38 protein-coding genes and 4 tRNA genes (1 of these 42 only partly in view) are annotated in these 43589 nt (G+C 59.1%); 11 read left to right on the top strand and 31 right to left on the bottom strand.

What is annotated here, in order from left to right:
* The first annotated feature begins 250 nt into the window (after window positions 1-250).
* Entirely contained in the window at window positions 251-1108 is an 858-nt protein-coding gene (locus tag NL64_RS26130) for a hypothetical protein (protein ID WP_034150947.1), read from the top strand.
* Between the two features lie 639 nt (window positions 1109-1747).
* On the opposite strand, the gene NL64_RS26125 is transcribed toward NL64_RS26130, so the two are convergent.
* Window positions 1748-2392 (bottom strand): hypothetical protein, encoded by a 645-nt coding sequence (locus NL64_RS26125; RefSeq protein WP_034150946.1) that lies wholly within the window; start codon window positions 2390-2392, stop codon window positions 1748-1750.
* 382 nt (window positions 2393-2774) lie between these two features.
* On the opposite strand from NL64_RS26125, the gene NL64_RS26120 reads away from it, so the two are divergent.
* The 3 genes from NL64_RS26120 to NL64_RS26110 all read left to right on the top strand — a co-directional run bounded on the left by NL64_RS26120 (window position 2775) and on the right by NL64_RS26110 (window position 4545).
* Window positions 2775-3482, top strand: a complete 708-nt coding sequence (locus NL64_RS26120) for a recombinase family protein (protein WP_034150945.1) — start codon at window positions 2775-2777, stop codon at window positions 3480-3482.
* Window positions 3483-3823: 341 nt separating this feature from the next.
* The gene (locus tag NL64_RS26115) at window positions 3824-4291 is read left to right on the top strand and encodes a hypothetical protein (protein ID WP_034150944.1); all 468 of its coding nucleotides are present in this window, start codon (window positions 3824-3826) and stop codon (window positions 4289-4291) included.
* A 32-nt stretch (window positions 4292-4323) separates the two neighbouring features.
* Window positions 4324-4545: a hypothetical protein gene (locus NL64_RS26110; protein WP_034150943.1), complete on the top strand. Its 222-nt coding sequence runs from the start codon at window positions 4324-4326 to the stop codon at window positions 4543-4545.
* A gap of 68 nt (window positions 4546-4613) precedes the next feature.
* On the opposite strand, the gene NL64_RS26105 is transcribed toward NL64_RS26110, so the two are convergent.
* Window positions 4614-4886, bottom strand: a complete 273-nt coding sequence (locus NL64_RS26105) for a hypothetical protein (RefSeq protein ID WP_034150942.1) — start codon at window positions 4884-4886, stop codon at window positions 4614-4616.
* Between the two features lie 3 nt (window positions 4887-4889).
* Complete coding sequence (locus NL64_RS26100; protein ID WP_034150941.1) at window positions 4890-5144, bottom strand: hypothetical protein; 255 nt, start codon at window positions 5142-5144, stop codon at window positions 4890-4892.
* Window positions 5145-5930: 786 nt separating this feature from the next.
* On the opposite strand from NL64_RS26100, the gene NL64_RS26095 reads away from it, so the two are divergent.
* Window positions 5931-6155, top strand: a complete 225-nt coding sequence (locus NL64_RS26095; RefSeq protein WP_052321310.1) for a hypothetical protein — start codon at window positions 5931-5933, stop codon at window positions 6153-6155.
* Window positions 6156-6353: 198 nt separating this feature from the next.
* On the opposite strand, the gene NL64_RS26090 is transcribed toward NL64_RS26095, so the two are convergent.
* Window positions 6354-6430: transfer RNA gene (locus NL64_RS26090), tRNA-Val, on the bottom strand.
* Between the two features lie 183 nt (window positions 6431-6613).
* Between NL64_RS26090 and NL64_RS26085 the strand changes: the two genes are divergently transcribed.
* On the top strand, window positions 6614-7897 hold the full coding sequence (locus NL64_RS26085; RefSeq protein WP_034150940.1) for an NAD(P)/FAD-dependent oxidoreductase: 1284 nt from the start codon (window positions 6614-6616) through the stop codon (window positions 7895-7897).
* 89 nt (window positions 7898-7986) lie between these two features.
* Here the strand turns inward: NL64_RS26085 and NL64_RS26080 are convergent, their stop codons facing one another.
* From NL64_RS26080 to NL64_RS26060, 5 genes are all read right to left on the bottom strand, one after another.
* Window positions 7987-8958 (bottom strand): XdhC family protein, encoded by a 972-nt coding sequence (locus tag NL64_RS26080; RefSeq protein WP_034150939.1) that lies wholly within the window; start codon window positions 8956-8958, stop codon window positions 7987-7989.
* Window position 8959: 1 nt separating this feature from the next.
* Window positions 8960-10198, bottom strand: coding sequence for a c-type cytochrome (locus NL64_RS26075; RefSeq protein WP_034150938.1), 1239 nt, complete (start codon window positions 10196-10198; stop codon window positions 8960-8962).
* 2 nt (window positions 10199-10200) lie between these two features.
* Window positions 10201-10740 carry a (2Fe-2S)-binding protein gene (locus NL64_RS26070; RefSeq protein ID WP_007982256.1) on the bottom strand — a complete coding sequence of 180 codons (540 nt, stop codon included), beginning with the start codon at window positions 10738-10740 and terminating at the stop codon, window positions 10201-10203.
* A complete protein-coding gene (locus NL64_RS26065) occupies window positions 10733-13564 on the bottom strand; it encodes a xanthine dehydrogenase family protein molybdopterin-binding subunit (protein ID WP_034150937.1) in 2832 nt (943 codons plus the stop codon). The genes NL64_RS26070 and NL64_RS26065 overlap by 8 nt, the downstream gene beginning before the upstream one ends.
* A 186-nt stretch (window positions 13565-13750) precedes the next feature.
* On the bottom strand, window positions 13751-14692 hold the full coding sequence (locus NL64_RS26060) for a LysR family transcriptional regulator (protein WP_034150936.1): 942 nt from the start codon (window positions 14690-14692) through the stop codon (window positions 13751-13753).
* Window positions 14693-14817: 125 nt separating this feature from the next.
* On the opposite strand from NL64_RS26060, the gene NL64_RS26055 reads away from it, so the two are divergent.
* The 4 genes from NL64_RS26055 to aldA are packed head-to-tail and all read left to right on the top strand — an operon-like array spanning window position 14818 to window position 19599.
* Window positions 14818-16113 carry an MFS transporter gene (locus NL64_RS26055; protein WP_034150935.1) on the top strand — a complete coding sequence of 432 codons (1296 nt, stop codon included), beginning with the start codon at window positions 14818-14820 and terminating at the stop codon, window positions 16111-16113.
* A gap of 33 nt (window positions 16114-16146) precedes the next feature.
* Window positions 16147-17331: an L-rhamnonate dehydratase gene (gene rhmD / locus NL64_RS26050; protein WP_034150934.1), complete on the top strand. Its 1185-nt coding sequence runs from the start codon at window positions 16147-16149 to the stop codon at window positions 17329-17331.
* A gap of 14 nt (window positions 17332-17345) precedes the next feature.
* Window positions 17346-18146 (top strand): aldolase/citrate lyase family protein, encoded by an 801-nt coding sequence (locus NL64_RS26045; protein ID WP_034150933.1) that lies wholly within the window; start codon window positions 17346-17348, stop codon window positions 18144-18146.
* Window positions 18147-18165: 19 nt separating this feature from the next.
* Complete coding sequence (gene aldA / locus NL64_RS26040) at window positions 18166-19599, top strand: aldehyde dehydrogenase (protein WP_034150932.1); 1434 nt, start codon at window positions 18166-18168, stop codon at window positions 19597-19599.
* Window positions 19600-19717: 118 nt separating this feature from the next.
* Here the strand turns inward: aldA and NL64_RS26035 are convergent, their stop codons facing one another.
* From NL64_RS26035 to leuC, 22 genes are all read right to left on the bottom strand, one after another.
* Window positions 19718-22141, bottom strand: a complete 2424-nt coding sequence (locus NL64_RS26035) for a TonB-dependent receptor (protein WP_034150931.1) — start codon at window positions 22139-22141, stop codon at window positions 19718-19720.
* Window positions 22142-22207: 66 nt separating this feature from the next.
* The gene (locus tag NL64_RS26030; RefSeq protein WP_034150930.1) at window positions 22208-23152 is read right to left on the bottom strand and encodes a FecR domain-containing protein; all 945 of its coding nucleotides are present in this window, start codon (window positions 23150-23152) and stop codon (window positions 22208-22210) included.
* Window positions 23149-23658 carry a sigma-70 family RNA polymerase sigma factor gene (locus tag NL64_RS26025; protein ID WP_034150929.1) on the bottom strand — a complete coding sequence of 170 codons (510 nt, stop codon included), beginning with the start codon at window positions 23656-23658 and terminating at the stop codon, window positions 23149-23151. Before NL64_RS26025 ends, NL64_RS26030 begins: the two co-directional genes overlap by 4 nt.
* A gap of 248 nt (window positions 23659-23906) precedes the next feature.
* A tRNA-Asp gene (locus NL64_RS26020) sits at window positions 23907-23983 on the bottom strand.
* Between the two features lie 92 nt (window positions 23984-24075).
* A tRNA-Asp gene (locus NL64_RS26015) sits at window positions 24076-24152 on the bottom strand.
* A gap of 53 nt (window positions 24153-24205) precedes the next feature.
* A tRNA-Val gene (locus NL64_RS26010) sits at window positions 24206-24281 on the bottom strand.
* A 183-nt stretch (window positions 24282-24464) separates the two neighbouring features.
* Entirely contained in the window at window positions 24465-25238 is a 774-nt protein-coding gene (locus tag NL64_RS26005; protein WP_034150928.1) for an SDR family oxidoreductase, read from the bottom strand.
* Window positions 25235-26446, bottom strand: a complete 1212-nt coding sequence (locus tag NL64_RS26000) for an O-succinylhomoserine sulfhydrylase (RefSeq protein ID WP_034150927.1) — start codon at window positions 26444-26446, stop codon at window positions 25235-25237. Before NL64_RS26000 ends, NL64_RS26005 begins: the two co-directional genes overlap by 4 nt.
* Window positions 26447-26520: 74 nt before the next feature.
* Window positions 26521-28026, bottom strand: a complete 1506-nt coding sequence (purF, locus tag NL64_RS25995) for an amidophosphoribosyltransferase (protein ID WP_034150926.1) — start codon at window positions 28024-28026, stop codon at window positions 26521-26523.
* 41 nt (window positions 28027-28067) lie between these two features.
* Window positions 28068-28628, bottom strand: a complete 561-nt coding sequence (locus NL64_RS25990) for a CvpA family protein (protein ID WP_034150925.1) — start codon at window positions 28626-28628, stop codon at window positions 28068-28070.
* Between the two features lie 98 nt (window positions 28629-28726).
* Window positions 28727-29398 (bottom strand): SPOR domain-containing protein, encoded by a 672-nt coding sequence (locus tag NL64_RS25985; protein WP_034150924.1) that lies wholly within the window; start codon window positions 29396-29398, stop codon window positions 28727-28729.
* On the bottom strand, window positions 29382-30689 hold the full coding sequence (gene folC, locus NL64_RS25980) for a bifunctional tetrahydrofolate synthase/dihydrofolate synthase (protein ID WP_034150923.1): 1308 nt from the start codon (window positions 30687-30689) through the stop codon (window positions 29382-29384). The genes NL64_RS25985 and folC overlap by 17 nt, the downstream gene beginning before the upstream one ends.
* Complete coding sequence (gene accD / locus NL64_RS25975) at window positions 30686-31606, bottom strand: acetyl-CoA carboxylase, carboxyltransferase subunit beta (RefSeq protein ID WP_034150922.1); 921 nt, start codon at window positions 31604-31606, stop codon at window positions 30686-30688. Before accD ends, folC begins: the two co-directional genes overlap by 4 nt.
* Before the next feature lie 193 nt (window positions 31607-31799).
* Window positions 31800-32423 (bottom strand): phosphoribosylanthranilate isomerase, encoded by a 624-nt coding sequence (locus tag NL64_RS25970; RefSeq protein ID WP_034150921.1) that lies wholly within the window; start codon window positions 32421-32423, stop codon window positions 31800-31802.
* A 63-nt stretch (window positions 32424-32486) separates the two neighbouring features.
* Window positions 32487-33311: a tRNA pseudouridine(38-40) synthase TruA gene (gene truA / locus NL64_RS25965; protein WP_034150920.1), complete on the bottom strand. Its 825-nt coding sequence runs from the start codon at window positions 33309-33311 to the stop codon at window positions 32487-32489.
* Between the two features lie 291 nt (window positions 33312-33602).
* Entirely contained in the window at window positions 33603-36236 is a 2634-nt protein-coding gene (locus NL64_RS25960; RefSeq protein WP_034150919.1) for a FimV/HubP family polar landmark protein, read from the bottom strand.
* A gap of 207 nt (window positions 36237-36443) precedes the next feature.
* Window positions 36444-37454, bottom strand: coding sequence for an aspartate-semialdehyde dehydrogenase (locus tag NL64_RS25955; RefSeq protein WP_034150918.1), 1011 nt, complete (start codon window positions 37452-37454; stop codon window positions 36444-36446).
* A 414-nt stretch (window positions 37455-37868) separates the two neighbouring features.
* A complete protein-coding gene (asd, locus tag NL64_RS25950) occupies window positions 37869-38981 on the bottom strand; it encodes an aspartate-semialdehyde dehydrogenase (protein ID WP_034150917.1) in 1113 nt (370 codons plus the stop codon).
* A 68-nt stretch (window positions 38982-39049) separates the two neighbouring features.
* Entirely contained in the window at window positions 39050-40132 is a 1083-nt protein-coding gene (gene leuB / locus NL64_RS25945; RefSeq protein WP_034150916.1) for a 3-isopropylmalate dehydrogenase, read from the bottom strand.
* Window positions 40133-40197: 65 nt separating this feature from the next.
* Window positions 40198-40965, bottom strand: a complete 768-nt coding sequence (locus NL64_RS25940) for a class I SAM-dependent methyltransferase (RefSeq protein WP_034150915.1) — start codon at window positions 40963-40965, stop codon at window positions 40198-40200.
* 145 nt (window positions 40966-41110) lie between these two features.
* Window positions 41111-41755 carry a 3-isopropylmalate dehydratase small subunit gene (gene leuD / locus NL64_RS25935; RefSeq protein WP_034150914.1) on the bottom strand — a complete coding sequence of 215 codons (645 nt, stop codon included), beginning with the start codon at window positions 41753-41755 and terminating at the stop codon, window positions 41111-41113.
* A 2-nt stretch (window positions 41756-41757) separates the two neighbouring features.
* Window positions 41758-43188 (bottom strand): 3-isopropylmalate dehydratase large subunit, encoded by a 1431-nt coding sequence (leuC, locus tag NL64_RS25930; protein WP_034150913.1) that lies wholly within the window; start codon window positions 43186-43188, stop codon window positions 41758-41760.
* Window positions 43189-43335: 147 nt separating this feature from the next.
* Here leuC and NL64_RS25925 point away from each other — a divergent pair, with 147 nt between their 5' ends.
* Window positions 43336-43589, top strand: partial view of a LysR family transcriptional regulator gene (locus NL64_RS25925; protein WP_034150912.1) — the start only. Its footprint extends 637 nt past the window's final position; 254 of the gene's 891 nt are visible here — the first part of the coding sequence; it begins with the start codon at window positions 43336-43338; its stop codon lies off the right edge, out of view.

Genomic DNA, 43589 nt, shown 5'->3' with positions numbered 1-43589 from the left:
TGTGTTGGCCGGACGCTTACCCTACTGCGGCCTTCGAAGCTTACAAGCAGGCAAGACAATCGTATGGACAAGAGTTGGCCGAGTTCTACGACGGGCTGATTGACGAGAGAGTCATTAGCAGACTGAAGAACCTGTCAGCCCACATTCGCGACTGATTTACCCCCAAGTACCACCGCAGGTCTACGCCTGCGGCAACCACTACTAACGAGGCACATGCCTATGAAATGAACTTGAACAGGAGAATTATCCCATGCCGCATCCATTCGTTTTGAATTTGATCCCCACCTCAGCCAATGATGAGTTGGCTACTGTAGCTGGAGTCGCACCGATCCCAACAAAATCGGATTCTGGCCACGCCTTTGATGCACCGACGATCGAAGAGCAGGTTGTGCAGCTACGACGGGACGGCCTGTCCATTGCCAAAATCGTGCAATCCACAGGACACCCTGAACGCAAAGTCAAAGCCCTGATTAAAGGCATACCAATGGGGATTTCTACACCCTTTGATAAGTCCGTGAGTCGAATTTATGACCTCGCGACTCGCTCCCAAGGAATCAAAGACTACGAGCTTCGCGGAATCCTGCATCAAGAGTACGGTTGTAAATGGGATACTGCTGAAGGGCGTTACTACAGCAGTTTCGACGCAGATGTGGTCAAACGAGTCAAAGAAAGGGTGCGACAGCGTGCGTCCAAGGACGACTCAAACGTCATCTTCGTAATGGACTGGGTAGACGAAACGGCGCCAACCGGAAGCCGTCTTTTCCTCGAAAACTCTGCACTCAATTTGATGTGCAGGATAGATGAGTGCGTCAATCAGTTCATGGAGCTCCATGGAACTTGTGCCGCAGAAGACAGTGAAGATGCCGACTTAGCACGACGTAAACAGGCATATGCTGCTCGAATGCATATTCTTAAGATCGTTAGCGGGCTTGGTGCGGAACCAGTCGCCAAGCTGCTTGTACGAACGACTGCCGTGACCAATTCATTGGATGGCGTTTCAGACATGAGCGCCCCACAAGCTAAGGGCTCTCGAGACGAGTACTTTCCAGAACCCTCGTACAATGATCCGTTTCTGGAATATGTTGAGTCTCAGGGTTGGCTGGGATAAGCGACCTAACACGTAGAAATCTGACCTGTCCGGTTCACGCCCACCATATGTATAGGGTCGGACACCGGACGGGAAGCTCAAAATTACACGCGAGTGAATTTTCACCAGTACCAGCGTTTCTGCATTGTCCCGATACTGGATCAGCACACCAGTAAATTAATATAGTATCAATACAAATCCAAGCTCTTGCTCTTGATCTGCTCTACCGAAGGCAATGTGCAATAACTGTCTGTGCTCACTGACGGGATACTACCGAATACGTCCGTATTCGTTTTTGCACCTACAAAGAAGAGCAAGATCAAAATCACAAGCAAAGAGCTGGATTTGTGTAAATTTAATTTATTACTGGAGTACATCCGTAGCAATATCGGCGGTCACGCCATGGTTGATTCAATGTAAAAACTTGCAATTTCGGTGCATAGACTCCAAGAGGAGCTAGATTTGTCTGATTTTTTATTTTCTGTTATTTAATTAAATATCACTGATTCTACTACTCACGCAAGTGCGTGGCGACTGAATATCGCCCGATATTGTGCACAACCATGAACCCCACAAAGTTATTATTCTGATGCTAGATTGCCACTTTATAAATGCATGAAAACCCACTATAAGACCATGGATTTTCATGCATAGTTAGCACTAATCAATAAAATAATACTTTTCCACACTTATCCGCACGAGAGCGGATAAACTTACATCGTTAATGGCTGCTAGTTTCATCAGCTTTAGATAGGTTTCTTCAGGCAGCATCATACTCGTCGGGCGTCCTTTTTCGGCAGAGGATATTTTTCCCGCGTCAAAATCAAAAAAACCTGACGCAATTGAAGGAATCTCCCATGACGACATATGCGTATCTACAGCTTCGAGAACCAACTCATTCATTTTCTTAGTGCCAAGAGCCTTGAGCATTTTTAATTTGCGGTGCTGGATTTTTGAAAACTGGATATTGAGCTTTTTATTAATTTGAGTGACAGGCTTTCCAACCATCTCATAGCGACGATTTAGCAGTGTCCCAGTCCCGAGATACTTAAGACCATACGACTCAATGAGCTTGGCTTCATGCAATAGCGCAGCAGCGTCATCATCAGATGAAAATACAATTTCCCAACCAAGGTCCTTACCGCGCTCTTTCCAATGAGCGACGAGGCGCTGAAGATCAGGATTGGTAGGGCGAAGTCTAGAAACCTTGGACCGACCACGAGTCCCCTTCCCTACGTAAACAACTTCTCCATCTGGAGTCGAAAGTACATAAACGTAGAAGCTGTGATAAAAATCAATACTCATAACTTACTCCACTTTTTATATAAATTTTGAGTGATGGAAGTCATTGAAAATGAATTTTCAAGCACTCAATAAAAGGGGAGCTAGGGCGGTTATATTTCAAGATTTTGTTTAATTTTTATCCACAGCAAAGCATTCGTCGCCGCGAATAAGGTAAATATATAATTGTCAGAAACGGAATGCAAGCGTACCCATTGCCAATCCCTTATCGATCTATCCATGGCTGAACCTGAGGGCAGAAAAGCAGCATTAATCGTTCGTTAGGCAGTTCGCACACACGCATCAATTCGAAATTATCATTAGGCAGGATGGTCGTTCTGCGAATTGACAAATACGGGCTTCAGCCTGAAAATGAACCCACAGTCAAAGCAGCAAGGATCAACAAATGAAGGTCGTCGCCTACATCCGAGTTTCCACAAAGTCCCAAGGTGATTCAGGCCTGGGCTTGGATGCACAACGCGAATACATCACTCGTGCTGCTCAGCAGAATAGCTGGGAAATCGTTGGTGAATTCATTGACGTGGTATCAGGGAAGCTTGCGATTGAGGATCGCCCTGAAGGCGCGAAAGCCTTGGCTCTGTGCAAGGAGCAGAACGCACAGTTGGTGGTAGCGAAGCTGGATCGCCTGAGTCGTGATGTTCACCACATTGCAGGCTTGATGAAGGCTATCAAGTTCAAGGTGGCTACCATGCCCCAAGCCCAGACGTTTGAACTGCACTTGTACGCAGCCTTGGCCCAACAGGAACGTGAGTTCATCGCCACCCGCACCAAGGAAGCTCTGGCATCCCTTCAGAGTCGTGCGGATGCTGGTGATGCTGTCGCAGTACAGAAGGTGAAGAATCGTTCTGATGCACTGGCAAAGGGACGTGCTGTAGCTGACATCAACACTGCCAATGACCAACGCATGAAGAACGTGAACGCGCATCAAGCAGCCATCAAACCCCACCTTGAATCTTGCCTGTACAACAAAGTGAATACGCTTCAGTCAGTCGCTGATTGCCTCAACTCCAAAGGCTTGCGTACTGCTCGTGGCAGCGAGTTCACACCAACGGCAGTACGTCGCTTGATGCTCGCCTTCAACGTCTCGTTCTGAGACCGTGAGGGCTTCAGAGCCGTCCAACTTATTTTGAAAAAGCACAGGTTTCTGGTTGAGCCACTCGTGCAATGCTAAGCACCTGGGCCACGCCGACAGTTTTCAGAATACCCCCACCCCCTCTTCCTGAAAGTGCTCATGAAAAATTTGGGCGGCTGGGTAGTTCGCACAGGAACGCCTTGCCTTATTTTCAGCCTGGGAAATCTGAAACGCTGTCGTAGTGTTGATTCTGAAAATACGGATTTTGGGAAATCAGCAGGGAACGATCCAGCCTGACATCTGGACACAAATCACATCACGCTGCCACCATAAGGCATCTTCTACCCTTCAAGGATTGAATCTTGTCAGCCAAAAGAACTATCGGAATCGTGCTCGCGGTCGGCCTCGCCTACGTTGTCATTAAAGGCGTGATCAACGCACCCACCAAGCCTACAAGTTCAACCGGGAGCACCTACACAGCTTCTGCCCCCACCACCGAATATCCCGAGAGCACAGCAGCCTACAATCAAGTAAACGCGGACATAGGATGCAAAAGCACCTATAGCGACCAGAAGAAAGACGACATATTCAATGCGAAATACAAAAATCACTGGATGACATGGAAAGGCGAGATTGCTCTGCTGGAGTCTGATGAGGTTTCGTTGAATGTGGATGGCATTGGAACTCAAGACCTACAGGTCGATTTCGCCGACAAGAACGCCGGGTATGACCTCTCAAAAGGAAGCCAGCTCAAAGTACGATTTCTAATGAAAACTGCTGGCGGGTGCTTCCTTCCTTTCAGCGGTCAAGACGCAACCGTGGTGCGATAACACATTTTTTACTTAATCAGGGACGATGCCTCATGACTGATAACAACGAAACAGTGGCTGACGCACTGGAACTACTTCTCCTCAACCAACATGCTATCGCCGCCGGGCTTGAGGAAGTGGCGCTGTGGATCGAGGCACGTGGCTCTGTCGATACCCACGACAACATCACCACTGCATTGGGAACGTTAGATTTGAATGCAGATGCGGCCACCGCAGTCATAGAAAAACTGCGTAGAAATCATCAATCAGGCTGAAGCAGATACCGCAATACAAAAGCCCCGCCGAAGCGGGGCTTTGCATCAGACCAAGACCTCCAAGACTATTACTGCCGCCACTCTGTCGGTTGCTGCTCTCCCGGCATTACCAACGCCTCATAATTCGAGATTCCCGCAGCACGTGCCGCAGCCGCCACGGTTGCCTTCGTGTAACTAACCGCACTGTCTATCGTACTACCGGGATTGAACCATGCAGTCCACAAGGTCGTGAGCTTGTGCTTCGTATAGTTTTGACCCTTGAGATATTCGTAAAACTTAGCTCTCGCTGTCTGAGTTACGTTACCGTTCAAGTCCACCGTCAAGGTTACAAAAATGGTCATGATTCATTCCCCCCGCGCTTTGTTGGCTTGAGAGACGACCGAACCAGCAAGAGTTTTTGTCTCTTCGCTGTACTTCTCGCTCTGAAGCACCCGACCTGCTTTCGCCTCCATCTCAGCACTCGTTTGCTTTCCAGTGTTGGCTTGGGCCAACGTGGAGGCTGCGAGACTTTTGGCAATTGCAGAGGCATGAGGATCGCGGAGGGTTTCAGAGGCCAGCTTGGCCACCTTCGCGGAGGATTGCTTGGTATTCTTTGACATAGGTAATTTCCTGATAATTGCGATTTAGACGCACGTATCCAGAAACGACCACCTATCATTCGACAGTTGACTCAACCGCAGTCAATTGGCTTTAATGGCGACCTTCTCGTGACCGTGCTCAAACGCATGCGTTAGAGGGTGCGGGTAGCCACGCCACGTTTGCCGACAGAAACGTGACTACTCGCAGACATCTTCAGCGGAACCGCCTTTATTGGCGGTTTTTGCGTTTGGCCATCTTATAGATTTCAGAATAGGGCTGCAAGCTCCTCTAGCGCATTCTGAGCATCTTTCTTTACTGATCCGCCCCATCGCCCCTCCTAATTACGCCACTACGCCCCAGAGGCCCTCTTGAGGGCCTGAATAGGCCATTAATAACGCCTACCAAAGCATCTTTTCAGGCGTAGCCACACCCTCCGACAAAAGAGCACTCTCGCAAATATTGAGGATGTACGGCACGCAAAACCCTACATGTAGGGTTTTTTAGGGAGGCAGCCACAAGATAATGCGTTCTTGAGGGTGTTGCAACGCACTACCTGTGGATAAACCTGTGCGTAAATCGTGCGTGAACGGCGGAACGAGCGTGTAGACCGCGACCTAGCTGGAGCGCACCGTTTTTAATCGATTTTCAACGACTGAAACGGCTATTGGGATTTTTAAGGGCGCGAACCCTATCTCAAGATTCCGCTATATATAGCCGCGAGCCAAGACGTTGCAGAACCACCGTTTACCGCTCAACCTGATGATGGCAAAGTGACTATCACTCAAACCACGCAGGAAGCAAAGACAATGAAAGACATCGTGATCACCGTAGTGAATTTCTTCGCTTGGATAGGGATCATCGTGGCAACGGTTGTGGGGTATTTCGCAATGAAGGGCAACTACGAGTACATCGGCGCCCTGATTGGCTTCGCCGTAGGCTGCCTAGGCTCTGGAGTGTGGTTCGTTCTCTCAGCAATCCACCAGAATATCCAGACCATTCGAGATATTGCTATCAAGCAGTCGCAAGGCTGATCACAACTTTCAACACCCGCCCCACCACCACCAACCCAAAGCAGAATCCCATCCGAAAATGAACTGATATCGGCGTTCACATTGCCCAGTGTGAACGAACCCGATATTTTGTGAACGTTCTGAAGAAATCCAAGACAACAAAAAAGGGCCCACCTTTCGGTGAGCCCTTCTAGACCGCCCAGCAGAGCGGATTTTGTTTGGTAGGCGCGATTGGACTCGAACCAACGACCCCCACCATGTCAAGGTGGTGCTCTAACCAACTGAGCTACGTGCCTGCTGTGAGGCGGCATTCTACGGAATTCCGGAGGGGTGTCAACACCTTTTTTCGCGCTAACCCTATGAATATGCAAAATATTTAATTTCGTGGTCGCCAAGAAGATTTTCCGGTGGCTGGCGGTCGATTTTTAACTCGGGTAGGATCAACGCACTCGTAAAATATATTAAACAGAGGCTGCAGGATGGCGCACACCCCCTACCCAGAGTCCTACTACGCCGCATCGGCCAATGCGGCTCCGCCGCGCCCAGCGTTGCAGGATGACGTTGAGACGGATGTCTGCGTGATCGGTGCCGGTTATACCGGGTTGTCGTCGGCCCTGTTCCTGCTGGAGAACGGCTTTCGAGTAACAGTGCTTGAAGCGGCGAAGGTGGGTTTCGGTGCGTCGGGCCGAAATGGCGGTCAGATCGTTAACAGCTACAGTCGCGATATTGATGTGATCGAGCGCAGTGTTGGCCCCAAGCAGGCTCAGTTGCTGGGGCAGATGGCGTTCGAGGGCGGGCGGATCATTCGTGAACGGGTCGCCAGGTACAACATTCAGTGCGACTTGAAGGACGGTGGTGTATTCGCCGCCATCACCGCCAAGCAGATGGGCCATCTGGAATCGCAGAAACGCTTGTGGGAACGCTTCGGACATACGCAGCTTGAGCTGATGGATCAAAAGCGCATTCGTGAAGTGGTGGATTGCGATCAATATATCGGCGGGATGCTCGACATGAGCGGCGGCCATATTCATCCGCTCAACCTGGCGTTGGGCGAGGCAGCGGCTGTCGAGTCGTTGGGCGGCACCATCTATGAGCAGTCGCCGGCGGTGCGCATCGAGCGTGGTGCGAATCCGGTGGTTCACACACCTCAGGGCAAGGTCAGGGCCAAGTTCATTATCGTCGCGGGTAACGCCTACCTGGGCAATCTGGTTCCGGAGCTGGCCGCCAAGTCGATGCCGTGCGGCACTCAGGTCATCACCACGGAACCTTTGGGCGATGAGTTGGCGAAAAATCTGCTGCCCCAGGATTACTGTGTCGAGGACTGCAATTATCTGCTCGACTACTACCGACTGAGTGGCGACAAGCGTCTGATTTTCGGTGGTGGCGTGGTGTATGGCGCGCGGGATCCGGCGAACATCGAGGCGATCATCCGACCGAAAATGCTCAAGGCTTTCCCGCAGCTAAAGGATGTGAAGATCGATTACGCCTGGACCGGCAATTTCCTGCTGACCCTGTCGCGTCTGCCGCAAGTCGGGCGACTGGGCGACAACATCTACTACTCCCAGGGTTGCAGCGGCCACGGCGTGACCTACACGCATCTGGCGGGCAAGGTGTTGGCCGAAGCGTTGCGGGGTCAAGCGGAGCGTTTCGATGCGTTTGCCGACCTGCCGCACTACCCGTTTCCCGGCGGACAGTTACTGCGCACACCGTTCGCGGCGTTGGGTGCCTGGTATTACGGGTTGCGGGATAAATTTGGCTACTGACCTTTAAAGCAAAAGATCGCAGCCTGCGGCAGCTCCTACAGAAAAACATGATCTGTGTAGGAGCTGCCGCAGGCTGCGATCTTTTGATCTTAAAGCCGATCCCGCGCGATCCCGCTACGAATCCGCAAGATGTCAGCCAGCACCGCCAATGCAATTTCCGCCGGCGTCTTGCTGCCCAGGTTCAAGCCGATCGGCGCATGGATCCGCGCCAGTTCCGACTCACCCAAACCACCAATACGCCGTAACCGTTCGAAGCGTTTTTGCGAAGTCTGCACGGACCCCATCACACCGATATAAAACGCCTCGGTGCGCACCGCTTCCATCATCGCCAAATCGTCGATGCGCGGATCATGAGTCAACGCCACCACTGCCGTGTCGCTGTGGCAGCCGCCATCGGCGATGAACACTGACGGCAATTGACGACGAATCTCCACATTGTCCAGCACCACGCCTTCCAGTACTTCATCGCGTGGGTCACACAAAATCACCTCGAACCCCAGGCCCACGGCGAACTCTGCACAGGCCTGAGCCACGCTGGAATACCCAGCCAGCAGCAATCGCTGAGCCGCACCGATGCGCAAGCGAACCCGGTCGATCTCGCGCTCGACACGCACGCCCTGCTCGCGATCATCGAACAGACTGCGCGCGCCACTGGCGAGGTCCACTTCACGAATCAACCGACGCCGGCCCAACAGCGCCGACTCCAGCTCCCGCAAATGCGCCTGAACATCGCAATCGGACTCAAGCTTTTCCACCAGCACATCGAGCACGCCGCCGCAGGGCAGACTCACTCGCGAGCGCGGGTCGTCGCCTTCGCCGTAGCGCACGACGTTGACCGCTTGCTCAAAGGCGCCCTCGGCCACGCGATCAAGAAAATCTTCCTCGACGCAGCCACCGGACAGTGAACCGATCCACTGTCCGTCAGCATTCACCGCCAGCAACGAGCCCGGCGCACGAGGCGCCGAACCGTAGGTGGCGAGGACCGTGCACAGCCAGACGCGCTGACCGGCCGTCGACCACTCCAGCGCCCGCCGCACCACTTGCAGATCGAGATGCTGCATGTCAGTGGGCCTTGTGCTCGAGCGGCGGCGCATCGGTCCGCAGCTTCTGCACGTCGCTCACGGCCAGATCCGTCGGCTGACCACCCCAACCCTGACGCAGGTAATTCAGCAGATCCGTGAGTTGCGCATCACTGAGTTTCTCGACAAAACCCGGCATCGGTTGCATGTGTTCGAACCCGGAAAACTTCTGCTCGCCGATACCGTCATCGATCACCCGTACCAGGTTGCGCGGGTCTTCCAGACGCAACGTCGTGTTGCCACGCATGGCTACAGCGATGTGCGGTTTGCCTTCGCCATCGACCGCGTGGCAACCGGCGCAGACGTTCAGGTAGTCCTGACGACCGCGCTGGGCGCTGGCGCTGAGTTTTTCCAGCGGCACGTCGGTCAGCACTTTCGCCGCTGGCGGTTGATCGCCGAGCAGGAAGGTAGCCATGGCGGCCAGATCCGGGTCAGTGAGACCCTGGGTGCTGTTGTGGAACACCGGGAACATCTCGTTGAACATCGTGCCCTGGGCGCTCATGCCGTGCTTGAGGAACGAGCTCAGGTCCTGATGATTCCAGCCGCGCGCGGCCAGGTCAGTGGCCAGCAGGCTCGGCGCGAGGTAGCCGTTGAGGATGCCGCCGGTCATGCGTTTGTCCATCTGCATCGCACCGGGCAAGCCGCGTGGCGTGTGGCACTCGCCGCAGTGGCCGAGCACGTCGACCATGTACTGGCCGCGCTTCCAGGCTTCGCTTTTGCCTTCGGCAGATTCGAGCTTCACGTCTTTGCCGTACATCATGTTCCAGCCCATCAGGCCCGGACGCACGTTGAACGGAAAAGTCAGGCTGGTGACCGGTGCGGCACGCTCGATCGGCGCGACGGTTTTCAGGTAGGCGTGAATCGCATCAGAGTCCGCACGCGGGATCAGGTGATACGAGGTGTACGGCATCGCCGGATACAGGTTCGCGCCATCGCGACGCTTGCCTTCAGTCAGCGCGGCGAAGAATTCGTCATCGTTGTACAAACCGATGCCGTGCTCTTTGCTCGGGGTGATGTTGGTGCCGTAGATCGTGCCGAACGGCGATACGATCGGCAGACCACCCGCATACGGCGCGCCGCCCGGTGCGGTGTGACACGCCATGCAGTCGGCGGCGCGAGCGAGGTATTCGCCTTGCTTGACCTGTGCCTCGTCGGCGTGAACCAGCAACACAGGCGCAGTCAGACCGACCGCCAGAGTCAGGCGGGAAAGAAGTTGCTTCATGCTTAACCCTCCTTGACCAGGCCGAGATCGGTCAGCACGTTGCGGGTCGCGCTGTAGTAACGCACGTACCCGGTGCAACGGCAGATGTGGTGACCGAGGCTGTCCTCGATGACTTTTTCCAACTGGCTTTTGACGATCGGCTGACGCTGCAGCTTTTCCACCAATACGGTCGCGGCATTGACGAAGCCCGGCGCGCAGTAGCTGCACTGGAACGCGAATTCATCGACGAAGCGCTGCTGGATCGGGTTCAGCTCGGTGACTTTGCCCTGCTCGTCGCGGGTAGCGTGACCTTCGATGGTCCGCACTTTCTTGCCTTCGAAGTAATGCGCGCCGGTGATGCAGGTGCGCACTTCTTCGCTGGTGCCGTCCGGGTTATCGACGATTACGACGCAAGCGTGGCAGATGCCCTGGCCGCAACCCAGGCGCGAACCGGTGAGGTTCTTGTATTCGTGCAGGTAGTCGATCATCGGCAGGTCATCAGGGATGTCCACCGGGCCGACGGATTGACCGTTGAGGGTCAGTTGAAGCGGACGGTTAGCCATTGAGGGCCTCCTTGATGCGTGCAGAAGTGATAGGCAGGTCGCGGACACGCTTGCCGATTGCGTGGGCCACGGCATTACCGATGGCACCGACCACCGGGATCATCACCACTTCGGCGATGCCTTTGGACGGGTCGCTTGGCGACAATGGCGGCAGGATTTCCGCAGTCTGTTTCCACACCGCCACGTGCCGCGCCATCGGCAAGCGGTAACGGTTGAAGTTCCAGTCGCCCTCCCCCGGCCCGCCTTCGTACAGCGGCATTTCTTCCATCAGCGCGTGGCCGATGCCCATGGCGATACCGCCTTCGAGTTGCCCCTTGACCAGTTCCGGCACCAGCACCCGACCGCACTCGACCCACGAGTGGTGGTTGAGTACCGACACTTCGTTCGAACCCTTGTTGACCTTCACTTCCACCAGCGTTGCCACCGGGCTGTAGTAAGTCACCGCCGCGTTGTTCAACTGGGTCACCGGGTAGGCAATGTTCTGCCGATCCAGCAGATGGAAACCGGCGCTGTTCATCTGTGCCAGCTTCGCCTTCGGTGCACCGTCGCCGTACTTCACCGCCAGGCCATCGAGCGGCAAGCGTTCACGCACGCCGTCGATGCTGAACTCGGCCTCGGCCCAGCTCCAGCGGTTGAAGCCGTGAACCGTAGCGCCAGTCACCAGACCGCGCTCGTGGGCACGTTTGGCCAGCACTTCGAAAGGCAATGGCTCCATGCCGTTGGCGGTGAGTTTGCCGTCGACCCAATGCGCGTCTTCGCGGCGCACCACGTAAGGGTTGGCCTGGCCGCCGTAAGGGCCTTGTCGCCAGATCTCCAGCGCCGCCGGCCACAAGCCGTGGTTGAACAGCACGCGCGCCGCTTCACGGGTGGCATGACTGAAGTAGTAGGCGGAGTTGGTCGCCGACGACGCCGAAGCGATCTTGCCGACCCAACGCGGATTACGCAGGAAGTTGTCCTGCTCGGCCTGGCTCATGATGTACGGGTTGCCGCCGCTGATCAGCTGCAACTCTTTCCATTCGGTCTCGCCGGTCTTCACTTCGTGCGCCGGGTTACCGAGGAAATCGGCCACCACCATCGCCTGGGAAGTGGACATACCGGTGCCGATTTCGATGCCGATATGGCGCAGGGTAATGCGACCGTCAACGGTGTATTCGATGCTCGCCATCGGTGCTTCGGAACCGGTGCCGAAGTCTTTCTGGCAAATGGCGAAACCGACGCCGTACCAATTATCCGGGTCAGCGGCTTCGCGTTGTTTCTTGATCGCGGCGCGGTTTTTCCAGACTTCGTGAACAGCCGCCTTGTCGAGAATTTCGTGCAGGCGCAAGGCACCGGCAGGCACCGCGCCCTGGGTGTTTTTCATGCCCGAACGCAGCGCATTCTTGCGGCGCAGTTCGATGGCATCGACACCGAGGCGATCGGCGATTTCATCGACCATCATCTCGGTGGAGGCCATGCTCTGCAGGGTGCCGTAGCCACGCATCGAACCGGCTTCAACGGCGCGGGAATGGTAGGCCGTGACCTGTAAATCGTTCTGCGGCATGTAGTAGATCGACTGCGCCGCCGTGGCGCCAACCGCTGCCACGGACGGGCTGTAGTTGACCCGGCCGCCGCCGTCGACGCTCATCTCGGCGCGGAAAATCTTGAAGCTGTGGTCGGTTTTGTCCACCGCCAGTTGATAGCGGATATCGAACGGGTGACGTTTGATGCCGCTTTGGAATTGCTCGTAGCGGTCGTTGGCCAGACGCACCGGCACACCGGCGCCGTACAACGCGGCCAGCGCGGCGTAGTAGACGAAAATGTTGTGGTCTTTCGAGCCGTAGCCGACGGTGTAACCCGGGTGCATGTTCAGCTTGGCCAGGCCGAAACGCGACGGCGCGATCATCTTCGCGGTCTCGGTCGCGGTTTCCAGCGGGCACTGCGTGGCGACGACAAAATGCAGGGTCTTGGTGGCCGGGTCGTACCAGCCGTTGCCGTTGTCCGGCTCCATGGCGGCCGGTTCGATTGACGGCGTCTTGTAGCGCTCGTCGAACACCAGCCAGTTGTCCGGCGGCGTCTCGATCTGCTGCTTCATGCGGTCGGCGTAGAACAGGCCGCGCTCAGTCAGGTTGCCGTGCAGGTTCGGCTGGGAATTCCATACCGGGCGACGGTTTTTCAGCATCGGGAACAGGATCGAATCCTTGAGGCTGGCGAATTCGTCTTCGTCCGCCGAAGTCGGGCCGCCCACTCGCACGTAGCGGAAGCTGCCGTAGGGATCGCCTTCGTAGAACGGCGCTTTCTCGCCGTAGCGGATTGCTTTGTCATTGAATTTGAGTTTGGCCTTGGCCTGGCGGAAGCGCTCGAAGTCGTTCCAGATCAGGATCGCCACCGGATGACCGATGAACATCGGCACCTTGCCGACCGGCAGCAGTGGATCAGGGGCGTGTTCTTCCGGGAAGACGATGCCGTCCTTGACCAGATCGTCGGCGGTGACGATGCGGTCCGGCTGCAACTCGGCACCGAGCCACGACAGGTCGTAACCGTCGTAGATACGGTCGGCCTTGATGGTTTTCAGCAGCATGGCGTGGCCTTGCTGCTGCGGCCAACCCGGCATGTCCTTGGCGCGGATGTCGCGGGCAAAGACTTTGCTGCCGCAGACCTTGGACAAGGCATCGTTACGGGCGCGCGCCTTGCCGTTATTGCCGAGCCACTGCTCGGACGGCACGGTCACGCTGTTTTCCATCAAGGCTGCCAGCGCCTGACTGCTGAGCGGTGTAAGCGTCACGCTCACACCCGCTACCAGCCCGCCCTGCAGGAACGAACGCCGGGATATTTCACGGTTGGACATGGATCATCCTCTGGGCGGTTATGGGGTCCGCCCTTCTGGTTATGTTCTGGAAATCTCGAGTCTTGCAGAAGCCCTTTCTTGACGTTGCAAAGGGCTGTAACGACAGTGCAAAGCTGACCGAAAGGTTAAGTTTATAGACTTATGCACTCGCGGAAAATAACCAGACACAAAAAACTGACCAACGAATCAAAATCTGGCCGCCTTGCTGCGCAGCAAATCGATGAACAAACCCAACTCTCGACTGACGTGTTCGCCCTTTCGTAACAATAGTCCGAACGGCGCCAGTTGCACGTCCAGCTCAACCGGCAACGCGACTACCAGACCCATTTTCAAGTAGTCGCGCAAAGCGGTTTCCGAGAGCACCATGATGGCGTCGGTCAGTTGAATCAGCTGCTGCATGGAGTACACCGAACTGCATTCGATGATGTCCGCCGGCAGCGGCAAGGCCAGGCGCTGCAAGGCTTGATCCAGGCCGATGCGCGCCGGGCTGGTTTCCGGTTGCAGGATCCACGGCCAGGCGCTGACCAGTTCCGCCAGTTCCAGCTTCGTGCGCTTGGCCAGCGGATGACCGGCATGCACCACCACCAGCAGGCGTTCGTTACCCAGTTGTTCGAACTCGTAATGCTCGCTGTCGGTGGCGGCGTTGCGCCGGGCGATGGCGAGGTCAATACGGCCCTGTTCCAGTAACTGGATCACCTGGTCGCTGGTGTCGCCCATGATGCGAATCCGCAGCTGCGGGTTGAGCGACTTGATTTCGGCAATCGAATCCATGACCAGGTCCGGTGCCGCGCCCATGATGGTGCCGATCGACAGATAACCGTAGCCGCCCTGTTGCCGCGCCATCAGATCCTCGGCGCAACGATCGAGGCCGCTGAGGGCCGACTCGGCAAAACGGATCAGTTCCTGACCCAGCGCTGTCGGTCGCATGCCCCGTGGCAAACGCTCGAACAGGTCGCAACCGAACATGTCTTCAATCTCATGCAACATGCGGGTAGCAGCCGGTTGCGACATGTTCAGGGTTTGCGAGGCGCGGTGCAGGTTCTGGCTGGTGCTGAGCGCCACCAGCATGTGCAGATGCTTGTAGCGCAAGCGGTTGAACAGGCTGCGGGAAAGGATAGGCGTGGTCATGGCGAGACTTCTCTATCGATACCCTGAGGGTATCAGTTGTGAGCTAGATTCGATTTGTAACGCATCGATCAGCGGCCGTACAGTCTTTCCCATAAGAACAAATGCCCTACCAAAGGAAACCTGCGATGAAGACTCTACCCGCGCCTCTGCTCGCCAAAATTTCCTGGCGGCTGCTCCCGTTTCTCCTGCTGATGTACATCATGGCCTTCCTCGACCGCGCCAACGTCGGGTTCGCCAAGCAAGCCTTTCAAGCCGATACCAATATCAGTGACGCCGCCTTCGCCTTTGGCGCCGGGGTGTTCTTCGTTGGTTATGCATTGCTCGAAGTGCCAAGCAATCTGATCCTGCACCGCGTCGGCGCCCGTCTGTGGATGTGCCGCATCATGGTTACCTGGGGCCTGGTCTCCGCGGCCATGGTCTTCGCCCACACCGAAACCAGCTTCTACATCCTGCGCTTTTTGCTGGGCGTAGCCGAAGCCGGTTTTTTCCCCGGCGTAATCCTTTACCTCACCTACTGGTTCCCCAGCGCCGTGCGTGGCAAGGCCATGGGTTTCTTTTACTTCGGTGCGCCACTGGCCTTCATCTTCGGCAGCCCGTTGTCCGGCCTGTTGCTGGAACTGGACGGTTTTGCCGGTTTCCATGGCTGGCAATGGCTGTTCGCCGTTGAAGGCTTGATGGCCACGGCGGTAGGCATCTGGGCTTACTTTTACCTGGACAATCGCCCGGCGGACGCCAAGTGGCTGACGGTCGAAGAACGCCAGCAAGTGCAGACGCTGCTCGATCAGGAAGACAGCCACAAACAGAACCACGGCCGCAGCCTGCTCAATGTGATCTGCCAACCCTCAGTGCTGTACCTGTGCCTGATTTATCTGCTGATCCAGGCCAGCGTCTATGGCGTAGTGTTCTATCTGCCAACTCAGGTGGGCGGATTGCTCGGCACCAAAGTCGGATTGATGGTCGGACTGGTGACGGCGATCCCATGGATCTGCGCACTGCTGGCTGCGTACCTGATTCCCGGCTACAGCGACCGCACTGGCGAACGCCGCCGCACCGCTTGCCTGACCTTGCTCATGGCCGCCGCCGGGATCGCCTGCTCGGTGACCTTCAGCAATCCGCTGCTGGGCATCCTTGCCCTGTGCTTCGCCGCCTCCGGCTTCATCGCCGTGCAACCGGTGTTCTGGACCTTCCCTTCCAGCTACCTCGCCGGCAGCGCCGCCGCAGCCGGGATCGCCCTGATCAACTCGTTCGGTGCCCTCGGCGGTTTCATCGCCCCGGTGCTGAAGAACTGGGCCGAAGGCGCCTTCCATTCCCCGGCAGCAGGTTTGTATCTGCTGTCCGCTACCACCGTCATCGCCGCGTTGCTGGTGTTGGGCGTCCGCGCGCCCGGCCATAAAGCCTCGAACAAACCAGCCACCGTTTGAACCTGACCGCCGTTTAAAAAAAGGAGTCACACCATGGGCATTCCAACCATCAAACACGTCCGCGCCTTCACCCTGCGAGGCGGCGGCGCGGATTATCACGATCAGGCGGACGGCCACTGGATCGACGATCACATCGCCACGCCAATGAGCAAATACCCGGAGTACCGCCAAAGCCGCCGCACCTTCGGCATCAACGTACTCGGCACGCTCGTGGTGGAGATCGAAGCCAGCGACGGCACCATTGGTTTTGCCGTAACCACCGGTGGCGAGCCGGCCGCCTACATCGTCGAGAAACACCTGGCGCGCTTCCTTGAAGGCGCTCGCGTCACCGACATCGAGAAGATCTGGGACCAGATGTACCAGTCGACCCTGTACTACGGGCGCAAAGGCATCGTGATCAACACAATCTCCGGCGTCGACCTGGCGCTGTGGGACTTGCTCGGCAAGATCCGCCAGGAACCGGTGCACCAGTTGCTCGGCGGTGCGGTGCGCGACGAGTTGCAGTTCTACGCCACCGGCGCCCGCCCGGACCTGGCGCAGAAGATGGGTTTCATCGGCGGCAAGATGCCGCTGCACCACGGCCCGGCCGAAGGTGAAGAAGGCCTGCGCAAGAACCTCGAAGAACTGGCGACCATGCGCGAGCGCGTTGGCCCGGACTTCTGGCTGATGCTCGATTGCTGGATGAGCCTGGACCTCAACTACGCCACCAAACTGGCGGTCGGCGCCCACGAACATGGTTTGAAGTGGATCGAGGAAGCCCTGCCGCCGGACGATTACTGGGGCTACGCCGCCCTGCGCAACAACGTGCCCAAAGGCATGCTGGTGACCACCGGGGAACACGAAGCCACCCGCTGGGGTTTCCGCATGCTGCTGGAGATGGGCTGCTGCGACATTATCCAGCCGGATGTGGGCTGGTGCGGCGGGCTCACCGAACTGGTGAAAATCTCGGCGCTGGCCGACGCTCACAACGCGCTGGTCATTCCCCATGGCTCGTCGGTGTACAGCTATCACTTCGTTGCGACCCGGCATAACAGCCCGTTTGCCGAATTCCTGATGATGGCGCCCAAGGCTGACGAGGTGGTGCCGATGTTCCATCCGCAATTGCTTGGCGAACCGGTGCCGGTGAACGGCCGCATGCGCCTGTCGGAACTCGACCAACCCGGCTTTGGCGTGACGCTGAATCCGGAATGCCAACTGCACCGTCCGTATAACCGCTGAGAAAGGAGTTCGTGATGAACATGCCGCACAACGCTTTCAAAGCCGCACTGAAACAACCGGCGACCCAATACGGCATCTGGGCCGGGTTCGCCACTGGCTACGCCGCCGAGATCGTCGCCACCACCGGTTACGACTGGATGCTGATCGACGGTGAGCACGCACCGAACACCGTGCCCGGCGTGCTGGCGCAGTTGCAAGCCGTCGCTCCCTACTCCACCGCGCCGGTCGTGCGCGCGGTGACGGGTGACGCCAATCTGATCAAACAACTGCTGGATATCGGCGCGCAAACGCTGATGATCCCGATGGTCGAAACCGCCGAGCAAGCGGCGGCGCTGGTCCGCGCCATGCGTTATCCGCCCCATGGCATTCGCGGCGTCGGAGGCGGCTTGACCCGCGCCACCCGTTGGGACGGCGTACCTGATTATTTGAACACCGCCCATGAACAGCTGTGCCTGATCGTTCAGGTGGAATCACGGCTGGGCGTTGAAAATGTGGAGGCCATCGCCGCCGTCGAAGGCGTCGATGCTGTGTTTATCGGCCCTGCGGACTTGTCCATCGGGCTCGGCCACGCGGGCAATCCGGGTCACCCGGAAGTCCAGGAACGCATTCAACACGCCGTCAACGCCACGCTGGCGGCCGGCAAGGCCTGCGGGATTCTCGCGCCGAACGAAGAAGATGCGCGCCGCTATCAGGGCTGGGGCTGCCAGTTCATCGCCGTGGCCATCGACATCAGCCTGCTGCGTCAGAGCGCCACGGCCACCCTCGCCCGCTACCGCACACCGGCCACCGAACAAGCGCCGTCGCGTACCTATTGATCAGCCAAGGAGCCTTTCCATGTCGTCCGTGCCTGTTTACGAAAACTTCATCAATGGCCAGTTTGTGGCCAGCGCTGCCCATCTCGACGTGATTAACCCGGCCACCGGCGCCGTGCTGTCGAAAGTCCCGGCCTCGACTGCCGAAGACGTCGAACGTGCACTCACCGCCGCCCGTACCGCGCAAAAGGACTGGGCACGCAAACCGGCGAATGACCGCGCCGGTTACTTGCGCCGGATCGCTGCCAAGCTGCGGGAAAACGTTGCGCACCTGGCGCGCACCATCACCCTCGAACAAGGCAAGATCAGCGGCCTGGCCGAAGTCGAAGTCAATTTCACCGCCGACTACCTCGACTACATGGCCGAGTGGGCCCGACGCATCGAAGGCGAGATCATCACCAGCGACCGTCAGAACGAAAACATCTTCCTGTTCCGCAAACCGCTGGGCGTGGTGGCCGGGATTCTGCCGTGGAATTTCCCGTTCTTCCTGATCGCCCGCAAAATGGCCCCGGCGCTGCTGACCGGCAACACCATCGTGATCAAGCCCAGCGAAGAAACCCCAAACAACTGCTTCGAGTTCGCCAGATTGGTCGCCGAAACCGATCTGCCGCCCGGCGTGTTCAATGTGGTTTGCGGCGACGGTCGGGTCGGCGCGGCGCTGAGTGCGCACAAGGGCGTGGACATGATCAGCTTCACCGGCAGTGTCGATACCGGTTCGCGGATCATGGCTGCCGCCGCGCCGAACATCACCAAACTCAATCTGGAACTGGGCGGCAAGGCGCCGGCCATTGTGCTGGCGGATGCCGACCTGGATCTTGCGGTAAAAGCCATCCGCGATTCGCGGATCATCAACAGCGGCCAGGTGTGCAACTGCGCCGAGCGGGTGTACGTCGAGCGTAAAGTGGCGGACCAATTTATCGAACGCATCGCAGCGGCGATGAGCGCGACTCGCTATGGCGATCCGATTGCGCAGCCCGATGTGGAAATGGGCCCGCTGATCAACCGCCAGGGTCTGGACAGCGTCAACCGCAAAGTCCGCACGGCGTTGAGCCAGGGTGCGAACCTCATCAGCGGTGGACAGATCGCTGATCTACCCAATGGCTTCCACTTCCAACCCACCGTATTGGCTGGCTGCAGTGCCGACATGGAAATCATGCGCGAAGAGATTTTCGGCCCGGTGCTGCCGATCCAGATCATCGACGACCTGGACGAAGCCATTGCCCTGGCCAACGACTGCGAATACGGCCTGACCTCATCGATCTACACCCGCGACCTGAGCAAAACCCTGCATGCGATGCGCGAGCTGGATTTTGGCGAAACCTACGTCAACCGCGAGAACTTCGAGGCCATGCAGGGGTTCCATGCCGGCGTGCGTAAATCCGGAATCGGTGGCGCGGATGGCAAGCATGGGTTGTACGAGTACACCCATACGCATGCGGTGTATTTGCAGGGCTGAACTTTGCTTTAAACCTGTGGCGAGGGAGCTTGCTCCCGTCGGGGTGCGAAGCGCCCCCATGAGGGGACTGCTGCGCAGTCCAGCGGGAGCAAGCTCCCTCGCCACATTTACTCAGCACTCAGAAATCCACAGTCGCCGACAGCAAATAGGTCCGCGGTGTCGCCAGCGTCAACCCAGGCTCGCTGTCATCCGAAGCCCCGGCCGAACTCCAGTAACGCTTGTCCGCGACGTTCTCGACGTTGGCGCGCAAGGTGACCGTCTTTTCATCAACCCTGAATGCATAACGTGCGCCCACGTCGAAGCGCTCCCACGAGTCGATTTCCTTGTTGTTGGATTGATCCAGATACTGCGAGCTGGAATAGAGGCCGCGGCTGGTCAGGGTCAGGCCCTGTACGGTCGGCACATCCCACTCTGCGCCGAGGTTGACGTTGTATTTCGGCGTGGCTGGCGCGCGGTTGCCGTCGAAGGTGCCGTTGGTGGTGTTGGTCAACTCGCTGTCGATGTACATCACACCACCGAGCAGGCGAAAACCCTTCAGTGGCTCGCCGAACACACTCACTTCCACACCATCATTCTGGCGTTTACCGTTCGGGCCGAAGACCCGCGTGGTGGCGTTGGTCTCGTAGGCCGGCTGCTTGATCCGGAACACGGCGGCGGTGACAGCGAAGGCTCCGGCGTCATACTTGGCGCCGACCTCGACCTGACGGCTGATGAACGGCGGGAAGATCTCGTCCTCGTTCACCGAAGTCGACGGCGCGATCTTGCCCTGGCTCAGGCCTTCCATGTAGTTGGCGTACAGCGACAACTTGTCGGTCGCCTTGAACAGGATGCCGCCCGATGGCGAGAATTTTTCTTCGTCGTAGGCAGTGTCGCCTTTGACGCCATCGGACCAGTCGTCGACCTGGACCCGCTGCCAACGGCCACCGAGGGTCAGCAACAAGCGGTCATCGAAGAAACCGAGGGTGTCGGACAACGCCACGCTGCTGAAGCGGTTCTCGGTATAAACCTCAGCGTCCTGTCGTGTAGGCCTGACTGGCGTAGGTGTCTCCACGGGGTTGTAAATGTTGCTGGGCGCCGCGGCATAGCGAGCGCCGCCGTTTTCGAAATCCATGTAGAAATAGCTGGCTGCAAGATTGACCTGATGGCTCACCGGGCCGGTGTGAAACCAGTTGCGCACGCCCGCCGTGGCGGTCCGGACATTTTCGTCACGGGTGAAATCACGCGGCAGAACGCTGAAATCGCCTGCGTTGTTGGTGACCGCCACGGCGTGCCGGAGGAAGTCATGGTTGCTTTTGCGCGCGCCCACACCGCCGTACAGCATGACCGAATCGCTGACATCGAATTCGCCACTCACCGTGCCGAACGTATCGTTGGTACTCGCCTGGCTCCACGGCTGCGCATAGTTGCGGCGCACATCGCTGGCGTGCGGCATCTGCGCATTGGCGCCGACCTGAACACGCTCCTGCGGCGCGTCGGTGTCGCGTTCGGTGCGTCCAATATCGGTCGAGAGCCGCAGGCGTTCACCGCGAAAATCCAGGCCGAGAACCGCCATTTCGCGATCGACATTCTGGTGATCCCAATCGGTATCACCGGACTGTTTGACGCCGTTGAAACGAATACCGAACTGGTTGCCCTCGCCAAAGCGCCGAGCGACATCCACGGCACCACCGACCTGACTGTCGGACGCGTAACTACCGGTAAACGAAGTGATGGGTTGATCGGTGGCGCGCTTGGGCACCACATTGATGCCGCCGCCCACGCTGCCGCGCGGTGAGATGCCGTTGATGAGCTGGCTCGGACCTTTGAGGATGTCGACACGGTCAGCCATTTCCATGTCGATCGTATAGGTCGGCAGGACGCCGTATAGACCGTTGTAGGAAACATCGCTGTTGAACAGGCTGAGCCCGCGAATGGTGAACTGCTCGTAACGCCCACCCGCCGGATTGGTGGCGCGAACCGAGGGATCGCTGGCAATCAAATCGCCCAAGGTACGCGCTTGCAGGTTCTCGATCGCTTCGCTGGTGTAGGTGGTGATGCTGAACGGCGTTTCCATGAAGTCGTTCGAACCCAGCAAACCCTGCGAGCCACGGCGCGCGACCTGACCGCCGGCATACGGCTCGCCGTCCGCCGACGCCGTGGCAGCGACAATCGAGGTGGCACCCAGTTGCAGACTGCCGCCGGTTGGCGCCGGCGTCAGGATGTACGCCTGTTCGCCCACCGCCTGCAATTGCAGACCGGAATTTTGCAGCAACCGGGCAAAGCCCTCCTCCACCCCATACTCGCCGGACAGCCCGGCGCTGTTGCGACCGCTGACCAGTGCCGGGTCCACCGACAGGTTGACCCCGGCCAGACCGGCGAACCGTGTCAGCGCATCACTCAGGCTCCCGGCGGGCACTTGATAGCTGCGACGGGCGCTGTCTTCAGCCCAACTCTCGGTGATGAAAAACGGACTGGCACTCAGGCTCAACAACAGGCTCAAGTGCAACAGCGGACGCAAGCCGGAAAACGCCGGACGCGGACAGCAAGGCATTACTGCGGGCATTGAAGAAGCTCTCTTGTTCGTTCAGTTGCCTTGAATGACAAGCGAGCTGAAAAAAGAGGACAGGCTTCAAACACTTTTTTTGCGCGACTGTAGCGTCACCCAGTAACGGGTGCGCATTTGCACCTCCAAGGGCAGGCTGGCGGCAAGCAACGAGAGGATGCGATCGGTGTCGTCCAGACGAAAACTGCCGGTGACGCTCAGGGCTTCAAGCTCCGGCTCCCAGCGCAGGACACCCGGTCGATAGGTATCGAGCTCGCGCAGGAAATCCCCCAGCGGCTGATTGTTCGCCATCAGCACGCCTTCGCGCCAACCGGGTTGCAACACATCAAAGCCTTGCACCGCTCCGACACCTGCCGCTTGCAAGTTGACCTGCTGGCCGGCGCGCAACGCCAGTACCGCGCCCTGCAACGGTTGCAGCTGCACGGCGCCACTGAAAACCGATATCCGGCAAGCATGGGCGTCCTGGCGGACACAGACCTCGCTTTGGCTGACGATCACTTGGCCAAAACGCGTGTGGATCGTCAACGGCGCGGTGCCCGGTACGTTCAGCGACATTTCGCCTTCTACCAACTTCACACGACGATTCGGTAAATCCACATCCACGGCGCTGGCGGTATTGAGTTGCAGGGAACTGCCGTCGGCCAGTTGCACTTTTTTGCGCTCGCCGGTGGCGGTGTGCAAATCGGCGCGCCAGACATCCAGCGGCAGTTGTCGGCTGATCAGCCACGCCGCTGGCACCAACGCCACGGCACCCAAGGCGCGCTTGAGCAATACGCGTCGCGCTGGATCGGGACGGTCGAGACTGCTCAGGGCCAGCGTCGAAGGCAGGTCGGCAAAACGCTGACGCAAGGCTTGCGCCCGCTGCCAGGCAATTTCGTGATTGGCCGAGGTCTCGCGCCATCGCTGCAAGTTCGCTCGGTCCTGCTCGGTGGCGCCGCCGGACTCCAGCAACGCCAGCCATTGCGCCGCCGCGCGAACGGCCTGACGGACATCGGGCGCGGGGCTGTTCACAGTTCCACCAACAGGCAATGTTCGTAGGCTTGCGCCATGTAGCGTTTGATTGTGCGATCAGAGACCTTCAGACGCTCGGCGATTTGCTGATAGGTCAAGCCTTCGAGCTGACTCCAGAGAAATGCACGCCGCACCGCTGACGGTAATCCATCGAGCAATTCATCCAGTGCTTGCAGGGTTTCCAGCAGAATCCAGCGCTGCTCCGGGGACGGCACACAGTCTTCAGGTAACGATGCGAGAGCATTGAGGTACGCCTGCTCCAGGCTGCGACGCTGGTAGAAATTGCTCAGCAGACGCTTGCCCACCGTCAGCAGATAGGCGCGAGGCTCTTGCAGTTCGGCGATCCGTTGCGAACTGGCGAGCAACCGCAGGAACGCATCCTGGCTGAGGTCGGCCGCATCGCAGGCGTTGCCCATGCGGCGTCTCAACCAGCCTTCAAGCCAGCCACGGTGATCGCGGTACAGGTCGTGAAGGGTTTGCTCCTTCGGCAGCGCTGCATCACTCATCTCAAGAAGCCCTGTGCCAAGGAGTTATCGTAAATGAGAGTGATTCTAATTAATGTAGCGGCGACGACAAGTGCTTTATGGCGCGGACATGCAGAAATATTAAGTATTGAGAGCGAAAGAGGAGGAAAGCCAAATTTCAGACACAAAAAACCCCGGTCTTTCGACCAGGGTCTTTGCTATCGACTCGAAGTAGGCGCTGAAGGCTTTCTTCGTAGCTCCAAGGCGTTCAGTGGGCCTCGGGGCAGATATGGCGCAGCGGACGGGACTCGAACCCGCGACCCCCGGCGTGACAGGCCGGTATTCTAACCGACTGAACTACCGCTGCGTATCGCTTTGGACTTGCGTCCAAGTAACTCGTCTGATTGAAAACTCAGTGGCTTTTCAATCTCGAACCAGATAAATCTGACTCGGAAAATATGGCGCAGCGGACGGGACTCGAACCCGCGACCCCCGGCGTGACAGGCCGGTATTCTAACCGACTGAACTACCGCTGCGCGTCGGTGGAGGCATTTCAGCCTACCTCTTGCTTTCGCAAGTATCTCGGAAGTGGTGGGTGATGACGGGATCGAACCGCCGACATTCTGCTTGTAAGGCAGACGCTCTCCCAGCTGAGCTAATCACCCGTTTGCATCTCCGAGGCCGCGAAATTTACGCAGGTAGCGAACCTAAGTCAATAGCAGGATTGAAGTTTTTTTCAGAAACAGCTTTTAGCCGCAAGCTTCAAGCTGCAAGAGAAGAACAGGGTTACGTATGCAGGGCTGACACCGTCCGGCCTTTACTTGCAGCTTGAAGCTTGAAGCTGCCTCTCACTGCTCGTAGATCATCTTCTTGGTCATGCCACCGTCCACCACGAACTCCTGCCCCGTGACAAACCCGGCGTTCCTCGACAGCAGCCAGGCCACCATCGCTGCCACATCCTCGACCGTCCCTACCCTGCCCGCCGGATGCTGTGCATGGTCAGCATCGGTCAACGGCTCGGCACGCCGTACCGAAGGGTCGCGCGCGTCGATCCAGCCAGGGCTGACCGCATTGACCCGAATTTCCGGGCCCAAGCTGATCGCCAGCGCGTGAGTCAGGGCCAGCAGCCCGCCCTTGCTCGCCGCATAGGCTTCCGTATCAGGCTCCGACTGTCCGGCGCGGGTCGAGGCCAGGTTGACGATCGAACCGCTGTGAGCCCGCAGATACGGCGCACAGTGCTTGGCCAGCAGCATCGGTCCACTGAGGTTCACCGCCAGCACCCGATTCCAGTAAGCCAGATCGAGGCTTTCCAGGGTGATGTTGTGCGGATCGGCCACCGCCGCGTTGCACACCAGCGCATCCAGCCGCCCGAACTGCCCCAGTACCTCAGCGACACCCAACGCCACCTGCCCTTCGTTCGACACGTCCATGGCGATGAACCAGGCGTTTTCGCCGAGCACTTTCGTCACTTTCGAACCACGAACCCGATCCAGATCCGTCAGCACCACTTGCCAGCCTTCGCTGATCAGCCAGGCCGCAATGCCCAGGCCAATGCCCCGCGCGGCACCGGTGACCAGTGCGACGCGGCCATTGGAGCCCGTTGGCGTGGACAACTCGATCACAAGGCAGCCAACCCGCGCGCCAGGTCGGCTTGCAGGTCCGCTACGTCTTCCAGACCGACCGCGACGCGGATCAGGCTGTCACGAATGCCCGCAGCCTCACGCTCTTGCGGCGCCAGACGGCCGTGGGAGGTGGTGCTCGGGTGGGTAATGGTGGTTTTGCTGTCGCCCAGGTTGGCGGTAATCGAAATCAGGCGCGTCGCGTCGATAAAGCGCCAGGCGCCCTCTTTGCCACCCTTCACTTCGAAGCTCACAACGGCGCCAAAACCTTTCTGCTGACGCAGGGCCAGTTCATGCTGCGGATGGCTCTTGAGGCCGGCGTAATGGACTTTCTCAATGCCATCCTGCTGCTCCAGCCATTCGGCCAGCTGCTGGGCGTTGGCGCAATGCGCCTTCATCCGCAGGTTCAGGGTTTCCAAGCCCTTTAGGAAGATCCAGGCGTTGAACGGGCTCAAGGTTGGCCCGGCGGTACGCAGGAAACCGACGACTTCTTTCATCTGCTCGCTGCGACCGGCCACGACACCGCCCATGCAACGACCCTGGCCGTCGATGAACTTGGTTGCCGAATGGACAACGACGTCCGCGCCCATTTTCAGCGGCTGTTGCAACGCCGGGGTGCAGAAGCAGTTGTCGACCACCAGCATCGCGCCTTTGGCGTGAGCGATTTTCGCCAGTTCGGCAATGTCTACCAACTCGGCCAGCGGGTTGGACGGCGACTCGACGAACAGCAATTTGGTGTTGGCCTTGATCGCCGCGTCCCAGCCGGACAAGTTGGCCAGCGGCACGTAATCGACTTCGACGCCGAAACGTTTGAAGTACTTCTCGAACAGGCTGATGGTCGAGCCAAACACGCTTTGCGACACCAGTACGTGATCGCCAGCGCTGCACAGGCTCATCACCACTGCCATGATCGCGGCCATGCCGGTCGCGGTGGCCACGGCCTGCTCGGCACCTTCCAGTGCGGCAATGCGCTCTTCGAAGGCGCGCACGGTCGGGTTGGTGTAGCGCGAGTAAACGTTGCCCGGCACTTCACCGGCAAAACGCGCGGCGGCGTCGGCGGCGGTGCGGAATACGTAGCTGGAAGTGAAGAACATCGGATCACCGTGTTCGCCTTCCGGCGTACGGTGCTGACCGGCACGTACGGCCAGGGTATCGAACGCTACGCCTTCGAGGTCGCTGTCCAACCGACCGGCATCCCAATCCTGACTCATGCTGTCACTCCTTTCCCTAATTCTCGTCAATTAAAAGCCAGATACAAAACCGGCCCCTCAGGGCCGGTAGAAACTCAGTTGTTGTACAGATCGATGATCGCGCTGACTGCCTGCGTCTTGACCTTGGAGGCATCGTTGCGTGCCTGCTCGATCTTGTTCAGATAAGCCTCGTCGACGTCGCCGGTGACGTACTGGCCGTCGAACACCGCGCAGTCGAACTTGTCGATCTTGATCTTGCCGCCACCGACCGCTTCGATCAAGTCAGGCAGGTCCTGATAGATCAGCCAGTCGGCGCCGATCAGATCAGCCACGTCCTGGGTCGAACGATTGTGGGCGATCAGTTCGTGGGCGCTCGGCATGTCGATGCCGTAGACGTTCGGGAAGCGAACGGCCGGCGCTGCGGAACAGAAGTAAACGTTCTTGGCGCCTGCTTCGCGAGCCATCTGGATGATCTGCTTGCAAGTAGTGCCGCGAACGATGGAATCGTCCACCAGCATCACGTTCTTGCCACGGAATTCCAGCTCGATCGCGTTGAGCTTCTGACGTACGGATTTTTTCCGTGCAGCCTGACCCGGCATGATGAAGGTCCGGCCGATGTAGCGGTTCTTCACGAAGCCTTCGCGGAATTTCACGCCCAGGTGGTTCGCCAGCTCCAGGGCCGCGGTGCGGCTGGTGTCCGGGATCGGGATGACCACGTCGATGTCGTGTTCAGGACGCTCGCGCAAGATCTTCTCGGCGAGCTTCTCGCCCATGCGCAGACGCGCCTTGTACACCGACACGCCGTCGATGATCGAATCCGGACGCGCCAGGTAGACGTGTTCGAAGATGCACGGGGTCAGGGACGGGTTGGTCGCGCACTGACGGGTATGCAGCTTGCCGTCTTCAGTGATGTAGACCGCTTCGCCCGGTGCCAGGTCGCGAATCAGGGTGAAACCGAGCACGTCCAGCGACACGCTTTCGGAAGCGATCATGTACTCGACGCCTTCGTCGGTGTGACGCTGGCCGAACACGATCGGGCGGATGCCGTGCGGGTCGCGGAAACCGACGATGCCGTAGCCGGTCACCATCGCCACGACCGCGTAACCGCCGACGCAACGGTTGTGCACGTCGGTGACGGCGGCGAACACGTCTTCTTCGGTTGGCTGCAACTTGCCGCGTTGGGCCAGTTCGTGTGCAAACACGTTGAGCAGCACTTCCGAGTCGGAGCTGGTGTTGACGTGGCGCAGGTCAGATTCGTAAATCTCCTTGGCCAGCTGTTCAACGTTGGTCAGGTTACCGTTGTGCGCCAGGGTGATGCCGTAAGGCGAGTTGACGTAAAACGGTTGAGCTTCGGCCGAAGTCGAGCTGCCCGCGGTCGGATAACGCACATGGCCAATGCCCATGTGGCCGACCAGACGCTGCATGTGACGCTGATGGAACACGTCACGTACCAGGCCGTTGTCCTTGCGCAGGAATAACCGGCCATCATGGCTGGTCACGATACCGGCAGCGTCCTGGCCGCGGTGCTGGAGGACGGTTAGCGCGTCATACAGCGCCTGATTGACGTTCGACTTACCGACGATACCGACGATGCCACACATGCGACGCAACCCCTACTTAATGGATCTGAACTGAACAACACTCACTGAGGCGTTTTGGCCGTCGGCAAGAGTTGCTCCTTGAACGGTATATCAGCGGGTACGCTGATACCGCTGGCAAGCCACTGACTGCTCCACCCGAGAATCAGGTTTTTGGACCAGTCTGCGACCAATAAAAATTTTGGCACGAGTTGGGACTCTTTCCACCACCCGTCCTGCTGTACCGGGCCCAGGCTCAACAGCCCGACCGCCACGACCACCAGCAACACGCCACGCGCCGCGCCGAAGGCCATGCCGAGGAATCGATCGGTCCCGGACAACCCGGTAACGCGAACCAATTCGCCGATAAGATAATTGATCATTGCGCCTACGATCAGCGTGGCGACAAACATGATGGCACAGCCCGTGATTACACGAGCCGATGGGGTCTGGATGTATCCGGCGAGGTACTCGGACAGTGAGCCACCAAACATCCAGGCAACGGCTCCTGCGATGATCCAGGTCACCAGCGACAATGCTTCTTTGACGAAGCCGCGGCTCAGACTGATCAATGCGGAGATGGCGACGATTGCAACGATCGCCCAGTCAACCCAGGTAAATGGCACAGTGCAGCCTACAGACGGATAAGGCGGCGCATTTTAGCAGAGCCCATGCTTATCGGTAAGCTGCGATTGTCAGTGCATTTCAAATCGGTGCGATAGATTTATCCGCGCTCTGGCTGAAAGCGCACGACAAAACCCTTGAGGTTCTGCTGGCGGTTCAACAAGTCACGCAGACGATCGGCCTCGGCGCGCTCGATCAGCGGGCCGACAAACACCCGGTTCTTGCCATCAGCAGAGCGGATGTAGGCGTTGTAACCCTGGCTGCGCAGGGTTTTCTGCAGCTTTTCCGCACTTTCACGATTGGCCAGGCTTGCCAGTTGCACCGACCAGCTGACCGACAGGCCATTGGCGTCGACGCGACTCTGGGTGGTATCCGGCTTGCCCGGTGCCGCCGTAATGGGCTGGGCAGGCGCGGTAGCAGGTTTTGCGGCAAGAGCCGGCACCGGCGCTGGCGCAGGCGGCGCTACCGGTTTGGCAGTTGGCGCCGGAGCCGTTGCAGCGGGTGCACTCGGCACTGCCGGCGCTTCCTGCTGGGCAATCTCCTCATCGCTCGGAACCGGCTCCTGCGGCAGCGCTTGCGGCTCAGGGACCACCACCGGCTCGACCTGCACCTGCGGCATCGCCGGCGCTTGCGGCGCAGCCGGGGCTTCGACCGTTACCTGGCGCTGCTCATCCTGACGGGAGAACAGCATCGGCAGGAAAATCACGGCCAGCGCGACCAGAACCAGAGCGCCGACCATGCGCTGTTTGTAGGCTTTATCCAGCAATGCCATTTGCCGCTTCCTCCGTGGAGCGCCGAGCCAGCCATTCAAGGGCCTCGGCGACACAATAAAATGATCCGAACAACAGAATTTCGTCGTCGCTCGTCGCCAGCGCGCACTGCCCTTCCAGGGCGGCGGCCACGCTGTCATAAGACGTTACTGAAGCACCACGCGTTTGCAGTGCGTCGCGCAAATCGACAACCGGTCGCGCCCGAGGTGAATCCAGCGGAGCGACGGCCCAGTGCTCGACACTAGCACTCAATTCGCCAATAACACCATCCAGATCCTTGTCCGCCAGCAACCCGAACACCGCCAGACGCCTGCCAACCGGCGGACGACTGGCCAGGCGGCGAGCCAGATACTCGGCCGCATGGGGGTTATGCCCCACATCCAGCAACAGGTTCAGACGCTTGCCCTGCCAGTCGAACTGGCGCCGATCGAGACGCCCGACCACTCGAGTGGCTTGCAGCGCCTGAACAATCTGCGTATCGACCCAGGGCAATCCGAGCAGCAGATAGGCCTGCAACGCCAGTGCCGCGTTTTCCATCGGCAGATCGAGCAACGGCAGGTCACGCAACTCGACAACACGCCCCTGAGCGTCTAGTCCGCGCCATTGCCAGTTGTGATCAGTGATGCCGAGGTCAAAATCGCGCCCACGCAGGAAAAACGGGCAGTCGAGCTCGCGCGCTTTGTCCAGCAAGGGTTGCGGAGGATTCAGGTCGCCACAGAGCGCAGGCGCGCCCTGGCGGAAGATGCCGGCCTTTTCAAAGGCCACGGACTCACGGGTATCACCGAGGTAGTCTGCGTGATCGACACCGATGCTGGTGACCAGCGCCATGTCGGCATCCACCACGTTGACCGTGTCCAGACGCCCGCCCAGACCGACTTCCAGCACCACGGCGTCGAGCGCCGACTGCTGAAACAGCCAGAACGCCGCCAGGGTGCCCATTTCGAAATAAGTCAGGGAAGTGTCGCCGCGACCGGCCTCGACCGCAGCGAAGGCCTGGCACAGCTCGGCGTCAGTGGCTTCGACGCCATTGACTTGCACCCGCTCGTTGTAGCGCAGCAGGTGCGGGGAATTGTAGACACCGACGGTCAGGCCCTGTGCCCGCAGCAATGAAGCCACGAACGCACAGGTGGAACCCTTGCCGTTGGTGCCGGTGACCGTGATCACCCGAGGCGCCGGCTTGCCCAGTCCCATGCGGGACGCTACCTGTTGCGAGCGCTCAAGGCCCATGTCGATGGCCGAGGGGTGCAACTGCTCAAGGTAGGCGAGCCACTCGCCAAGGGTACGTTCAGTCATAGGTTGGCAGGTACCGGCGGAACCACGATCGGCTCGATTGGCGCGGCGACGAATTTCGGCGTCGGCAGGCCCATCATTTGCGCCAGCAGGTTACCCAGGCGCGGACGCAGTTCCTGGCGGTGAACGATCATGTCGATCGCGCCGTGCTCCAGCAGGAACTCGCTGCGCTGGAAGCCTTCCGGCAGTTTTTCGCGCACGGTTTGCTCGATAACGCGCGGGCCGGCAAAGCCGATCAGAGCTTTCGGCTCACCGACGATCACGTCGCCCAGCATCGCCAGACTGGCGGAAACACCGCCGTAGACCGGGTCGGTCAGCACGGAGATGAACGGGATACCTTCTTCGCGCAGACGCGCCAGCACCGCGGAGGTCTTGGCCATTTGCATCAGGGAGATCAGCGCTTCCTGCATCCGCGCACCACCGGAGGCGGAGAAGCAGATCATCGGGCAGCGTTTTTCCAGCGCGTAGTTGGCGGCGCGCACGAAGCGCTCACCGACGATGGCGCCCATCGAACCACCCATGAAGGAGAATTCGAATGCCGACACCACAACCGGCATGCCGAGCAAGGTACCGCTCATCGAGATCAGCGCGTCTTTTTCGCCGGTCTGCTTTTGCGCAGCGGTCAGGCGATCCTTGTACTTCTTGCCATCGCGGAATTTCAGACGGTCAACCGGCTCCAGGTCCGCGCCCAGTTCGCTACGGCCTTCGGCGTCGAGGAAAATATCGATACGGGCGCGTGCGCCGATACGCATGTGGTGGTTGCACTTGGGGCAAACGTCCAGGGTCTTTTCCAGCTCCGGACGATACAGCACAGCCTCGCAAGACGGGCATTTGTGCCAAAGACCTTCAGGCACCGAGCTCTTCTTGACCTCGGAACGCATGATCGAAGGGATCAGTTTGTCTACTAACCAGTTGCTCATGCTTTCTTTCTCCAGTACCGGCGGCCCGAACGCTCTGGTTCGCAGCCCCGCGTATGCCCTTGAGCTAAATTCATGTGTGCGGCGATGATCAGTGAATGGCCGGATCAGCGAAACGTGACCTGCGTACCACCCAATAACCCTCAGCCGTTTTGTACAGAGCAGTGGACGGCGGCAGACTGCCAGCCGTCACATCCTACAAGCTACTGCGTACAGCCTTGATGAACGCCTGAATCTTTGCGTGATCCTTGATGCCCTTGCTTGCCTCTACCCCGCCGCTGACATCCACGGCGTACGGTCGAACCCGTGCCACGGCCTCGGCGACGTTTTCCGGGGTCAGGCCGCCCGCCAGGATGATCGGCTTGCCCAGGCCTTGCGGTATCAATGACCAGTCGAACGCTTCACCGGTTCCCCCCGGAATACCTTCGACATAGGCGTCGAGCAAAATCCCGCTGGCGCTCGGATAGGCGTCGCAAGCCGCTGCAATGTCATCGCCCGCCTTGACCCGCAGCGCCTTGATGTACGGACGATGCCAGCCTTCGCACTCCGCCGCGATTTCGTCGCCATGGAACTGCAACAGGTCCAGCGGCACGGCGTCGAGGATTTCCCCCAACTCGCAACGGCTGGCGTTAACGAACAGCCCCACGGTGGTCACGAACGGCGGCAATGCCTTGATGATCGAGCGCGCCTGCTGGAACGTCACCGCCCGCGGGCTCTTGGCGTAAAACACAAAACCAATGGCATCGGCCCCGGCCTCGACCGCTGCCAACGCATCTTCTATGCGGGTAATCCCGCAAATCTTGCTGCGAACGGCTGACATGTCGATAAAACCCCACGGGAAATCCGAGAAAGTCCCGGATGGTAACAAAAGCGTTCGAGGGCGTCAGCCGTCAAGTTCGGTGAAACCGGTGAGGAAATGCGGACCAATGAAACGCTCGGGCAATTCGAACTCGTCGCGGTACTCGACCTGCACCAGATACAGGCCAAACGGATGCGCTGTCACCCCGCCGGAACGCCGGATTCGGCTCTCCAGCACTTCCTTCATCCACTCCACCGGACGCTCGCCGGCACCGATGGTCATCAGCACGCCGGCAATGTTGCGCACCATGTGATGCAGGAAAGCGCTGGCGCGGATATCCAGCACGATCATCTTGCCGTGACGGGTGACACGCAGGTGATGCAGTTCCTTGATCGGCGACTTGGCCTGGCACTGACCGGCGCGAAAAGCGCTGAAATCATGGGTGCCGACCAGATACTGCGCTGCTTCGGCCATGCGCTCGACGTCCAGCGGACGGTGGTTCCAGGTGATTTCTTCGTTCAGGTGCGCCGGGCGGATCTGATCGTTGTAGATCACATAGCGATAGCGCCGGGCGATGGCCTTGAACCGCGCATGAAAATGCGCCGGCATGACTTTGGCCCAACTGACGCTGACATCGTGGGGCAAATTGATATTGGCGCCCATCACCCAGGCCTTCATCGAACGCTCGACCTGCGTGTCGAAATGCACCACCTGGCCACAGGCGTGCACCCCGGCGTCGGTGCGCCCGGCGCAAAGCAGCGACACGGGCGAGTCGGCGACTTTGGACAAGGCGTTTTCGAGGGTTTCCTGCACGGTGAGGACACCGGAGGCCTGGCGTTGCCAGCCGCGATAACGCGAGCCTTTGTATTCAACGCCCAACGCAATCCGGTAAAAGCCGTCAGCCGCCATTTCGGCGGCCGGGTTATCTATATTTGCCAAAGGGTGACAGCCTGCTGATGTTCGCAAAGGCGGGCATTATAAGGCCGCAGGACATGGATACCAGTACAACCGTGGAGACGGCGGTGAATGTCAGGGCCTCATCGCGGGCAAGCCCGCTCCCACAGGGATTTACGTCGCTCACATAACCTGTGGGAGTGGGCTTGCCCGCGATGGCAATTCCACAGACGCCATCGCACCCCCGGAACAAACAAAAACGGCAGCCTCAATGGGCTGCCGCTTTGTTTACAACGCGTCAGTCACTCACGCCAGACGAGAAAGCATCTCCTTCGCCTCGCTCTTCTGCCCGTCATCGCCTTCGGTCACCACCTCATTGAGGATGTCCCGGGCGCCGTCGTTGTCGCCCATGTCGATGTAGGCCTGGGCCAGATCGAGTTTGGTGGCGACTTCGTCGGTACCGGAGAGGAAATCGAATTCCGGCTCGTCATCCATGGAGATCAAAGCGTCGTCCGCTGTGAAAGTCGGCTCGCTGATGCTGCCAGACAAGCTCTCCAACTCGGCGTTGACGTCATCCAGTTCCGACGCAAATGCATCGGGTGCGTCCATTTCGTCGGCCAGCGACAGGTCAAAGTCGGCCGGCAGCTCCAGGTCGTCCAGTGCCAACTCAGGCGCTGCGGGCGTTTCGACGACAGGCAAATCCTTCACGCCTTCATCCAGATCCAGCAGGAAGTCATCCTCAGCGAGAATCGCTGGCGACGGCTCTGCACCCAGATCCATGTCCAGATCGAAGTCCGACAGGTCGTCGAGGTTGTCCTTGATTTCTGTCTGCTGCTGCAACACCGACCCGAAGCTCAGATCATCGTCCAGCGGGAAATCTTCCAGCTCGTCCAAGGTTGTCGGCTCAGGCGCAGGCTCCGGTGCTGGCGCAGCTGCTACCGGGGTGACGTTTTCAAGATCATCCAGGCTCAGGTCAAAAGCGCTGTCGAAGTCATCATCGGCCGGCACAGGCGCTGGCGGCTCCTCCTGCAACAGATCCTTGACGTATTGCGCGTCCAGCTCGGCTGCAGCGGCGGCTGCGGCGATACCGCCGGCGGCGACCAGTGCCATGGCCGGGAAGCGGCTTTTGAGTTTTTCGACCTGGGCGAAATTGTCACCATTGGCCACCAGTTGACGCTCTTGGGCGACGAACGCATCGCGGTCGCCTTGCTGACCGTAGACTTCCATCAATTTCAGGCGCAAATCGCTGCGCTGCGGCTCGAGCCTGATCCCCTCTTCCAGCAAAGTGGCGGCCTGATTCAGGCGATGGGCGGCAATGTGCGATTGAGCCTTGCCCAATACATCGTCGGAGTGATCGGCGGCCGGTGAGACCAACGGAGCTGCAATCGGTGGCGTCACCACAACCGGGGCAATCACCGGCGCCGGGGCTGGGGCAGGAACCGGCGTGGTGGCGAGTTTTACGCTCGGCGGCGGAACCTCCAGGCCTTCGAAGCTGCTTTCAGGCAGATCGAGATCGGCGGAGAACGGCTGGTCTTCGGCCAGGGCGCGAGCCATGCGCAGGTGCTTTTCGGCTTCTTGTTGAGCTTTGCGGCGACGGGCCAGCAACAGCAACAACAGCAGCAGAACCACGACCCCGCCACCCGCCAGACCCAGCAGCCATGGGTTGGTCAGCAGCTCGCGGAATTGCTGTTCGTCGGAAGCTGCCGGGGTCGGCTCGACGGGTGCCTCCGCCGGAGCCGGGGCGGCCTCCGGCGCTGCCGCCGCGGGAGCAGCAGTTGCCGGGGCCGCTTCGACTGGCGCTGTCGCCGGAGCAGGCGTCAATTCTGCCGTGATCGCCGGAGCAGTCGCAGCAGTCGCAACCTCAGCCGCCGGTGCATCCACCGTGCCTTCGGCCTGCAATTTGGCCAATTGATTGTTCTTCAGCTCGATCAGGCGCATCAGCTTTTCCTGCTGACTTTGCAGATCGGCCATGCGGCTTTTCAGCTCAGCGTTATCACGCCGGGTCGTATCCAGACTTTCCCGCGTGACCGCCAGCTTGTTGCTCAGGGCCTTGGCATCGCCAGCAGCGCCTTTGCCACCCTTGCCGGACTCGGCGGACACCAGACTCAGCTTGTCGGTCGCTGCTTGCCCCGGAGCGCCTTCAGCGCGAGCTCGCTTGGTTGCGTCGAGTTGCTGCTGCCCGGTGCCGGGCTTGGCAACATAACGACGCCCCTGACGCCATGCGGTGTTCTGCGCGGCCACTTCTGCAATGGCCTTGGGTTGCGCCAGGCTGGTAGCTTGCGCCTGATCGGGCAGACGCAGCACCTGACCGGTTTTAAGCCGGTTGATGTTGCCGTCAATAAAGGCATCAGGGTTCAACGCCTGGATCGCCAGCATGGTTTGCTGAATCGAACCGCCATTACGCGCCTTCGCGGCAATTTCCCACAGGGTATCGCGCGACGTGGTGGTGTATTCGGACGGTTTGGTCGCACCGGTGACGGGCGCGGTCGCACCTTGGGTCGGTGCAGGTTGCGCAGCCGCTTCAGCGGTTTGCGGCGAGAATTTGGACGGATCGAGCAATACGCTGTAATCGCGCAGCAGGCGACCGTTGGGCCACATCACTTGAACCAGGAATTTCACCATCGGCTCGGAGAGTGGCTTGCTGGACGTTACACGCAGGATGCTTTTGCCGCTGGCGTTCAGCACTGGAGTGAAGGTCAGGTCGTTGAGAAACGCCTGGCGGTCGACACCGGCCTTGGCGAAATCTTCAGGTGAAGCCAGGCTCGGCACCACTTCGGCAGCGGTGAGTTCCTTGACGTCGAGCAACTCGATCTCTGCCACCAACGGCTGGTTCAGCGTCGATTTCAGAGTCAATTCCCCGAGCCCGAGGGCATGCGCCATACCGGAGGACAGCGCCGAGGCGGCCGCTATTGCTAACACCAGTTTGCGAACTTGAACCATAGCTCATCCTTAGTTTGAACATTCCTCGGCCAGCGAGAAGGTATTGATAGCCGCTGCCGTAAGGCATTGCGCGCGGCGGCGAAGATTCGTCGCGCGCGGTCGTTTCATGCATGCCCCGGAAAGCACCGCAGGGTGGCTCGCCTTCAGCATTCCGGCCAAGCATGACGCTCACCCGGAATCATTCGAAAAATTGTCGCCAAGTATCTTTTACAGCATGTCTTTTATCAACAATTCCGCCAGCTGCACAGCATTGAGCGCGGCACCTTTGCGTACGTTATCTGACGTCAGCCACAAGTTTAGTTCCGACAGGTCGTCGATACCCCGGCGAACCCGACCAACGTAGACCACATCCTGGCCTACCGCGTCACCCACCGGCGTCGGATAATCACCGGCCTCGACCAGTTCAATGCCCGGTGCGTCTTCCAGTGCGGCATTGACTTTCGCCAGGTCGATTTCGCTGGCTGACTGCAGGGTCACGTTAAAGCTATCGCCAAAAAACACCGGAGCTTGAATGCACGTGACGGAAATCTTCAATGAAGGCAGCGCCATGACCTGACGCAGTTCGCGCACGAGGCGTTTTTCCAGCAACGTGTGACCTTGTTCATCCGGCTTGCCGACCTGGGCCAGCAGGTTGAAGGCCATCTGCCGATCAAAGAATTTTGGTTCCAGCGGACGCACGTTGAGCAGTTCGGCGGTCTGCCGGGCCAGTTCGCTCACGGCTTCTCGGCCCTGGGCGGAAACTGCAAGGCTGGCGGTCAGGTTGATGCGCTGCAAGTCGAGCAAACCCAGCAACGGCGCAAGCACCACCGCCAAGGTGGTTGCCGATGGACTCGGGCTGCTGACCTGGAATGGTTTTTTCAACCCGGCCAGTACTTGGGCGTTGGCTTCCGGCACCACTTGCGGTGCCTGGTCGGCCGGCAAGGCACCGGACAGATCGACAATCGAGCAACCGGCTGCCGTGGCGCGGGAAGCGAAACTCAAGGTTGCTGCCGGGCCTGCGGCAAAGAACACCAGCTGCACTTTACTGAAGTCGAACTCATCGACCTCGCGCACACGCACGTTCTTGCCACGAAACGGCACCGAACTGCCGGCGGATTCGCTGCTCGCCAGCAGGTGCAGGTTGCCGACCGGGAAGTCGCGTTCTTCGAGAATCTGCACGAGCGTTTCGCCGACAGTACCGGTGGCGCCGATCACGGCAATATCAATGGACTGGCTCATGGTTCTACCTCTGGCGAAACGGGGGGAGCGGCACTTTACCGGGTGGTTGGGGTGCAGGCAATTCGGCAGGGAGATTTGTGGTGTCTGTACCGGCCTCATCGCTGGCAAGCCAGCTCCCGCAGTGAACGGTATCAAGCACAAGATTTGTGTACACCATGAAACCTGTGGGAGCTGGCTTGCCAGCTCCCACAGTGAACGATATCAAGCACAAGATTTGCGTACACCATGAAACCTATGGGAGCTGGCTTGCCAGCTCCCGCAGTGAACGGTATCAAGCACAAGATTTGCGTACACCATGAAACCTGTGGGAGCTGGCTTGCCAGCGATGAGGCCAGACCAGACAACCGAAAAACCGCAGACATAAAAAAACCCGCACCTCTTGCAAGGCGCGGGTTCTTTCATTGCATCAATCGATCAACGCTCAAGCAGGATCCGCAGCATGCGACGCAGCGGTTCGGCCGCGCCCCACAGCAGTTGGTCGCCGACGGTGAACGCGCCGACGAATTGCGAACCCATGTTCAGCTTGCGCAGACGGCCGACCGGAACGTTCAGGGTACCGGTGACCTTGTTCGGGCTCAGTTCCTGAATGCTGGTCTCACGGTTGTTCGGCACCAGCTTGACCCAAGGGTTGTGCTGGCTGATCAGCCCTTCGATATCGGCGATCGGCACGTCTTTGTTCAGCTTGATGGTCAGCGCCTGGCTGTGGCAGCGCATGGCGCCGATGCGCACGCAGATGCCATCGACCGGGATCGGGCTCTTGAAGCGACCGAGGATCTTGTTGGTCTCGGCCTGGGCCTTCCACTCTTCGCGGCTCTGGCCGTTCGGCAGTTCCTTGTCGATCCACGGGATCAGGCTGCCGGCCAGCGGTACGCCGAAGTTTTCGGTCGGGTACGCGTCGCTGCGCATGGCTTCGGCGACACGACGGTCGATGTCGAGGATCGCGCTGGCCGGGTCGGCCAGTTGATCGGCGACAGCGGCGTGGGTCGCGCCCATTTGCTTGATCAGTTCACGCATGTTCTGCGCGCCGGCACCGGAGGCCGCCTGATAAGTCATGGCGCTCATCCACTCGACCAGACCGGCTTCGAACAGACCGCCGAGGCCCATCAGCATCAGGCTGACGGTACAGTTGCCGCCGATGTAGTTCTTGGTGCCCGCGTCCAGTTGCTGGTCGATGACCTTGCGGTTCACCGGATCCAGAACGATCACCGCGTCATCCTGCATGCGCAGGCTGGAAGCGGCGTCGATCCAGTAACCCTGCCAGCCGGCTTCGCGCAGTTTCGGGAAGACTTCGCTGGTGTAGTCGCCACCTTGGCAGGTCAGAATCACGTCGAGGGTTTTCAGCTCTTCAATGCTGTAAGCGTCCTTGAGCGGAGCAATGTCCTTGCCCACGGACGGGCCTTGGCCACCGACATTGGAAGTGGTGAAAAACACCGGCTCGATAAGATCGAAATCCTGCTCTTCCAGCATCCGCTGCATGAGCACGGAACCGACCATACCGCGCCAACCGATCAGACCTACACGTTTCATCGCAACTACACCTTCTTGAAATGTGGGCCGCTGCTTTCGGGGGTGAAATGGGCAGCGGGCCCGAGAGATTACAGATTCCGCAGCGCGGCGACTACTGCGTCACCCATTTCCTGCGTACCGACTTTAGTGCAACCGGCCGACCAGATGTCGCCCGTGCGCAAGCCCTGATCCAGCACCAGGCTGACGGCTTTTTCGATGGCATCGGCCGCAGCTTGCTGGTTAAAGCTGTAACGCAACATCATCGACACCGACAAAATGGTCGCCAACGGGTTGGCAATGCCTTTGCCTGCGATGTCCGGCGCCGAACCGTGGCACGGCTCGTACATGCCCTTGTTGTTGGTGTCCAGGGATGCCGATGGCAGCATACCGATGGAACCGGTCAGCATCGAAGCCTGGTCGGACAAAATGTCGCCGAACATGTTGTCGGTGACAATCACGTCGAACTGCTTCGGTGCACGCACCAGCTGCATCGCGGCGTTGTCGACGTACATGTGGCTCAGTTCGACCTCAGGGTAATCCTTGGCCACTTCCTCGACAATTTCACGCCACAGTTGGCTGGACGCCAATACGTTGGCCTTGTCCACCGAGCACAGCTTCTTGCCTCGGACCATGGCCATGTCGAAGCCGACACGGGCGATGCGGCGGATTTCGCTTTCGCTGTACGGCAGGGTGTCGTAGGACTGACGCTCGCCGTTTTCCAGGGTACGGGTGCCGCGAGGTGCGCCGAAGTAGATACCGCCGGTCAGCTCACGAACGATCAGGATATCCAGGCCCGCGACGATTTCCGGCTTCAGGCTGGAAGCCTCGGCCAGTTGCGGGTAAAGGATCGCCGGACGCAGGTTGCCGAACAGGCCCAGTTGCGCACGGATTTTCAGCAGGCCGCGCTCAGGACGGATGTCACGCTCGATGGTGTCCCATTTCGGACCGCCAACCGCACCCAGCAGCACGGCATCGGCTGCGCGGGCACGCTCCAGGGTTTCATCGGCCAATGGCACGCCGTGCTTGTCGATGGCCGCGCCACCGATCACGTCGTGGCTCAGCTCGAAGCCCAGGGCGAACTTGTCACTGGCCAATTCCAGCACCTTGACCGCTTCGGCCATGATTTCCGGGCCAATACCGTCACCTGGGAGAATCAGAATCTGCTTGCTCATGCTTTCCTCATGTCATCAGTCGGTGTGCCCTTGGGCGCACCCGGAAAAATTCTATCGCCTTAGGCCTATCGTTCAGCCATCAGTACCAGCACATCAGTACTGAACGAACCATCGGCCTCAATCTCGAAATATTCGCGTACTTCGTTGCCCATCGACTGCTGCAATTCGCGGATGGCCGCGCGCATCACTTCAGGTGTGCGCATGCGTTCGACCCAAGAGTTGTACTCCAGACGCAGACGCTGCCGCGTGGTGCTGCGGGTATGCAACCCCGCCTCGCTGACCTGACGCAACCACTCGCCGGCGGAATAATCGCGCACATGGCTGGTGTCGCGCAGCACTTCGACGCTTTGCAGGTAAGTGTCGAACAACGGGCTACCCGGTGACAACACATCGATGAACGCCGCCACCCCGCCCGGCTTCAACACCCGACGAACTTCCCGCAACGCCAGGCCGAGATCGCTCCAGTGGTGCGCCGAATAACGGCTGAACACGAAGTCGAACTCGCCATCGGCGAACGGCAGGCGCTCGGCGGCGCCGTTGACCGTTGTTATGTTGCTCAAGCCTCGATCAACAGCAGCGGTTGTCACCACGTCGAGCATTTGCTGCGACAGGTCGTAAGCCACCACTTCTTTCACCAGCGACGCCACGTGGAAACTCACATGACCGGCGCCGCAACCCAGGTCCAGAACCCGGGCTTCGCCCTGCCCTGCCAGTTCAGCCTGTAGCAGCGCGAATTCGGTGCCTTGAGCGTGGACGGCGCTGCTCAGGTAGGCCGAAGCCTGTTCACCGAATTGCTTCTGGACTACCTGGCTGTGCTGGGCGGTGCTGGTCATGGGGGACTTCCTTTTTCAGGGTTTAGTCTTGTGGTGTCTGTCCGGGCCTCATCGCTGGCAAGCCAGCTCCTACAGTGATTTGCGGCGCTCACAAACCTGTAGGAGCTGGCTTGCCAGCGATGGGGCCGGCACTAACTACCGAAAATCACGCGTCGCGAAACAACCAAGGCTGGCTCGCCCGGTGCTTGCCTTCAAACGTCGCAATCGCCTCGTGGTCCTGCAACGTCAGGCCGATATCGTCCAGACCGTTGAGCAAGCAATGCTTACGGAAGGCATCGATTTCGAAGCTCAACACCTTGCCATCCGGACGGGTGACGGTCTGGGCTTGAAGATCGACCTGCAACTGATAACCCGGATTGGCCTCGACCTGCTGGAACAGCTCATCCACTTCGGCGTCGCTCAAGATGATCGGCAGCAAGCCGTTCTTGAAGCTGTTGTTAAAGAAGATGTCGGCGTAGCTCGGCGCGATGATGCTGCGGAAACCGTACTCTTCCAGCGCCCACGGCGCGTGTTCGCGGCTGGAGCCGCAACCGAAGTTCTCGCGGGCCAGCAACACGCTGGCGCCTTGGTAACGCTCGGCGTTGAGTACGAAGTCCTTGTTCAGCGGACGCTTGGAGTTGTCCTGATACGGCTGCCCCACATCCAGATAACGCCATTCATCGAACAGGTTCGGGCCGAAACCGGTGCGCTTGATCGACTTCAAGAACTGCTTCGGAATGATCTGATCGGTGTCGACGTTGGCACGATCCAAAGGCGCGACAAGTCCAGTGTGCTGGGTAAATGCTCTCATGCTTACTGCGCTCCCTGGATCAATTCACGGACGTCGACGAAACGACCGTTTACAGCCGCGGCGGCGGCCATGGCCGGGCTGACGAGGTGCGTACGGCCACCGGCGCCCTGACGGCCTTCGAAGTTACGGTTCGACGTGGAAGCGCAATGTTCGCCCGACTCCAAACGGTCCGGGTTCATCGCCAGGCACATCGAGCAACCCGGCTCGCGCCATTCGAAACCGGCTTCGAGGAAAATCTTGTCCAGGCCTTCCGATTCAGCTTGAGCCTTCACCAGACCCGAGCCCGGCACCACGATGGCCTGCTTGATGGTCGAGGCCACTTTGCGGCCCTTGGCAATGACGGCAGCAGCGCGCAGATCTTCGATGCGCGAGTTGGTGCAGGAACCGATGAAGACGCGGTCCAGTTGAATGTCGGTGATCGCCTGATTGGCGGTCAAACCCATGTATTTCAAAGCGCGTTCGATGGAACCGCGCTTGACCAGGTCCATTTCCTTCGCAGGATCCGGAACGTTCTGATCCACAGCCAACACCATCTCGGGCGAAGTGCCCCAGCTGACTTGCGGCTTGATCTGGGTCGCGTCGAGCTCGACGATGGTGTCGAACTTGGCGTCTTGATCAGACACCAGGTCTTTCCACGCTTCGACCGCCAAGTCCCACTCCGCGCCTTTTGGAGCGAATGGACGGCCCTTCACGTAAGCCACGGTTTTTTCGTCAGCCGCCACCAGACCTACGCGAGCGCCGGCCTCGATGGACATGTTGCAAATGGTCATGCGGCCTTCAACGGACAGGTCACGAATCGCGCTACCGGCGAACTCGATGGCGTGGCCGTTACCACCGGCGGTGCCGATCTTGCCGATCACGGCGAGGACGATGTCCTTGGCGGTCACGCCGAACGGCAATTTGCCTTCGACGGAAACCAGCATGTTTTTCATTTTCTTGGCGACCAGGCACTGGGTGGCGAGCACATGCTCGACCTCGGAAGTGCCGATACCGTGAGCCAGGGCACCGAACGCACCGTGGGTCGAGGTGTGGGAGTCGCCGCAGACCACGGTCATGCCCGGCAAGGTAGCGCCCTGCTCCGGGCCGATGACGTGGACGATGCCTTGGCGGACGTCGTTCATCTTGAATTCGACGATGCCGTATTCATCGCAGTTGTCGTCGAGGGTCTGGACCTGCAAACGCGAGACCTGGTCAACAATGGCGTCGATGCCGCCCTTGCGCTCAGGGGTTGTCGGTACGTTGTGGTCCGGGGTCGCGATGTTGGCATCGATGCGCCAAGGCTTGCGCCCGGCCAGACGCAGGCCTTCAAAGGCTTGCGGCGAAGTCACTTCGTGGATGATGTGACGATCGATGTAGATCAGCGCAGAGCCATCGTCGCGCTGCTTGACCAAATGCGAATCCCAGAGCTTGTCGTAGAGCGTTTTGCCGGCCATCAGACGGTTCCTCATCAGCTTGTTTCTATGCCCTGGATCTTGAGAATTTCAATAACCCTTTGGCTTGTGAGGCTGATCCTATGGGGTTACATTAAATAACTCAAATTCATATTTTTTATGCTTTGGATAACCAACTGGAATGCGACCATGGACCTGGCCAACCTCAATGCCTTTATTGCTATCGCGGAGACCGGAAGCTTCTCTGGCGCGGGCGAACGGCTGCACCTGACACAACCAGCCATCAGCAAACGCATCGCCGGGCTGGAGCAGCAATTGAAGGTGCGACTGTTCGATCGACTGGGCCGCGAGGTCGGGTTGACCGAGGCCGGTCGCGCCCTGCTGCCACGGGCCTACCAGATTTTGAACGTCCTCGATGATACGCGCCGTGCGTTGACTAACCT

It is taken from the genome of Pseudomonas fluorescens (assembly GCF_000802965.1).
In the GTDB taxonomy this organism is placed as follows: Bacteria; Pseudomonadota; Gammaproteobacteria; order Pseudomonadales; family Pseudomonadaceae; genus Aquipseudomonas; species Aquipseudomonas fluorescens_A.
Note: the sequence above shows the minus strand (reverse complement) of the source record. Positions and strands in the feature narration are given on the sequence as shown.

Bases quoted from the DNA above. Each gene is read 5' to 3' on its own strand.
- NL64_RS26130 (WP_034150947.1), top strand. From the start codon at position 251: ATGCCGCATCCATTCGTTTTGAATTTGATCCCCACCTCAGCCAATGAT.
- NL64_RS26125 (WP_034150946.1), bottom strand. From the start codon at position 2,392: ATGAGTATTGATTTTTATCACAGCTTCTACGTTTATGTACTTTCGACT.
- NL64_RS26120 (WP_034150945.1), top strand. From the start codon at position 2,775: ATGAAGGTCGTCGCCTACATCCGAGTTTCCACAAAGTCCCAAGGTGAT.
- NL64_RS26110 (WP_034150943.1), top strand. From the start codon at position 4,324: ATGACTGATAACAACGAAACAGTGGCTGACGCACTGGAACTACTTCTC.
- NL64_RS26105 (WP_034150942.1), bottom strand. From the start codon at position 4,886: ATGACCATTTTTGTAACCTTGACGGTGGACTTGAACGGTAACGTAACT.
- NL64_RS26100 (WP_034150941.1), bottom strand. From the start codon at position 5,144: ATGTCAAAGAATACCAAGCAATCCTCCGCGAAGGTGGCCAAGCTGGCC.
- NL64_RS26095 (WP_052321310.1), top strand. From the start codon at position 5,931: ATGAAAGACATCGTGATCACCGTAGTGAATTTCTTCGCTTGGATAGGG.
- NL64_RS26085 (WP_034150940.1), top strand. From the start codon at position 6,614: ATGGCGCACACCCCCTACCCAGAGTCCTACTACGCCGCATCGGCCAAT.
- NL64_RS26080 (WP_034150939.1), bottom strand. From the start codon at position 8,958: ATGCAGCATCTCGATCTGCAAGTGGTGCGGCGGGCGCTGGAGTGGTCG.
- NL64_RS26075 (WP_034150938.1), bottom strand. From the start codon at position 10,198: ATGAAGCAACTTCTTTCCCGCCTGACTCTGGCGGTCGGTCTGACTGCG.
- NL64_RS26070 (WP_007982256.1), bottom strand. From the start codon at position 10,740: ATGGCTAACCGTCCGCTTCAACTGACCCTCAACGGTCAATCCGTCGGC.
- NL64_RS26065 (WP_034150937.1), bottom strand. From the start codon at position 13,564: ATGTCCAACCGTGAAATATCCCGGCGTTCGTTCCTGCAGGGCGGGCTG.
- NL64_RS26060 (WP_034150936.1), bottom strand. From the start codon at position 14,692: ATGACCACGCCTATCCTTTCCCGCAGCCTGTTCAACCGCTTGCGCTAC.
- NL64_RS26055 (WP_034150935.1), top strand. From the start codon at position 14,818: ATGAAGACTCTACCCGCGCCTCTGCTCGCCAAAATTTCCTGGCGGCTG.
- rhmD (WP_034150934.1), top strand. From the start codon at position 16,147: ATGGGCATTCCAACCATCAAACACGTCCGCGCCTTCACCCTGCGAGGC.
- NL64_RS26045 (WP_034150933.1), top strand. From the start codon at position 17,346: ATGAACATGCCGCACAACGCTTTCAAAGCCGCACTGAAACAACCGGCG.
- aldA (WP_034150932.1), top strand. From the start codon at position 18,166: ATGTCGTCCGTGCCTGTTTACGAAAACTTCATCAATGGCCAGTTTGTG.
- NL64_RS26035 (WP_034150931.1), bottom strand. From the start codon at position 22,141: ATGCCCGCAGTAATGCCTTGCTGTCCGCGTCCGGCGTTTTCCGGCTTG.
- NL64_RS26025 (WP_034150929.1), bottom strand. From the start codon at position 23,658: ATGAGTGATGCAGCGCTGCCGAAGGAGCAAACCCTTCACGACCTGTAC.
- NL64_RS26000 (WP_034150927.1), bottom strand. From the start codon at position 26,446: ATGAGTCAGGATTGGGATGCCGGTCGGTTGGACAGCGACCTCGAAGGC.
- purF (WP_034150926.1), bottom strand. From the start codon at position 28,026: ATGTGTGGCATCGTCGGTATCGTCGGTAAGTCGAACGTCAATCAGGCG.
- NL64_RS25985 (WP_034150924.1), bottom strand. From the start codon at position 29,398: ATGGCATTGCTGGATAAAGCCTACAAACAGCGCATGGTCGGCGCTCTG.
- folC (WP_034150923.1), bottom strand. From the start codon at position 30,689: ATGACTGAACGTACCCTTGGCGAGTGGCTCGCCTACCTTGAGCAGTTG.
- accD (WP_034150922.1), bottom strand. From the start codon at position 31,606: ATGAGCAACTGGTTAGTAGACAAACTGATCCCTTCGATCATGCGTTCC.
- NL64_RS25970 (WP_034150921.1), bottom strand. From the start codon at position 32,423: ATGTCAGCCGTTCGCAGCAAGATTTGCGGGATTACCCGCATAGAAGAT.
- truA (WP_034150920.1), bottom strand. From the start codon at position 33,311: ATGGCGGCTGACGGCTTTTACCGGATTGCGTTGGGCGTTGAATACAAA.
- NL64_RS25960 (WP_034150919.1), bottom strand. From the start codon at position 36,236: ATGGTTCAAGTTCGCAAACTGGTGTTAGCAATAGCGGCCGCCTCGGCG.
- NL64_RS25955 (WP_034150918.1), bottom strand. From the start codon at position 37,454: ATGAGCCAGTCCATTGATATTGCCGTGATCGGCGCCACCGGTACTGTC.
- asd (WP_034150917.1), bottom strand. From the start codon at position 38,981: ATGAAACGTGTAGGTCTGATCGGTTGGCGCGGTATGGTCGGTTCCGTG.
- leuB (WP_034150916.1), bottom strand. From the start codon at position 40,132: ATGAGCAAGCAGATTCTGATTCTCCCAGGTGACGGTATTGGCCCGGAA.
- NL64_RS25940 (WP_034150915.1), bottom strand. From the start codon at position 40,965: ATGACCAGCACCGCCCAGCACAGCCAGGTAGTCCAGAAGCAATTCGGT.
- leuD (WP_034150914.1), bottom strand. From the start codon at position 41,755: ATGAGAGCATTTACCCAGCACACTGGACTTGTCGCGCCTTTGGATCGT.
- leuC (WP_034150913.1), bottom strand. From the start codon at position 43,188: ATGGCCGGCAAAACGCTCTACGACAAGCTCTGGGATTCGCATTTGGTC.